This is a genomic window from Streptomyces sp. NPDC096046 (assembly GCF_040303285.1).
Taxonomy (GTDB): domain Bacteria; phylum Actinomycetota; class Actinomycetes; order Streptomycetales; family Streptomycetaceae; genus Streptomyces.
This window is the reverse complement of record NZ_JBEOSZ010000047.1, coordinates 1-47,796: the sequence shown is the minus strand read 5'-3', so window position 1 is coordinate 47,796 and position 47,796 is coordinate 1. Positions and strand designations below refer to the sequence as shown.

Below are 47,796 nucleotides of genomic sequence, written 5' to 3'. Positions count from 1 at the left end.
ACGGCTTCGACGGAGCTCGTCAAAACTCGTCAATACGATGCCCCAAATCGTGCGTTGATCCGGAGAGAGTGGTCAATATCCGAGCAGAATCGAGCCTTGCCCGGGCCCGTGAGCACGAGGTCGTAGAAGAGCGGTCCGGTCAGCAGCACATCCGGCCGGTCATCGTCCACGGATGTGTGCTCTCGCTCACGGCTTCGACGGAGCTCGTCAAAACTCGTCAATACGATGCCCCAAATCGTGCGTTGATCCGGAGAGAGTGGTCAATATCCGAGCAGAATCGAGCATGGAATGATTGAAAATGACGAGTAGCGTTCCGGTCGTGCTGGCGGAACGACGACACCAACTCATCCTGCGGACCCTGCGCGCCGGTGGGCCCGCGGCCGTGACCGACCTCTCGGAGCAACTGGGAGCGAGTCCCGCCACCATCAGGCGTGACTTGGTCAAACTGGAAGAAGACGGACTGCTCACACGCGTGCACGGCGGCGCCGTCGTCGAGGCGGGCGACCAGCCCTTCGCCGAGGTCGCCGAGGTGCGCGTCACTGAGAAGGACGCCATAGCCGAGCGTGCCGCCGCGATGATCGAGGACGGCCAGTCGGTGCTGCTGGACATCGGGACGACGGCCTACCGCCTCGCCCGGCAACTGCACGGACGGCGGCTCACCGTGATCACCAGCAACCTGGTGGTCTACGAGGAACTCGTCGACGACGAGGGCGTCGAACTGGTCCTGCTCGGCGGCATGGTCCGCCGCGAGTACCGCTCCCTGGTCGGCTTCCTCACCGAGGACAACCTGCGGCAGCTGCACGCCGACTGGCTCTTCCTCGGCACCAGCGGGGTGCGGCCCGGCGGGCAGGTCATGGACACGACGGTCGTGGAGGTGCCGGTCAAGCGCGCCATGATCAAGGCCGGCGAGAAGGTGGTCCTCCTCGCCGACGCGGCGAAGTTCCCGGGACACGGGATGGCGAAGGTCTGCGGTCCCCAGGACCTGGACGCGGTGGTGACGAACGAGCCGGTCGACGCGGCGACGCGGACCTCCTTGCAGGAGGCGGGCGTCGAGGTCGTCGTCGTGGGAAGGGTGCAGGCGTGAAGCTGACGATTCTGGGCGGCGGGGGCTTCCGCGTCCCGCTGGTGTACGGAGCGCTCCTCCAGGACCACGCCGAGGGCCGGGTGACGCACGTCGTCCTGCACGACCTGGACGCCGGACGCCTGTCGGCGGTGACACGCGTCCTCGCCGAGCAGGCGGCCGGCGTCCCGGACCCGCCCGAGGTGAGCGCCACCACCGACCTCGACGAGGCCCTGCGCGGCGCCGACTTCGTGTTCTCCGCGATCCGCGTCGGCGGCCTGGAGGGGCGCGCGAACGACGAACGCGTGGCCCTGGCCGAGGGCGTGCTGGGCCAGGAGACGGTCGGCGCGGGCGGCATCGCCTACGGCCTGCGCACGGTCCCGGTCGCCGTCGACATCGCCCGGCGGGTGGCCCGTCTCGCTCCCGGCGCCTGGGTCATCAACTTCACCAACCCGGCCGGCCTGGTCACCGAGGCCATGTCCCACCACCTCGGCGACCGCGTCATCGGCATCTGCGACTCACCGGTCGGCCTCGGCCGTCGCATCGCCCGGGTGCTCGGAGCGAAGAACCCGGGAGAGGCCTGGATCGACTACGTCGGCCTCAACCACCTCGGCTGGGTGCGCGGCCTGCGCGTCGCCGGCCGCGACGAACTCCCGCGCCTGCTCGCCGACCCCGACCTGCTCGGCTCCTTCGAAGAGGGCAAGCTCTTCGGCGCCGACTGGCTGCGATCCCTGGGCGCGATCCCGAACGAGTACCTGCACTACTACTACTTCAACCGCGAGGCCGTCCGCGCCTACCAGCAGGCCGAGAAGACCCGCGGCGCGTTCCTGCACGACCAGCAGGCCCGCTTCTACGCCGAGATGAGGAACCCGGACGCCCCCGCCCTCGCGGTGTGGGACCGCACCCGCGCCGAGCGCGAGGCCACCTACATGGCCGAGAACCGCGAGACCGCGGGCGCCGGCGAACGCGACGAGGACGACCTGTCCGGCGGCTACGAGAAGGTCGCCCTCGCGCTGATGCGGGCCATCGCCCGGGACGAGCGCACCACCCTGATCCTCAACGTCCGCAACCGACACACGCTGTCGGTCCTGGACGCGGAGGCCGTCATCGAGGTCCCCTGCCTCGTCGACGCCAACGGCGCCCACCCCGTCACCGTGGACCCGCTGCCCGGTCACGCCACCGGCCTGGTCTGCGCCGTCAAGGCCGTCGAACGCGAGGTGCTGGCCGCGGCCGGCTCCGGCTCCCGCGCGACGGCCGTGAAGGCCTTCGCCCTGCACCCGCTCGTCGACTCCGTCCATGTGGCCCGCAGGCTGGTCGAGGGCTACACCGAGGTCCATCCCGGGTTGGCGTACCTTAGGTGAACGCCGTCTGGTAAGCGCTTTCCCCCACCGCTTGCCGCCTGCTCGCTCTTCCCGCTTCCTGGAGACATCCCATGCACGACGAAAGCCGCCGCATCGAGGAGCGCGTGCAGCGCCTTCACGACCAGCGCATCAAGACCGCGGTCTACGCGGCCACCGTGCCCTTCGAGGTGGAGGCCTGGCAGGCCCCGGGGGAGCCGGTCCCCTTCGAGGAGGCCGCCGCCGCCTCCTACCGGCCCTTCGCGATGGGCACCCCCTGGGGCCCGCCCTGGGGCACCACCTGGTTCCGCATACGCGGCCGGGTGCCGAAGGAGTGGGCGGGCCGCCGCGTCGAGGCCGTCATCGACCTCGGCTTCGTCGGCGACTGGCCCGGCAACCAGGCCGAGGCCCTCGTCCACCTCACCGACGGCACCCCGCTGAAGGCCGTCAACCCGCTCAACCAGTACGTGGCGATCGCCAACCCCGCGCAGGGCGGCGAAACGGTCGACTACCTGGTCGAGGCCGCCTCCAACCCCGACATCCTCGCGGACGACTTCGCCACGCCCACGCCCCTCGGCGACAAGCTCACCGCGGGCGACAAGCCGCTCTACACCTTCCGCGCCGCCGACCTCGCCATCCTCGACGAGGAGGTCTTCCACCTCGACCTCGACGTGCAGGTGCTGCGCGAGCTGATGCTGGAGCTCGGCGAGCACGACCCGCGCCGCCACGAGATCGCGCACGCCCTGGACCGGGCGCTGGACGTGCTCGACCTGGACGACGTCCCCGGCTCGGCCGCCGCGGTGCGCGGGGCGCTGAAGCCGGTGCTGTCCAAGCCCGCGCACGCCAGCGCCCACACGATCTCCGGCGTCGGCCACGCCCACATCGACTCCGCCTGGCTCTGGCCGATCCGCGAGACCAAGCGCAAGACCTCCCGCACCTTCTCGAACGTCACCTCGCTCGCCGACGAGTACGACGACTTCATCTTCGCCTGCTCCCAGGCCCAGCAGTACGAGTGGGTGCGCGACCACTACCCCAAGGTCTGGGCCCGCATCCAGGAGTCCGTCAAGAACGGCCAGTGGGCGCCGGTCGGCGGGATGTGGGTGGAGGCCGACGGAAACCTGCCCGGCGGCGAGGCCGTCGCCCGCCAGTTCATCCACGGCAAGCGCTTCTTCATCGAGCACTTCGGCATCGAGACCAAGGGCGTGTGGCTGCCGGACTCCTTCGGCTACAACGCGGCCTACCCGCAGCTCGCCAAGCTCGCCGGCAACGAGTGGTTCCTCACCCAGAAGATCTCCTGGAACCAGACCAACCGGTTCCCCCACCACACCTTCTGGTGGGAGGGCATCGACGGCACCCGCATCTTCACCCACTTCCCGCCGGTCGACACCTACAACGCCCGCTTCAGCGGCGAGGAGATGTCCCGCGCGGTCCGCAACTACCGGGAGAAGGGCGGCGCCTCCCGCTCCCTGGCCCCCTTCGGCTGGGGCGACGGCGGGGGCGGCCCCACCCGCGAGATCATGGAACGGGCCCGACGGCTGGCCGACCTGGAGGGCTCCCCGAAGGTCGTCGTGGAACACCCCGACGCGTTCTTCGCCAAGGCCCGCGAGGAGTACCCGGACGCGCCCGTGTGGGTCGGCGAGCTGTATCTGGAACTGCACCGCGCCACCTACACCTCCCAGGCCCGCACCAAGCAGGGCAACCGCCGCTCCGAGCACCTGCTGCGCGAGGCCGAGCTGTGGGCGACGACCGCCGCCCTGCACGCGCCGGACTACGCCTACCCGCACGAGAAGCTGGACCGGCTCTGGAAGACGGTGCTCCTGCACCAGTTCCACGACATCCTGCCCGGCTCCTCCATCGCCTGGGTGCACCGCGAGGCCGAGGCCGAGTACGCCCGTGTCGCGCGGGAACTGCACGCGCTGACCGCCGAGGCGCTGGCCGCGCTGGGCGCCGGCGAAGCCCGCGTCTTCAACACCAGTCCCTACGACCGCGCCGAAGTGGTCCGCACCGCCGACGGCGCACCGGCGTACGTGCGGGTGCCCGCGGGCGGCTCCGCTCCCCTCGCCGAGGCGGCGCCCCCACAGCCCGTGACGGTGCACGGCCGGATCCTCGACAACGGCCTGGTCCGGGTGGAGGTGGCCGAGGACGGCACCCTGTCCTCCGTCCGCGACCTGCGCGCCGGCCGTGAGGTTCTGGCCGAGCCGGGCAACCTGCTCCGCCTGCACACCGACCTGCCCAACCACTGGGACGCCTGGGACATCGACAAGCACTACAAGAACCGCTACACCGACCTCCTCGACGCCACCTCCGTCACGGTCGTCGAGCAGGACCCGCTGATCGGCGCCCTCCGCGTCGAGCGGTCCTTCGGCAAGGGCTCCACCATCACCCAGACGATCACCGTCCGCGCCGGCAGCCCCCGGATCGACTTCGAGACGGACATCGACTGGCACGAGACCGAGAAGATCCTCAAGGCGGCCTTCCCGGTCGACATCCGCGCCCCGCACTCCTCCGCCGAGATCCAGTTCGGCCACATCCAGCGCCCCACCCACACCAACACCACCTGGGAGGCGGCCCGCTTCGAGGTCTCCGGCCACCGCTGGGTGCACCTCGGCGAGCCGGGCTACGGCGTCGCCGTCATCAACGACTCGACGTACGGCCACGACGTCTCCCGCACGGTCCGCGAGGACGGCGGCACCACGACCACCGTCCGTCTCAGCCTGGTCCGCGCCCCGCGCATCCCCGACCCCGAGGCCGACCAGGGCCGCCACCGCCTCACCTACGCGCTGCTGCCCGGCGCGACCATCGAGGACGCCGTCGCCGAGGGCTACTCCCTCAACCTCCCGCTCCGGGTGGCCGACGCGGCAGGCGCCCCCGAACCGGTCGTCTCCGCCGAGGGCGAGGGCGTCACCGTGGAGGCGGTCAAGCTCGCCGACGACGCCTCCGGCGATGTCGTCGTACGGCTCTACGAGTCCCGCGGCGGTCGCGCCACCGGCACCCTGCGCACCGGGTTCCCGCTCGCCGGCGCCCAGATCACCGACCTGCTGGAACGACCGCTTCAGGACGCGGAGACGACCGACGGCGCCGTCCCCGTCGCGCTGCGGCCCTTCCAGATCCTGACCCTGCGCCTGCGGAGGGGCTGACCTCAAGGCCATGCAGCCGTGGTTCGAGGACGCCAAACTCGGGATCTTCGTCCACTGGGGCATCTACACCGTCGACGGCGTCCAGGAGTCCCGGTCGTTCTACGACGGCATCGTCCCGCACGAGCGGTACATGCGGCCCGCACGCCACTGTGCTGGCCGTCGAACTGGAAGGAGAACTGGACCTCTACCGGGGCGGGGGCCGCTTCTGACACTCCCGAATTGACCCACGAAGGAGGCACCGAAATGCCCCCTGTCGTGGGTCGCCCGGCTCTCTAGAGTCGATGTCATGACGACGACCCAGAACGACACGGGAAACAGCAGCGGCTTCGCACCGGTCCTCACCCGCGCCGCCGAGGCCGAGACGACGCGCGACCCCAGCAGCGTGATGACCCTGCTCGCCGACTCCGTGAACACCGGCGGGCGGCTCACCAGCTACCGGTCGACTTTCGCTGCGGGCGCGGTCGGCGCGCCCGCCCACCTGCACACCGAGGCGTCCGAGATGTTCTACGTGATCGACGGCGCGCTCCAGGTACTGATGGGCGAGGAGATCACCGTGCTGCGAGCCGGCGACTTCCTCCTCGTACCGCCGCACACGCCGCACGCCTTCGCCGCCGCGCCCGGTGCGACGGCCGACGTGCTGTTCGTCTTCACCCCGGGCGCGGGGCGCTTCGACTATCTGCGGCTGCTGGGCCGGGTGATGCGCGGCGAGGCCGACCCACAGGAGATCAAGGACTCCGCCGAACGCTTCGACAACCACTACGTCGACAGCCCCGTCTGGCGCCAGGCGCTCGCGGCCAGGGGCTGAGGCCTCAGAGGGGCAGCGCCTGAGCCGCCGCCCCGACGGGGCCGACCGGTTCCGCCGACGGGGGCGCGGGCACGCCCGGCAGCGGCTCTGTCGCCTCCGGCCGCTGCGGCGGCAGCGACACCGGCCGCAGCGGACGCGGCCCCGACACCACCGTGTAGTCCTGGCCCAGGAACGGCGGAGCCATCTCGCCCGGGTCCTCCCCGAGGGCCAGCCGCACCGCCGCCCAGGGGGCGTTGACGCCGCACAGGGACAGCTGGTGCAGTCCGCCGGCCGGGCGGGTGTTGACGTCCATGAGGACCGGCCGGTCGCCGAACATCCGGAACTGGATGTTGGACAGGTAGTGCAGACCGAAGCCCTCGGCGATCCGCCGGGCCGGGTCCAGCCACTGCTCGTGCAGGGTGAAGCCCCGGCGGCGGCCGTTCTTGGTGCGGCCCACCGCCAGCCGGACGAGATTGTCCGGGCCGGTGAGGCAGTCCACCGACACCTCGGGCTGCTCCAGTCGCGGCATCACCAGCCAGTCCACCGGCTCCTCGGCACCCCGCAGCGCCTCCAGCACCAGATCGAGCGGCACATACGGGCTGGGGAACCCGCTCAGATGCATCAGCGAGAAGGGCGTACGCGTGATCACGCGGAAACCCACCCCGCCGGCCCCGGACGCCGGCTTGAAGCACGCCTTGTGCCCGTCGGCCTCCAACTCCTCGACGGCCGCGACGAGTTCGTCTTCCGAGCGGACCCGGTACCACGGTGGCACCGGTACCCCGATCGCCTGAACCGCCTCGTAGGCGATCACCTTGTCGTGGAACACGGCCACGGCCTCGGGCGGTGGCGCCAGCAGGGCCGTGCCGACCGCCTCGAACTCGGCGCGGTGCGCCACGATCGCCGACTGGTGCAGCCGGGGCACGAACACGTCGATCCCGCGTCGCGCGCACTGGTCCAGCGCGTACTCGACATATCCGGCGGGGGAGAGGTTCTCGGGTTCCAGCTCGGCGGTGTCGGCGGCGGCCAGCACAGGCGAGTCGGGGTCGCCGTGGGTGGCATGGATCTCGACGGCCCGGTCGCTGGGATTCCTCCGCAGCTGATCCATGAAGAACACGTTCTCCGCGTACGTGCGGTTGAGCCAGACGCGTACGCGAGAGACCATGCAGGCCGCCTTTCACGGTTCGCGGGCAAGGCCGAGCAGCCCGTGCCCGGGCAGAAGAATGGAGGGACACCAAACCGCCCCTGTGAAGGGAATTTCCAAGCGGTGGTGTTGGGCCAGATCATACGGCTTCGGCGGGCCCCGCCGTGCAACGCGCCTGTGAAGGATTTCTCCTGTCACGGCAATCGGGCCGCCCTTGTCCCGCTCGCACGGATGTGATCTCTTGGTGGCGTCCGGGTGCGCGGAGGGGGCGAACGGTGATGTCGACGGCCGCTGGAGCCGCACAACTGCTGGCCGTCAGCGATCTGCACATCGGGTACGCGGAGAACCGTGCCCTGGTCGAGGGCATGCGGCCGGGGACGGACGACGACTGGCTGCTCGTGGCCGGTGACGTCGCGGAGACCGTGGCGGACATCCGCTGGGCCCTGGAGACGCTCTCGGGCCGCTTCCGCAAGGTCGTCTGGGTGCCCGGCAATCACGAGCTGTGGACCCACCCGAGCGACTCCGTGACCCTGCGCGGCGCCGCCCGCTACGCGTACCTGGTCGAACTGTGCCGCGGACTCGGAGTGACCACACCCGAGGATCCCTACCCCGTCTGGGAAGGCCCCGGCGGCCCGGTGGCGGTCGCCCCGCTCTTCCTGTTGTACGACTACTCCTTCCTGCCGGCCGGCTGCGCCACCAAGGAGCAGGGACTGCAGTACGCGCAGGGCACCGGGATCGTCTGCACCGACGAGTATCTACTGCACCCCGATCCCTACCCGAGCCGGGAGGCCTGGTGCCGGGCCCGGGTCGCGGAGAGCGAACGCAGGCTCGCCGAACTGCCCGGCGACCTGCCCGTGATCCCCGTCAACCACTACCCGCTGCACCGGCACCCGATGGACATCCTGTGGCACCCCGAGTTCGCCATGTGGTGCGGCACGGACCTGACCGCCGACTGGCACCGCAGGTTCCGCGTCCAGACGATGGTCTACGGCCATCTGCACATCCCCCGTACCACCTGGCACGAGGGCGTGCGCTTCGAGGAGGTGTCGGTGGGCTACCCGCGCGAGTGGCGCAAGCGGTCCGGGCCGCCGGGGCGGCTGCGGACGATCCTGCCGGGGGAGGGCGAGGAGCGGTGATCGAGGAACTGCTGCCGGAAGCCGCGGTCACCGTGGAGGCGTACGGCCACGAGGACGCGGCCACGCCGCTCTACCCCGAGGAGGCGGCGCTCATGACGCGGGCGGTCGCCAAGCGGCGCAGGGAGTTCGCCGTCGTGCGCTCCTGCGCCCGCAGCGCCATGGAGAAGCTCGGTGTGCCGCCGGGGCCGATCCTGCCGGGGGACCGCGGCGCTCCCCGCTGGCCTGAGGGGCTGACCGGCAGCATGACCCACTGCGACGGCTACGGCGCCGCCGCGCTGGTCCGCACCGCCGACCTCGCCTCCCTCGGCATCGACGCCGAGACCCACGGCCCGCTGCCGGAGGGCGTCCTGTCGTCCGTGTCCCTGCCGACCGAGGCCGGCCGGCTGCGGCGGCTCGCGGCCGAACGTCCCGGCATCCACTGGGACCGGCTGCTGTTCAGCGCGAAGGAATCCGTCTACAAGGCGTGGTTCCCCCTCACCGGGAAGTGGCTGGACTTCATGGAGGCCGACATCGAGCTCACCGCGGACGGCACCTTCCGCGCGGCACTGCTCGTCCCCGGCCCGCGCGTGGGCGCCCGCCGCCTCACCCACTTCGACGGCCGCTGGACAGCGGCGCGGGGCCTGATCGCGACGGCGATCGCGGTACCGCACGCCTGACCCGCTCCGCGTCGGCGCGGGTCAGGTCATCCCGGCCACGGGCCCGGCTTCCTCGGGCAGCCGGACCCGACCGGCGTGTCCCGCCCGGGGGCCGGGCGGGGCCGATGGGTCCGGGTCCGCGTCGCGGCGGAGGGCACCGCGTCATCGCGGGATCCGGGTCCGCGTCCCGGCCGCGGCCGGGCGCCCGCAGGGCTCCGGGCCCGGTTCAGGCAGACGGCCCGGGCCGTCCCCGCCGCTCCGGCAACCCCGTGCGGTGCCCCGGGTCAGGGGCCCGGCTCCGGGCACCAGTTCTCCAGGAGGCGGAAGAACGCCTCCTCGTTGCCGGTCAGCCCGGCGCGCTCCAAGGCCTGCTCCGCCTCGGCGAGCACCGCGGGCGGGACGAGCGGCGGGCCGCCCTCCAGGTCGAAGGCGGCCCGGACGGTGTGCAGCAGTCGCAGATAGGCCTGGACGGCGGTGCGTTCACGATCGGTCAGAACGGCGGTGGGCATCGGTCGGCTCTCCCCGTGTCGGCGTCGTCGGTCGAGCGCCCTCGCGGCGCGCACGCCCCGCACAGCGGTGGCGCACCTCCAGCTTGCCGCCCACCACTGACAATCCGGCCCCGCCGCCCCCCGGTTCGCCCGCTCGGCGGAGGCGGACGGCACCGGTCGCCGCCGGGGGCGGCCCGTCAGCCCTGCGGCCCGCGGTACCCCAGCGAGGCCTCGATCCGCCCCGCGAGGTGGTCCCGCTGCACCGGCCCCCGCGACGACGAACCGGCCAGCCAGGCCCGGCACTTGCTGGCGAGCAGCAGACCGAAGCTCTCGGCCTCCTTCTCGTCGTCGCGGTCGAAGCGGGTGCGCGCGGCGACCTTCAGCACGGTCGCCTGGAGGTCGGCTCCGTCGTCCAGTAGCCGGGCCGCGACGGCGGCGCCCCCGACGTGGTGGGAGCAGTGCCCGGCCTTCATGTGCCACAGCTCGTGGCCGAGGATCACCAACTGGTGATCGGGAGCGGTGCGTTCCTCGATCACGACGAGGTCCTGCTCGGCCATGTCGAGCCAGAGGCCGCTGGCGGTCCCGGGCGGGAAGGCGGCCGTACGGAACAGGACGGGGCGACCGCGGCGTCTGCTCATGCCGTCACACAGGGCGGCGTACAGCTCGTCGGGCCGAGCCGGCGCGGGGAGGGTCAGCTCCGCGACCAGCTCACCGCACAGGCGGCGCATTTCCTTACCGATGCCCACAGTTCTCCCCACGGTCACGACTCGGGCCGCTTGACGCTCTCCAGGAGCATGTCCAGCCACTCCGCGACCTTGTCGCGATGCTGGTCGGTGGGCAGTTGCGCGGCCCGCCAGGCGATGCCGCGCACGCCGTGGTCCTGCAACAGCCGCTCCAGCGGGTCGTCCGCCGCCGCGGCCGCCTCCCGCTCGCGGTCGGCGAGCTTCTGCAGCAGCTCCTGCTCGGTGTGCTGGAGGGCGCTCACCAGCGCCTCGGGGTCCTCGGCCGTCAGGAAGCCGGCATGCACCCGGAAGAACCGCTGGAGGGCGTCGCAGTGCTCCATGGTCGGCCGCCGGTCGCCGTTGATGAGGGCGCCGGCCTGCTGGCGGGACATGCCCGCGCCGTCGGCGATCTCCTGCTGGGTGTACTTGCGGCCGTTGGGCTTGAGCCGGGTCCGGCGCAACAGGTCCAGGCGCTGCAGGAACCGGGCCTGCACATCGGGCTCGCCCGCGGGCCGGCCGCTGAGCAGCGCCTTGACCACCGGCTCCGGGACGCCGGAGGCGACGGACAGCCGGCCGGTGTCGAAGACCTCGGCGTGCGGCACGCCGAGCCGGTCGGCGAGCGCGGCGACACGGGAGACGACGGCCGGTAGCACGGCCGTACGCGTGGCGCCCGGACCCTCGACGAAGCCACCCGTCACCGACAGATCTCCTACGTATCTCACAGGCTTCTCACAAGTGGATGCCGTGACCTACCCCGGCGTGAACTTCCCGGAGCGTAGCCGGTGCTTCGAACTCACATCCAGGTCTCGCCACAACTGTGGCCAATTTCAGCCGTCAACCGGCATGAAATGCCACGATAGTTGACACGCCTCAGCTCGGGGCAGCAGGATCGGGACGCCGCGTCAAGGCCGCACAGGCAAGAGGGGTGACCTCCCGATGGCATATCAGGCAGGAGGGCAGCGGCCGGCACCGCGGCCCGTCCCCGAGACTCCCGAGGTTCAGGCCTATCTGGAGGACTACGCCGGGCTTCTGGAGGGTGTCCCCTTCCCCTCGCTCGTCGTCGACCACTGCTGGGACGTGGTGCTGACCAACGGCGCCTTCCGGTCACTTTTCCGCGAGGTCGGCCCGCACCCGACGGCCATGCCGGACGGCAACTTCCTCAGGTTCGTGCTGTTCCACCCCGACGCCCCCGCGGTGCTCGGCGAGCACGAGGCGAGCTGGTGCCTGCCGATGCTCGCGCACTTCGCGCGGACCGTGGAGAGCCATGGCCCCGACCACGGCCTGCAGGCCATCCGCCGCGACATCGCCCAGGACCCGATCATGGAGGCCGCCTACCGGCACGGCCTGCCGCACTGGATCCGCGCGGTCGGCGAGGGCGCCGTCGAGCAGGACGGTGCCGTACGGCCGCTGCTGCACCCGGATCCGCGCCGCGGTGCCACCGAATGCCGGGTCGTGGTCGAGACGTCCAGGACACTCGACGAACTGGGCTGCGCCCGGGTCACGTTCGTCCTGCGCGCGGCGCGCCGCGCTCCGGCCCGGGAGCGCCGCACCCGCCGTAGCGCCGCACACCTGAGCGTCGTCCCCGCGGCCGACTGACCGGTCCCGTGCGCCCGCCCTCGCGGCACTCTTCCCCGGTTCTGTGGCGTGTGACATAGTACTGGCGTGATCGAGTCGCTGACCTGCGATGTCGTGGTGGTCGGAGCCGGTGTGGTCGGCGCCGCCGCCGCACTGTACGCGGCCCGGGCAGGCCTGGACACCGTCGTGGTGGACCGGGGCCCGGTGGCCGGCGGTACCACGGGAGCGGGGGAGGGGAACCTCCTCGTCTCCGACAAGGAACCCGGGCCGGAACTCGAACTGGCCCTCCTCTCCGCCCGGCTGTGGGCCGATCTGGCCCGGGAGGGACTGGGAACGGCCGTCGAGTACGAGGCCAAGGGCGGTGTCGTCGTCGCCGCGGCCGAGCGCGCACTGGCCGGGCTGGCGAAACGCGCCACCGAGCAGCGCGCGGCCGGGGTCGAGGCGGTTCCGGTGCCGTCCGACCGGCTCACCGACCTGGAGCCGTACCTCGCCCCCGGCCTCGCGGGCGGCGTGCACTACCCGCAGGACGCCCAGGTGATGCCCGCCCTCGCGGCGGCGCACCTGCTGCGCGCCTCGAAGGCCCGGGTGCTCACCGGGTGGGAGGTGACCGGGGTCCTGCGCGGCCCGGGCGGCGCGGTGCGCGGTGTGCGGACCGGCCGGGGCGACCTCCACGCGCCCGCGGTCGTCAACGCGGCCGGCACCTGGGGCGGCGAGGTGGCGGCCCGCGCCGGAGTCACCCTGCCGGTGCTGCCCCGGCGGGGTTTCGTCCTGGTCACCGAACCGCTGCCGCCCCGCATCCGGCACAAGGTGTACGCCGCCGACTACGTGGCCGACGTCGCCAGCGACTCGGCGGCGCTGCAGACCTCCCCGGTGGTGGAGGGCACCCCGGCCGGGCCGGTCCTCATCGGCGCCAGCCGTGAACGGGTCGGCTTCGACCGGTCACCGTCCCTCCCGGCGCTGCGCGCGCTCGCGGCGGGGGCGACAGGGCTCTTCCCGTTCCTCACGGGAGTCCGGGCCCTGCGGACGTACGCCGGCTTCCGGCCGTATCTGCCGGACCACCTGCCCGCGATCGGCGCCGACCCGAGGGCGCCCGGGCTCTTCCACGCCTGCGGGCACGAAGGCGCGGGCATCGGTCTCGCCACCGGCACCGGGCACCTCGTCGCGCAGGTGCTGACCGGACGGACACCCGACCTGGACCTCGGCCCGTTCCGGCCCGACCGCTTCACCGAGGAGGCCGAGTGAACCCGCTGGAGCCGGCGGGCGCCAGGCCCGGCCCCGCCTTCACGGTCACCTTCGACGGGCGGCCGGTCGAGGCGCTGCCCGGGCAGACGGTCGCCGCCGTGCTGTGGACGGCGGGCGTCACCTCCTGGCGCGCCACCCGGGGCGAGGGCCGTCCGCGCGGGGTGTTCTGCGGGATCGGCGTCTGCTTCGACTGCCTGGTGACCGTCAACGGCCGCCCCAATCAACGGGCCTGCCTGGTGCCGGTGCGGCCCGGGGACGTGATCGGCACGCAGGACGGAACGGGCCACGAGGAGGGGGCACATGCGGACTGACCTCGCCGTGATCGGCGCCGGACCGGCCGGGCTCGCCGCCGCCCTGGCGGCCTCCGCGCGCGGCGTACGGGTCACGCTCGTCGACGCCGCGACGCGGACCGGCGGACAGTTCTACCGGCAGCCCGCCGCCGGACCGGGCGCCGGGCGGCCCGAGGCGCCGCACCACCGATGGCGGACCTGGGAGCGGTTGCGGGACGGACTTGCCGCCAGTGCCGTACGCGTGCTGACGGATCACCACGTCTGGATCGTGGAGCGCACCCCGGACGGCTTCACCGTGCACGCGCTGCTCGGGCCCGAGCAGCAGGAGCCCGTCGAGGTGCCCGCCCGCGCCGTACTCCTGGCCACCGGCGGCTACGAGCAGGTGCTGCCCTTCCCCGGCTGGACCCTCCCCGGTGTCGTCACGGCCGGGGGAGCCCAGGCCATGCTCAAGGGCGGGCTCGTGGTGCCGGGGCGGCGGGCGGTCGTGGCCGGGACCGGGCCGCTGCTGCTGCCCGTGGCGACCGGACTCGCGGCCGCCGGCGTCGAGGTCGCCGCCCTCGTCGAGTCGGCCGCCCCCGGTCGCCTCGCCCGCCACGGCCGGGCCCTGGCCGGCAAACTCCCGGAAGGCGCCGGGTACGCCGCCCGGCTGCTGCGCCACCGGGTGCCGGTCCTCACCCGCCACACCGTCGTCCGCGCCCACGGCGACGACCGGCTGACCGGCGTCACCGTCGCCGCCCTCGACACCGACGGGCGCGTCCGGCCCGGCACCGAGCGGCACCTGCCCTGCGACACCCTGGCCGCCGGCCACGGCATGCTCCCGCACACCGACCTCGCCGAGAGCCTCGGCTGCCGCCTCGACGGGTTCGCCGTGGCCGTCGACACCGAGCAGCGCACGGACGTACCCGGAGTGTGGGCGGCCGGTGAGGCCACCGGCATCGGCGGCGCCGCCCTCGCCCTCGCCGAGGGCCACATCGCCGGCCACTCCGCCGCCGCGCACCTGCGGGACACCGCCCCCGACCCCGCTCCCGCCGCCCTCACCTCCCGCGCACGGCTCAGACGTTCCGCCGCCGCCCTCGACGCCGCCTACCCGCCGCCCGCGCACTGGGCCGAGCAGCTCACCGACGACACCGTGATCTGCCGCTGCGAGGAGGTCACCGCCGGGGCCGTGCGCGAGGCACTGGACCTCGGAGCGGGCGACGCACGCACCGTGAAGCTGCTGACCCGGGCCGGCATGGGCTGGTGCCAGGGCCGGATGTGCGGCACCGCCGTCGCCGGTCTCGCCGGCTGCGCCCCCACCCCGGCCAGGCGTCCGTTCGCCCGTCCCGTACCGCTCGGCGTCCTCGCGCGCCCCCACCCTCAGGAGGGACCGTCATGACCGATCACCGCCCCTGGCGCGGCGTCCTCGTCGCCACCGCGCTCCCGCTGGACGACGACCTCTCCGTCGACTACGACCGGTACGCCGAGCACTGCGCCTGGCTGGTCGGCAACGGCTGCGACGGTGTCGTACCGAACGGCTCCCTCGGCGAGTACCAGGTGCTCACCGCCGAGGAGCGGGCCCGGGTCGTCGAGACGGCCGTCGCCGCGATCGGCGGGGAACGCGTGATGCCCGGCGTCGCCGCCTACGGGTCCGCCGAGTCCCGCCGCTGGGCCGAGCAGGCCGGCGAGGCGGGCTGCCACGCGGTGATGCTGCTGCCCCCGAACGCCTACCGCGCCGACGAGCGCTCCGTCGTCGCCCACTACGCCGAGGTCGCCGGTTCGGGCCTGCCGGTCGTCGCGTACAACAACCCGATCGACACCAAGGTCGACCTCGTGCCCGAACTGCTCGCGCGGCTGCACGGCGAGGGGCACATCCAGGGGGTGAAGGAGTTCTCCGGAGACGTACGCAGGGCCTACCGGATCGCCGAACTCGCCCCCGAGCTGGACCTGCTGATCGGCGCGGACGACGTCCTGCTGGAGCTGGCGGTGGCGGGCGCCAAGGGCTGGGTGGCGGGCTACCCCAACGCGCTGCCCCGCGCCTGCGCCGAGCTGTACCGCGCCGCCGTCGGTGGCGACCTGGACACCGCGCTGCCCCTGTACCGACGGCTGCACCCGCTGCTGCGCTGGGACTCGCGGGTGGAGTTCGTCCAGGCCATCAAGCTGTCCATGGACCTCGTGGGCCGCCGCGGCGGACCCTGCCGCCCGCCCCGCACGGCGCTGCTGCCCGAGCAGGAGGCGGCGGTGCGCGCCGCCACGGAGAAGGCCCTCGCGGCCGGACTGGGCTGAGGGCCATGCGCAGCAAACTCGTCCTGCACGCCGTCGACTCGCACACCGAGGGCATGCCGACCCGCGTGATCACCGGCGGCATCGGCACCATCCCCGGCGCCACCATGAACGAGCGGCGGCTGTGGTTCCGCGAACACCGCGACGACGTCACACAGTTGCTGATGAACGAGCCGCGCGGTCACTCCGCCATGAGCGGCGCGATCCTCCAGCCGCCGACCCGGCCCGACTGCGACTGGGGCGTCGTCTACATCGAGGTCTCCGGCTATCTGCCGATGTGCGGTCACGGCACCATCGGCGTGGCGACCGTGCTGGTCGAGACCGGCATGGTCGAAGTCGTCGAGCCGGTCACCACCATCCGGCTCGACACCCCCGCGGGCCCGGTCGTCGCCGAGGTGGCCGTCGAGGACGGGGCCGCCAAGGCGGTCACCCTGCGGAACGTGCCTTCCTTCGCCGTCGGCCTCGACCGCGAGGCCACCCTCGCCGACGGCCGGACGGTGACCTACGACCTGGCCTTCGGCGGCAACTTCTACGCCGTCCTGCCGCTGGAGCGGTTCGGCCTGCCCTTCGACCGGTCCCGCAAGGACGAGATCCTCGCCGCGGGCCTGTCCCTCATGGCCGCCGTCAACGCCGAGGACCCGCCCGTCCACCCGGAGGACCCGTCCATCCACGGCCTGCACCACGTCTACCTGGCCGCCCCCGGCTCGACCGCCCGCCACTCCCGGCACGCCATGGCCATCCACCCCGGCTGGTTCGACCGCTCGCCCTGCGGCACCGGCACCAGCGCCCGCATGGCACAACTGCACGCGCGCGGCGAACTGCCGCTGCACACCGAGTTCGTGAACGAGTCCTTCATCGGCACCCGGTTCACCGGCAGACTGCTCGGCACGACCGAGGTCGCCGGCCGGCCGGCCGTCCTGCCCAGTTTCACCGGACGCGCGTGGATCACCGGCACCGCCCAGTACCTGCTCGACCCCGACGACCCGTTCCCGGCGGGGTTCGTCCTGTAGACCGGCCCGCGCACCCGACCACGAGAGGAACCCCGACCGTCATGGCCCCGCAGCACACCCCCGCCCTGCCCGTGCTGGGCAGCAGGAAGCCCAGCCACCGGGAGCGGGTCGCGGACGCGCTGCGGGCCGCCCTGATCGCCGGCGAACTGCGGCCCGGCGACATCTACTCGGCCCCCGCTCTCGCCGCCCGCTTCGGCGTCTCCGCCACACCCGTGCGCGAGGCCATGCTCGACCTGGCGAAGGAAGGCCTGGTCGACACCGTGCCCAACAAGGGGTTCCGCGTCACCGCCGTCTCCGAGCGGCAGCTCGACGAGTACACCCACATCCGGGCACTGATCGAGATCCCCACCACGGCCGAACTGGCCCGCACGGCCGACCCGGTGGCCCTGGAGGCGCTCCGCCCGGCCGCCCGGGAGATCGTCACCTCCGCCGCGGCCGGTGATCTCATCGCCTACGTGGAGGCCGACCTGCGCTTCCACCTCGGGCTGCTGGCCCTCGCGGGCAACGGCCATCTCGTCGACGTCGTACGCGACCTCAGACGCCGCTCCCGGCTCTACGGGCTGACGGCGCTGGCGGAACAGGGGCGGCTGGTGGCGTCGGCCGAGGAACACCTGGAGATCCTGGACGCGCTGCTCGCCCGCGACGAGGAGGCCGTACGGGCCGTGATGAGCCGGCACCTCGGACATGTCCGGGGCCTGTGGGCGGCACCCTGAACAGCCGGACGCCACCGGCTCAGCGGCCGCGCTTCGCCGCCTGGAGCCGCCACCCGGGTCCGCAGCTCGGCGAAGCGCGGGTCCACGCGCGTGCGCAGCCGGTCCCGCTCGGCCGGCAGACCGACTTTCAGCTGCTCCTGGACGACGGTGGGGGAGGCCGAGAGCACGAGCACCCGCTCGCCGAGGTACACGGCCTCGTCGATGTCATGGGTGACGAACGGGATCGTGATCCTGCGCTCCCGCCACAACCGCCGGACCAGGTCCTCCAGTTCGGCCCGGGTTTGGGCGTCCACCGCCGCGAACGGCTCGTCCGTCAGCAGCACCTCGGGCTCGTACGCCGGCGCCCGCGCGATGGCCACCCGCTGCTGCATGCCGCCCGACCGCTGCCACGGGTACGCCCCGGCGTCGTCCGCGAGCCCCACCGACTCCAGCGCGTCCGCGACCAGCGCGCGGCGCCGCTCTCTGCTCAGCCTCTTCTGCCTCAGGGGCAGTCCGACGTTCTGCCCGACCCGCATCCATGGGAACAGGCTGCGGCCGTACTCCTGGAACACGGCGCCATGCCGGGCGGCGGCCCGTCCACCCGGCGGCCCGCGAGCCGCACCTCACCGGCCGTGGGGGCGAGCAGACCACCGACGCACTTCAGCAGGGTCGTCTTGCCGCAGCCCGACGGCCCGACGAGGCAGACCCGTGTGGAAACCGGCACCTTCGGGTCAGAGGTCCAGCACGAGCCGCCCGCCGCGGCAGCGGGACACACAGATGAGCATCGTCTCGCCCGCCGCGCGCTCGTCGTCCGTCAGCACCGAGTCCCGGTGGTCCGGCTCACCGTCGAGGACGTCCGTCTCGCACGTGCCGCAGGTGCCCTCGGCGCAGGAGTACAGCACCTCGACCCCGGCGGCGCGCACGGCGTCGAGCACGGACAGGTCCGGCGCGACGGTGAGCGTCCTGCCGCTCCGCGCCAGCTCCACCGCGAACGCGGTGTTGCCGCCGGTCTCCTGCTCCTTCGGCTGGAACCGCTCGACGCGCAGGACCCCGGACGGGCAGCGGGCCTCGACGGCGTCCAGCAGCGGCCCCGGGCCGCAGCAGTAGACGAGCGTGCCCTCGGGCACGTCGTCCAGCACCGAGGGCAGGTCCAGCAGGCCCGTCTCGTCCTCCGGCGCGAACGTCACGCGGTCCCCGTAGCGGCCGAGTTCCTCGCCGAACGCCATGGATCCGCGGGTACGCCCGCCGTACAGCAGCGTCCACTCGGCGCCCGCCGCCTCCGCCGCCGCCAGCATCGGCAGGAGCGGCGTGATGCCGATGCCGCCGGCGACGAAGCGGTAGCGGGGAGCGGGTTCCAGGCGGAAGTTGTTGCGGGGCCCGCGCACCAGCACCTTGGCGTCCTCGGTGAGCTGCTCGTGCACATGGGCGGAGCCGCCCCGCCCGGCGGGCTCGCGCAGCACCGCGATCCGCCACGCCGACCGGTCCGACGGATCACCGCACAGCGAGTACTGCCGCTCCAGACCGGGCTCCAGCACGACGTCGACATGGGCGCCCGGCTCCCACTCCGGGAGCGGCTCACCCAGCGGATGGCCCAGGGTCAGGGCGAGCACTCCGTCGGCGGCGAACTCCCTCCGCCTCACGACGAGTTCGGTCTCGTACACCTTCATCAACCGGTCCCTCGTGGCTCGTCGACCAAGTGCCCCTGCGGATGGGCGAGCATCCACTCCCACATCTCGACCGGGTCCTGCGCGGTGTGCTCACGACCGCAGTGGCACGTGCCGTGCAGGGTGTCGGTGCCGGGCATCCAGGCGATGCGGTAGATCTCGCCGGTCGGAGCGGTCACCGGACCTTCTCCTCGGGCTTCGCGCCCTGCTCCACCAGCCGGGCGAGGATGCGGCGGGCGGCCAGACCACCGGTGTCGATGTTGATGCTCAGTTCCTGGTAGCCGCTGCGTTCGGTGCCGAGCGTCTTCTGCAGCAGGTTGAGCGCGGTGACGTCCTGCATGACGACCGTGTGGTTGTTGCCCCGCAGGAACTCGGTGACCTCGGCGTCGTCCGTCGCCCAGTCGCGGGAGACGGCCCAGAAGTCGTAGACCGTGCCGTCGCCCGAGGGCGTGATGGCGTACGTGATCTCGGTGTGGAAGCCGTTCGGGTCGCGGCCGTCCGCCTCGGGCAGCACCCCGACCGGGGCGATCCTGCTGTGCAGCAGGTACAGGCAGGGCGCGTGGTACTCGATGTCCTGCCAGCGGGTGATCCGGCCCTCGATCCCGGTGGACTTGGCGTAGAACGGCGGGCATGCGGCGTCGTCCATGTGCCGGCTGACCCGGACGATTCCGGCGCCCTCGTCGACCTCGGTGGTGATCGGCGTCTCGGCGACCTCCGGGGTGCCGATGTACCCCCCGTGCAGATACGTCTCGTGGGACAGGTCGAGGAGGTTGTCGACGAGCAGACCGTAGTCGCAGTCGATGGGCTCCATGCCGCGCACGGTGACCCAGCCGGGGGAGTCCAGGTGCCGGGCCCGGGGGATGGTCTGCGGGTCGGCGAGCGCCGGGTCGCCGATCCACACCCAGATCAGCGAGTCCTGCTCGACGACCGGGTAGGAGGCGACCCGGGCGGTGCGCGGCACCCGTTTCTGCCCCGGCACGTACACGCACGTGCCGGTCGTGTCGTACGTGAAGCCGTGGTAGCCGCACACGATCCGGTCCCCGTCCAGGCGCGTCGGCGCCTCCGACAGCGGGTACCGGCGGTGCACACAGCGGTCGTGCAGGACGACCGGGGTGCCGTCCTCCTCCGTCCGGTAGAGCACGAGCGTCTCACCGAGGATCGTCCGGCCGAGCAACTCCCGCCCCACCTCCTGGCTGTAGGCGGCGACGTACCACTGGTTCCTGGCGAACGCGGTCATGTGGGGCATGGGCGCTGACTCCCGTCTCTGGTCGTGCCGTCATCGTCGGGGCGGACCTCTCGGCGTCGCAACGGTCCTTCCGCCCCACGGAAGCCGTTGCCGTATCGATCGTCTCCGGCCTCGGTGACCTCGGCGGCAGGGCGCAGTGCCTCGGAGCGGCGAGGAGCCGGCGAACGGGCCGTTGCGTCGGCGGGGAAGCCGTCCGCGTCTCTGTCACGTCCCTCACCCTCCCCTGGGAACGCCCCGGCGCACCCGGCGTACCGGCGACTTTCACACGGGTGTCACGCGCCCCTTCCTTGTCGTTTGGTGTCCCTGAAACACTCCTTCCGCGCAGATTCCGTCATGCTCCGGCCATCCAGCACAGCAGATGAGAGGTCTGTCCTTCATGTCCGAAGTCAACCGGCGCCGCTTCCTCCAACTCGCGGGCGCCACCACGGCCTTCAGTGCGCTGTCCGCCAGCATCCAGCGCGCGGCCGCACTTCCGGCGAACCACCGCACGGGGTCGATCGAGGACGTCGAGCACATCGTCGTCCTGATGCAGGAGAACCGTTCGTTCGACCACTACTTCGGCACCCTGAGAGGCGTCCGCGGCTTCGGCGACCCCCGCCCGGTCACCCTCGACAACGGCAAACCGGTCTGGCACCAGGAGAAGGACGGCAAGGAGATCCTGCCGTTCCACCCGGACGCCGACGACCTCGGCATGCAGTTCCTGGAGGGCCTGCCGCACTCCTGGCCCGACGGTCACCAGGCCTGCAACGGAGGCAAGTACGACCGGTGGGTGCCCGCCAAGGGCACCACGACCATGGCGTACCTGACCCGCGAGGACATCCCGTTCCACTACGCCCTCGCCGACTCCTTCACCGTCTGCGACGCCTACCACTGCTCGTTCATCGGCTCCACCGACCCCAACCGCTACTACCTGTGGTCCGGGTACACCGGCAACGACGGCAGCGGCGGCGGTCCGGTCCTGGACAACGCCGAGCGCGGCTACGGCTGGACGACCTACCCCGAGCGCCTGGAGCAGGCCGGTGTCTCCTGGAAGATCTACCAGGACATCGGCGACGGCCTCGACGCCCAGGGCTCCTGGGGCTGGATCCAGGACGCCTACCGCGGCAACTACGGCGACAACTCCCTGCTGTACTTCAACAAGTACCGGGCCGCCAAGCCCGGCGACCCCTGGTACGACAAGGCCCGCACCGGCACGGACGCCAAGGCCGGCGACGGCTACTTCGACCTGCTGCGCGCCGACGTCAAGTCCGGCAAGCTGCCCCAGATCTCCTGGATCGCCGCCCCCGAGGCCTTCTCCGAGCACTCCAACTGGCCGTCCAACTACGGCGCCTGGTACATCGCCCAGGCCCTGGACGCCCTCACCTCCAACCCGGAGGTCTGGTCGAAGACCGCCCTGTTCATCACCTACGACGAGAACGACGGCTTCTTCGACCACGTGGTGCCGCCACTGCCGCCGAAGGACGCCTCCCGGGGCCTGTCCACCGTCGACGTCTCCCTCGACCTCTTCCCGGGCGACGGCGGCAGGACGGCCGGCCCCTACGGCCTCGGCCCCCGGGTGCCGATGCTGGTCGTCTCGCCCTGGAGCAAGGGCGGCTACGTCTGCTCCGAGACTCTCGACCACACCTCGATCCTGCGGTTCATGGAGCGCCGCTTCGGTGTGCGCGAGCCCAACATCTCGCCCTGGCGCCGCGCCGTCTGCGGTGACCTGACGGCCGCCTTCGACTTCTCCCGCAAGGACGCCCGCCCCGCGCCGCTGCCCGGCACCGACGAGTACGAGCCGCAGGACCGCGAGCGCCACCCCGACTACAGGCCGACCCCGCCCGCGGACCCGCGCATGCCCCGCCAGGAACGCGGCCTGCGCCGCGCCCGGCCGCTGAAGTACGCCCCGCACGTGGACGCCTCGGTCGACGCGGCCGCCGGGAAGGTCACCCTCACCTTCGCCTCCGGCGCGAAGGCCGGCGCCGCCTTCCACATCACGTCCGGCAACCGCGCCGACGGCCCCTGGATGTACACCACCGAGGCCGGCAAGACGCTCTCCGACACCTGGAACTCGGCGTACTCCGGAGGCTCCTACGACCTGACCGTGCACGGCCCGAACGGCTTCGTGCGCGCCTTCAAGGGCTCCAACAGGACGGCCGGCTGCGAGGTCACCGCCCGCCACACCGGCGACGACATCGAGCTGACCTTCACCAACAAGGGCTCCGGCACGGCCCGTCTGAAAGTCTCCAGCGGCTACGGCGGCCGGCCCTCGACCGTCACCGTCCGCCCGGGCGCGAAGGTGTGCCGGACGGTGGAACTCGCCGCAAGCCGCCGCTGGTACGACCTGACCGTCACCGCCGAGGGCGACAAGGCGTTCCTGCGGCGGTTCGCGGGACACGTCGAGAACGGGCGGCCGGGGGTGAGCGACCCGGCGATCATCACCGTGTAGCCGTGGTGAGGTGCCCCGGATCGTGCGGCCGGGACACCAGCCCCGGTTCGGCCGCGGCCGAACCGGGTTCCAGGGCCAGAACGGCGGCCACCGTCGTCGTCGACCGGGTCGGCCGCGGGTGCCGCCCGGCTGAGCAGCACCACGCCCCAGGAGGCCAGGCCCGCTCCGGCGAGCGCGAGCAGCACACCCCTGGCCCCGCCCTGGAGGTGTTCGCCCAGCATCGACAGGCCGATCACCGCGGCGGCCAGCGGGTTTGGCCAGCCGTGCTGAAGGAGGTCATCCGGCGCGGGGTCGAGCGGGGAGAAGTGCCGGCCGACCACCCGGCGCTGGAGTACATCCCGGCGCGGATGTTCGGTGTTCTGCGCATCCGGCCCGTCCTGGAGGGCGAGTACGCGGACCCGGACTACCTGGTCCGGTTCGTGGAGGCCGCCGTGCTGCCGGCACTGGGCCTGACCTGAGACCCGGGCCGCCGTCCGCCGGATGACCGGACGGTGACCCGACCGCGCCGACCCGTGGGGACGGGGGCGGCGCGCACCCCCGGGCCGGGTGGGGTTCCCCTGTGAGCGGCAGGGGCGCTCCACCCGGCCGACCGGTGTGCGGGTGTCCGCTCCCGGTCAGACGTCCTGACCGTTGCCGCTGACCGTTGCCGCCTTGATGCCCTGGGTGATGTCGTCGAGCACGCTCTCCTGCTCTCCCGCGTCGATGCCGAACCGGATGACGACCATCTGCTTCGCGTTCGCGGGGGCGGGGAACGCGAGCGACTCGACGATGCCGTCGGCGCCCTTGCTCGTGACGGCCTTCCAGCGGACCAGGTAGCCCTTCTGCCCGGCCACCGTCACGGCCTTGGACTCCAGCACGTCGTGCGAGGTGATCCCGCCGTAGGACTTGCCGCCGTAGGACTCCTCGGCGTTCCTCGCGATGTCCGCCTTGGCGATCTCCTCGGCGGTGGCGCCCTTGGTGCCGAGGGCCAGGGCCGGTGCGGAGTAGGCGCCGCCCTTGGTGCAGGTCGAGGAGGTGTCGCCAGGGCACTTGTAGGAGTCGTCGGACGTCACCCGCGCGCCGGCCCGGGCCTGCTGGCCGTACCAGCCCTTCGGTATCGGCAGACTGATCCCGCTCACCGCGTCGGTCACCGACCCACTCCTGATCTTCGGCGGCTCGGACTGCTCGGGCCCCGGGCTCTGCCCGCCGGACCCGCCGTCGCCCCCGGACCCGCCGTCGCCCCCGGAGCCCCCGGACCCGCCCGGTCCACCGAACGGCCCGCCCTGGCCCCCGGGCGCGCCGGGACCGCCGGGCTGTCCCTGCGACGTGGGCGAGCCGCCCCCGCCGTCGTCCGTCAGGGCGTACACGCCCACACCGATGCTGGTGAGCACGACCACGGCCGCCGCGACGGCCGCGCCTATCCGCAGCCGCCGCCCGCGTCCGCCCGGAGGTGCGGCGGGGTAGGCGGGGTAGGCGGGATACCCGGCAGCCCCCGGATAGGCGCCGCTCCCGGGATAGGCGCCGCTCCCGGGGTGCCCGTGGGCTCCCGATTGCCCGGCGGCACCTGGATAGGGATGTGTCCCGCTCCCCGGTTGCCCGGCAGTACCCGGATACGCGCCGCTCCCCGACTGCCCGGCGGAACCTGGGTACCCGACGGCGTCCGGCCCCGCGGTACCGGTCGGCTGCCCGGTTGCCGGCGCATCGGCGGCAGTCGGCGCCTCTGATCCGGCCGGATTTCCGGCCCCCTGGGCATCGCTCCGGGCCGGCTGCCCGGGTCCCGGGTTGTCGCTTCCGGCCGGCTGCCCGGGTCCCGGTGCGTCGCTTCCGGCCGGCTGCCCGGCCTCCGGTGTCCCGGCCCCGGCCTGCGTCTCGGAGGCAGCGGCCGGACGGCCCGCCGGCCCGGCCGGGGGACCCCAGGTCGCGGATGGCTGTACCGGGCGGACGCGGTCCGTCCAGGTCCTGCCGTCCCACCAGCGCTCGGTGGCGGGCCCGTCACTTGTCTGTCCGGGGTCGGCGTACCACCCGGGAGGAGTCTCCTGCGTCATGCCCCCACCGTATGAGGCGTCGGTGAAAGAGGCATGAGAGGAGTCGGAACCGGCTGTTCCAGGAGCAGCCGTGTGGGCTGTCGAGCCGCGCAGCGCGGCGGTCAGGGCCTCGCGCGGTGCGCCGTCGTACGGCCGGCTCGCCATGCCGAGCGGCTTCAGCACCAGGCTGTCACCGACGAGGTCCGGTTCGGCCGCCGCCGCGTCGATCGCGTTGTACGACGTGCCGGGACATGAGACCGGCGCCCGCTGCGATCACCAGCGCCGGCACCGGACACCGCCCGACCCGGACGCCCTGTCGGCCGAAAAGCGCCGCCCCGACGGGCCGGAGGAAGAACGCGAGCGCCAAGGACGCGTACGTCTTCACCAGAGCCTCGGCCTCGCCGCCGCCCTCCAGTTGTGAAGAACCGCGCCGCGGTGATCGTCGGCCAAGTAGCCGTAGACGCCGCACTCGTACCACTCGATGAGATGGCCCACCGACCCCGCGACCGGTGCCCGTCTGCCGCGCCGTGTGTCCCGTAATCGCTGAGGGAGCGTCATCTCCCTTAGTCCTGCCCGCCGTTGACCCGAAGGCGGCTGGTGCGGGGCCGGGTGCGTCGCCCTGCCGCACCCCCGTGTCACCCGTCACGGCAACAGGTGCCCCGACCACGCTCCACTCGGGCAATCGGACGGCTACGCTCGACATCTGTACGTCGTTCGGGCGACTTGGGGAGGTAGCGGGATGACGGAGGTACGGCCCACGGCCGCCGCCTCGGCTTCCCTGTGGGAGCGCGACGAGGAGGTCGCCGCCGTCACGCGGGCGGTCGACGCCCTGTGCGCGGACCGCTCCTCTTCCGGCGGACTGCTGGTCTTCCGCGGCGAGGCCGGACTCGGGAAGACCGCGCTGCTGGCCGAAACCCGCCGCATCGCCGAGGCGCGCGGCTGCACGGTCTGGTCGGCACGCGGCGGCGAGACCCTCAGGTCGGTCCCCTTCAACGTGGTACGGCAGTTGCTGCAGCCGGCGCTGGTGTCGATGCTGCCGGAAGAGGCCCGCGAGTACCTCGGCGACTGGTACGACATCGCCGGCCCCGCCCTCGGCATAGTGGACCCCGGGGACCGGCAGGCCGACCCGCAGGGCGTGTGCGACGGCCTGGTCGCGGCCGTGCGCCGGCTCGCCCGCCGGGACTGGCCGCTGGTACTGCTGATCGACGACGCCCACTGGGCCGACCAGGAGACCCTGCACTGGCTCGCGGGGCTCGCCGAACGCCTCGACGAGATGTCCGTCCTGGTCGTCGTCACCCGCCGCCCCGGGGACGTCTCCGGCGCGAGCGCCCGCCACCTCGACACCGTGGCCGCCGCCGCCGACGGCCCCGACAGCACGCTGAGCGCCCTCACTCCGGACGCCACCGCCGGGCTCACCCGCGCCACCCTGGGCAAGCACGCCGACGCCGCGTTCTGCCGCGAGGTCTGGGCCGTCACCGCCGGAAACCCCTTCGAGACCGTCGAACTCCTCGCCAAGGTGCGGGACAGCGAACTCGAACCGATCGAGACCCGGGCCGGCGAACTGCGTGAACTGAACCGCTCGGCCCGCGGCGGCGGCCTCGTCGCCCGGCTGGAGGAGCTCGGCATCGACGCCACGAGGTTCGCCTGGGCCGCCGCCATCCTCGGCACCGGCATCTCCGTCGACCTGGTCGCCAAGCTCGCCACCCTGCGCCCGGACGACGCCCGCCGCTGCGCCGAACTGCTGCGCGCCGCCCGCATCCTCACCGCACCCGACCCCGCGGCCGGCCGCAGTGCCGACGGAGACCTGGAGTTCGTCCACCCGCTGATCGCCACCGACGTCTACAACTCCATCCCCGCCGCCCTGCGCACCGCCATGCACGGCATCGCCGCCCGCATCGTCACCGACGAGGGGCACAGCGCCGCGGCCGCCGCCCGCCACCTCCTCGAAGTCCACCCGGACGACGACGAGGAACTCGTCGGGCAACTGCGCGAGGCCGCCCGCGAGCACCTCGCCGTCGGCGCCCCCGACGCCGCCCGCCGCTGCCTCGAACGGGCCCTGAAGGAGCCGCCCCGGCCCGAGTCCCACCCCCACGTGCTCTACGAACTGGCCGGGGCGACCTTCCTCACCGCGCCCGCGCGCACCATCGGCCATCTGCGTGCCGCGCTCGCCATGCCGGGTCTCGACGGCGACCAACGGGTGGACGCCGTCTTCCGGCTCTCCCAGGCGCTGCTCCACAACGACCAGCTGGAGGAGGCCGTTCGCACCGTCGAGGCGGAGGCCGCCCGGCTCCAGCCCGGTCCGGCCCGGATGCGGTTGCAGGCCGCGCACTTCATGTGGGAGGGCCTGCACGCCGGCGAGGCCACCTCACCCGGCCGCTCCCAGCGGCTCGCCGACCTCGCGAGCACCTGCACCGGCCGGGACAACTCCGAACGCGCCCTGCTCATCCTGCGCGGCTTCGACGCCCTGATGCACGGCGAGAACGCCGAGGAGGTCGCCGAGCTGTGCGACCGCGCCCTGGTGAACGGCCGACTGGCCCCCGGACTCGGCTGGACCGACACCGAGTGGGGCATCGAACTGCTGCTGATGCTGGCCAACGCGTATGGCTTCACCGACCGCCTCGACCGCGCCGAGACCCTCTACAACGAGGCGCTGCGCGCCTACGAGACGGCAGGCTGGAGCGGCGGCCACCTCGCCCTGGCCCACGCCTATGTGGGGATCGGCCATCGCAGGCGGGGCCGGCTGAAGGAGGCGGAGGCGTCCCTGCGCGAGTCGCTGCGCCTCGCCGAGCGCGTCGGCCGCGGCCTGCCCCTGTACTGGTCCGCGACCTGCAGCCTCGTCGACACCCTGCTGGCCCGCGGTCATGTCGAGCAGGCCTGGGACGTCGCCGGACACCACGGTTTCGCTCCGCCCTACCCGTCCACCATCGTCCTGCCCGACCCGCGCTCGGTGCGCGGCCGGCTGCTGCTGGCCGTCGGACGCACGAAGGACGGCATCAACGAACTGGAGGCCGCCGAGAAGGCGGCGGCAGCCCGCGGCCACCACAACCCTGTGCTCGTCCCCTGGGCGACCGACCTCGCCCGCGCCCTCAGCACCGAGGACCCGGACCGGGCCGCCCGGCTCGCCGTCGACGTCCGCCGCCAGGCCGAGCGCTTCGGCACCGACACGGCCATAGGAGAGGCCCTGCGCTGCGCCGCCGACCTGGAGACCGGCCAGCGTGCGGTCCGGCTCTACGCCCAGGCCGTGACGTACCTGGAGGCCTCACCCTGCCAGTACGAGCACGCGGCGGCACGCATCGAGTACGGCATCGCGGCCCGCTCGGCGGCCGACCTGCGCCGCGGCCTGGACCTGGCGGTCTCGTGCGGGGCCGACGGACTGGCTGAGCGGGCCCGAGCAGCGCTCAGGGGCGGCGTTGGCACGGCGTAGCCCCCACGCGCGGCAACGGGCCGGTCACCGCCGTCAGGCCCCCCGCACTGCGGGGTCGTAGGCCGCCTCGTCCGCCCGTGCGGGACGGGGTTCAGCAGGGCGGGCCCGAGGCCCGGCCGGGCCTGCGACCGGCGGAGTCACCCGCCGGTGCCAGAGGGTGTCGCTAGGGGGTGTCGCCAGGGGGTTCCTCTTCCGCCAGCACCCGCTGGGCCGTCGCGAACGCCGAGTTCGCCGCCGGTACCCCGCAGTACACCGCTGTCTGGAGCAGCACCGCGCCGATCTCCTCCGGGGTGAGGCCGTTGCGGCGGGCCGCGCGGACGTGCAGGGCCAGTTCGTCGTAGTGGCCGTGCGCGACCAGGGCGGTGAGGGTGATCATGCTGCGCTCGCGGCGCGAGAGGGTCGGGTCGGTCCAGATCTCGCCCCACGCGTAGCGCGAGATGAAGTCCTGGAAACGGGCCGTGAACGGTGTCTGCCGGTCCTGCGCCCGGTCGACGTGGGCGTCACCGAGCACCTCGCGCCGTACCGCCGTGCCCCGGCGGGCGCCCTGGCCGAAGTGGGCGCGCAGGGCGGTCAGCACCGCCTCCGGGCACTGCGCGGGGGCCAGGTGCGAGGCGCCCGGCAGTTCCACGAGCGTCGCGCCCGGCACGGCGTCGGCGATCTCCCGCAGATGCGCGGGCGGCGTCGCGGGATCCTCGCGGCCGGCGATCAGCAGGGCCGGCACGGCGATCTCCGTGAGCCGGTCCCGCAGGTCGAACGCGGCGAGCGCGTCACAGCAGGCGGCGTACGCCTCCGGGTCGGCGTCCCGGTGGTCCCGGACCAGGCGCGGCGCGGTGAAGTCACCGGCGAACCAGCGCGCGTCGGCGTTCTCCGCCAGCCCGGCCAGCCCCTCCCGCCGCACCAGTGTGGCCCGCTCCTCCCACGGCCTGGATCCGTTGAAGTGCGCCGAAGAGCAGACCACGGCCAGGGACGACAGCCGCTGCGGGTGGTGCACCGCGAGGTGCAGCCCGACGGCCCCGCCCAGCGACACGCCCGCGTAGGCGAACCGCTCGATGCCGAGCGAGTCGGCGAGCGCCAGCACCAGCCCGGCCAGATCGCCGACCGTGGCGCCCGCCTTGATGAGGCCGGGCGCCGAACCGCCGTGCCCCGGCAGGTCCCAGCGGACCACCCGATGGCTGATCGACAGCTCGGGCGCCACCGCGCCCCACAGGGCGTACGACGTGCCGAGCGAGGGGCCGAGCAGCAGCGGGGGAGCGGAGGAGGGGCCTTCTGTCCGGTGGTTCAAGAGGGTCAACGTCGCTCCAGGGCACGGTCGGTGAGGGCCCCGGCGGAGCCCGTGTAGTGGGTCGGGTCGAGGTCGACGTCCGCGAGTTCCGGGGCCTCGGCGAGCGGGCGACCCTCCGCGGCCAGCCGCGTGAGGAGTTCTTTGGCGCGGGCCCGGCCCAGCACCGGGGCCAGTTCGGCGGACAGCCGCTCGGAGACGATCAACCCGTGGGTGAGGTCCAGGTGTTCGCGCATGGCCTCGGCCCTGACCCGCAGCCCCTCCGCCAGTTCGGCGGCGTCCCGGGCGGCCCCGCCCACCAGCCGCAGGAGGTCCCGCAGCGGCTCCCACTCGGCGTGCCAGGCCCCGGCGGGACGCTCGTCCTCGGCGGCCATGGCCCCGTACAGCGTGGCCGCGAGCTGCGGTGCCCGCCGCGCGGCGGAGGCGATCAGGGTGGACCGTACGGGATTGGACTTGTGCGGCATGGCGGACGAACTCCCGCCGCTGCCCTCCGCGACCTCGGCGATCTCGGTGCGCGACAGGGTCAGGACGTCCACGGCGACCTTGCCGAGCGCACCGGCGGCGAAGGCCAGACATCCGGCGAGATCGCCGATCGGCGTTCGCAGGGTGTGCCAGGGAAGCTCGGGCGCGCGCAGTCCGAGTTCCCGGGCGTACGCCTCCGGCAACCCGGCCGGATCGACCGCGCCGTACGCCCCGAAGGCCGCCAGCGTCCCCGCCGCACCGCCGAGTTGGGCGGGCAACGATTCCCGGACGGCCTTCACCCGGTCCCGCGCGTCGAGCACCAGCGACCGCCACCCGGCCGCCTTCAGCCCGAACGTGGTCGGTACGGCGTGTTGGGTGAGGGTCCGCCCCGGCATCGCGGTGTCGCGGTGCTCGGCGGCCAGTCGGGCGAGGGCCTGTTCGGTACGGCCGAGGTCGGCGAGGACCGGGCCGAGGGTCCGTGCGGCGACCAGCATCGTCGCCGTGTCCATGATGTCCTGGCTGGTCGCGCCCCGGTGGACGTAGGGGCCGTGGGTGTCGCCCACGGCCTTCGTCAGATCCGCGACCAGCGGGATGACGGGGTTGCCGCCCGCGCGGGCCCGCCCGGCGAGGGAGACCGCGTCGAAGGCGCCGCCGACCGCCTCGGTCACCGCCGTCGCCGCCTCGGCCGGGGCGAACCCCAGCGCGGCCTGCGCGCGGGTCAGCGCGGCCTCGGCGTCCAGCAGCGCCCGCAGATACGCCTGGTCGCCGGTGGCCGCCGCGGCCGTCGAACCGGCCCACCCGGGGGCGAGCAGGCCGGTGTCGCCAGAGGGAGATGTCACTGGAACTCCAGGAAGACCGTCTCGCCTTCGCCCTGAAGGCGGATGTCGAAACGGTACGTGCCGTCCCCCTCCCGCGCGGCGATCAGCGTGTCGCGGCGGGCGTCCTCCAGCCCGGACAGCAGCGGATCGGCGCCGAGCACCGCCGCGTCGCCGGGCAGGTAGAGCCGGGTGTACAGGTGCACGAGCAGCCCCCGCGCGAACACGCACACGCTGAGGTACGGGGCGTTCCGCCCGCGGGCGCCGGGCCGCAGCGTCCGCGCGTACCAGTGGCCGTTCGCGTCGGTCTGGATCCGCCCCCAGCCCGTGAACTCCACGCGGTTGCGCCCGAGGAAGCCGCCCGAGGCCGGGTCACGCCGCATCGAGCCGTCGGCCGTCGGCAGGTTGCCGTCGGGGTCCGGGCCCCACAGCTCGATCAGGGCGTCCGGCAGCGGGTCGCCCTCGCCGTCGGTGACGTAGCCGTGCACGGTGACGGCGTCCGGGTGCCCGAGGGGCGCGATGTCCTCACCCCCGCGAAACGGGAGGGCGTGGCCGTAGAACGGGCCGACGGTGTGCGAGGGGGTGGGCAGCACGCTCTCCGGCCGGCTGGTGTCGATCCTCGTCATGGTTGGTCAGCGCCCTTCTTCGATCCAGGTGGCCTGCGGGCCGTCCAGCACGATGTCCCAGTGGTAGCCCATCGAGAACTCCGGCACCGACAGGCTGTGGTCGTACGTCGCGACCAGCCGCTGCCGGGCCGCGTCGTCGGTCACGGACTGGATGATCGGGTCGTGGGGGAACAGCGGGTCGCTCGGGAAGTACATCTGCGTCACGAGCCGCTGGGTGAACGCCGTGCCGAACAGCGAGAAGTGGATGTGCGCCGGCCGCCAGGCGTTGAGGTGCTGGCGCCACGGGTAGGGGCCCGGCTGGATGGTGGTGAACCGGTAGCGGCCCTCGCCGTCGGTGAGGGTGCGGCCCACGCCGGTGAAGTTCGGGTCCAGCGGGGCGTCGTGCTGCTCGCGCTGATGCGCGTACCGGCCGGCCGAGTTGGCCTGCCAGACCTCCACGAGCTGGCCGCGCACCGGGCGGCCGTCGCGGTCCAGCAGCCGCCCGGAGACGGTGATGCGCTCGCCGATCGGCTCCCCGGCGTGCTGCCGGGTGAGGTCGTTGTCGATGTCGGTGATGTCCCGCTCCCCGAAGGCGGGGGAGGACAGTTCCACCAGTTCCGGGTCCTTGCCGGCGTCGATGGTGACCGGCGGTTGCTTGGGGTGCCGGAGCACGGAGGACCGGTACGGCGCGTAGTCGCGCCGCGGCTGATGCTCGACGGGCCCACCGTCGGCGAGCCGCTTCTCGTACGCGGCGTGCTTGGCCGCGATCTCCTGGTCGATGTCGTGCTGCGTGAGAGTCATGGGGGTCCCTGAGGTTCTTGAGGATCGTGCCCCGTCAGGGGCGCGGGGCCGGATCTCCATGCGGCTCCGCCGCGCGGGCGCGACCGGCCACATACGGTCCGCAGTCGAACGCCTAACGTTCCAGAACAAGCGCAAGCCCTTGGCCCACGCCGATGCACAGCGTGGCGACACCGACGCCACTGCCCCGCCGGGCGAGCTGATGAGCGACGGTCCCGGCGAGCCGGGCCCCGGACGCCCCCAGCGGATGCCCCAGGGCGATCGCCCCGCCCTGCGGATTGAGAATCGACGGGTCGAACTCGGGCCACTCCGCCACACATCCCAGCACCTGTGCAGCGAACGCCTCGTTCAGCTCCAGCACGGACAGGTCGCCGAACCCCCTGCCCGCCTTGGCCAGCGCCCGGTTGACCGCCTCGACGGGCGCCAGCCCGAAGTAGTGCGGGTCGGTCGCGGAGACACCCGTGGCGCGGACGCGGGCCAGCGGCTCGCGGCCCGTCACCCTCAGCCCCTCCTCGTCGACGAGCAGCAGCGCCGCCGCGCCGTCGTTCAGCGGCGAGGCGTTGCCCGCCGTCACCGTGCCGCCCTCCGTGCGGAACGACGGTTTCAGCTTGGCCATCGCCGCCAGGGAGGCATCCGGCCGGACGCATTCGTCGGCGGAGAAGACGACCGGCTCGCCCTTCCGCCGCGGAACCGCCACGGGCGCCAGCTCACCGTCGAACAGGCCCGCGGCCCGCGCCCGCGCCGCCTTCTCGTGGCTGCGCAGGGCGAACTCGTCCTGCCGCTCCCGGCCGATCCTGTGCTTGTCCGCGATGAGTTCGGCCGACTCGCCCAGCGGGATCGTCCACTGCGGCTCCATACGCGGGTTGACCATCCGCCAGCCGAGCGTCGTCGAGTACAGCTCGGCGTGCCCGGCCGGGAAGGGCTTGTCGCTCTTCGGCAGGACGTACGGTGCCCGGGTCATGGACTCGACACCACCGGCCAGCACGACGGACGCGTCGCCGAGCGCGATGGCGCGTGCCGCCTGGATCACCGCCTCCAGACCGGACGCGCACAGCCGGTTGACCGTCACACCGGGGACGGACGTGGGCAGACCGGCGAGCAGCGCGGCCATCCGGCCGACGTTGCGGTTCTCCTCGCCGGCCCCGTTGGCGTTGCCGAAGTACACGTCCTCGACCCGGGCCGGGTCCAGCTCCGGCGTGCGGGCGAGGAGTTCGCGGACGGCGTGCGCGGCCAGGTCGTCCGGGCGCACGCTCGCGAGGCCCCCGTTGTAGCGGCCGATCGGCGTGCGGACCGCGTCGACGATGTAGACGTCCTTCACTTCAGGCCCTCCGGAACGGTCAGATCGGCGCCGGTGCGGGCGATGATCTCGTCGGCGGTCACGCCCGGCGCCCTCTCGGCCAGGACGAGACCGTCCTCGGTGACGTCGAGGACGCCGAGGTCGGTGATGATCCGGTTCACGCACCCCTTGCCGGTCAGCGGCAGGGCGCACTCGGTGAGGACCTTGGGCGAGCCGTCCTTGGCGGTGTGCGTCATGACGACCACGACCGTGCGGGCGCCGTGCACGAGGTCCATCGCCCCGCCGATGCCGGTGACCAGTTTGCCGGGCACGGCCCAGTTGGCCAGGTCGCCTCGTTCGGACACCTGCATGGCGCCGAGCACGGCGACGTCGATGTGCCCGCCCCGGATCATCGAGAACGACAGCGCCGAGTCGAAGAAGGAGGCGCCCGGCAGGACCGTCACCGTCTCCTTGCCGGCGTTGATCAGGTCGGGGTCGACGGCGTCCTCGGCGGGGTAGGGGCCGGTGCCCAGGATGCCGTTCTCCGACTCCAGTACGACCTCGACGCCCTCGGGAAGGTAGTTCGGGATCAGCGTCGGCAGGCCGATGCCGAGATTGACGTACTGGCCGTCCCTCAGCTCCCGTGCCGCCCGCGCGGCCATCTCCTGGCGTGTCCAGGCCATCAGGACCTCACCGTCCGCTGCTCGATCTTCTTGTCCGCCGCCTGCTCCGGGGTGAGCGCGAGCACCCGCTGCACGAAGATGCCCGGCAGGTGCACCGCGTCCGGGTCGATCCCGCCGGGCTCCACCAGCTCCTCCACCTCGGCGATCGTGACCCGCCCGGCCATCGCGGCCAGCGGGTTGAAGTTGCGGGAGGACTTGTTGAAGACCAGGTTGCCGTGCCGGTCGCCCTTCCAGGCCCGCACCAGGGCGAAGTCGGTGCGGATGCCCCGCTCCAGCACGTACTCGGTGCCGTCGAACTCCCGGACCTCCTTCGGCGGCGAGGCCAGCGCGACCCCGCCCGCACCGTCGTAGCGCCAGGGCAGTCCGCCGTCGGCGACCTGGGTGCCGACGCCGGCCGGGGTGTAGAAGGCGGGGATCCCGGCGCCACCGGCCCGCAGCCGCTCGGCCAGCGTGCCCTGGGGGATCAGCTCGACCTCCAGCTCCCCGGCCAGGTACTGCCGGGCGAACTCCTTGTTGGCGCCGATGTAGGAGCCCGTGACCCGGGCGATCCGGCCGGCGGCCAGCAGCACCGCCAGGCCCGACTCCATCGCCCCGCAGTTGTTGGAGACCACCGACAGCCCGGTCACGCCGCGCTCGTGCAGCGCCCGGATCAGCGTGTCCGGCACCCCGCTCAGCCCGAAACCGCCCACCGCGAGCGACGCGCCGTCCGGCACGTCGGCCACCGCCTCCAGGGCTGTGGCGACCACCTTGTCCATCCGAGAGGCCCCATCTCTTCCGAGCGACCCGATCAGATTAATCAGGGCACTGAGTATTTCTGCGAGCTGCCCTCACGCTGCCATCGGCACACCGGGGCGTCAAGACCTCTGTGTATGCGCTCGTGAGTCCGCGCATGGACGGCAGACAGCGCCCGACCCTTTGCGTATTGTTCAGTGCACCGATGAAAAACGACCGAGGGGTGCACATGGCGGCCGCGGACCTCACCACCCACCCCGGGCATCTGGCCCGGCGCCTCCAGCAGGCGCACTACCTGCTGTGGAACGCGATGGTCTCCGAGGAGATCACCTCGCCCCAGTTCGCGGTCCTCAACACCCTCGTCGCCGAACCGGGCCTGGACCAGCGCACGGTGGGGGAGCGGGTGGGGCTCGACCGCTCCACCATCGCCGAGGTGATCAGCCGGCTCAGCCGGCGCGGACTGCTCGACAAGGTCCGCGACCCCCAGGACGGCCGCCGCTCCCTGTTGCACCTCACGGACGAGGGGGCGCGCACGCATCGCAGGCTGACCGTGCGCACCGCCCGGATGAACCAGGTGTTCCTCGCCCCGCTGACCGCCGACGAGCGGACGGTGTTCTTCGACCTCATCCGCCGGGTCGCGGACGCGGCCGAGGGTCTCCGCAATCCCGAGGAGCCGCTGGCGGCGCCCCGCTGAGGGCCGCGGCCCGGACGGGGCCGGTCAGGACGCCTCGGCGAACACCACCCACACCTGGCCCTTCGCGAAGTTCACCGGCGCGCCGTCACCGGTGGTGAACGAGGTGCCGTCCGCGGCCTTCTCCCGCTTCCAGTGCACGTCCCAGGTCCGCCCGTCGCGCAGCACCTCCGCCCTCCCCGAGCCGACCGTCTGCGTGTACGGCGTGTTGTTGCCGAGGAAGTCTCGGAAGGCGGACTCGCGCACCTTCACGTACTGCACCACGACCGTCGTGGCCGTCATCCGCTCCCCGTCGGCCGTCGTCGCGGGCGCGCCGTCCATGCCGACCAGCCAGCGGTCGCGGGAGTCCGACCAGGTGAAGGTGAAACGGGCCGCCGGGTAGCGCACCGTCCGGGAGTCCGTCGCGGTGCCGCCCGCGGGTGCCGAGCCGTAGCGGAAGCCGGTGGTCAGGGCCGCCTTTCCGGGGGCCTCGGGCACGATCCGCTCGGGCCGCAGGTAGAGGTTGTGCGGGGCGGGTCTGCCGGAATCGCGGAAGTAGGCGTCGGCGGCGTTGCCCGGGGTCTGCGCCCGCAGCGGTGCCTCGTCGATCAGCGGCAGGAGCTTCTTCTGCGCCCCGGAGAAGGCGAGCGTGGGCCGGCCGAACTGGCGGAGCAGCTCGAGGTCCGACTCACGTGCGCTGCGTACCGGCCCGACGGTCTCCGGCAGCCGCGTCGCGTACACGGCCATCAGCCGGCTCAGCCCGCCCTCGACCTGCTCGGTGTAGACCACGTCCGCGGCGTCGACACCGGTGTGCGGGCGCGCCCGAGCGGCGTTGTCGATCTTGACGGCGATGGCCGAGGGGCCCGCCTGCGAGGGGGAGGACTGCTGCCGTGACTCCTTCGGTGATCCGCGTCCGTCGTCGCCCGGTCCGACCCCGCTCGTGCAGCCCACCGCCAGGGCGGCCGTCACCGTGGCGGCCAGCAGCGCCGCCGTCGTCGTGGCACGCCGTCCGCGCGCCCCTCGTCCCATGCCCACCGTCGCCATCGCGCCTCATGTCATCGACGTGTCTAAATTGTGCGCTTATATGAACATCGGTGGCCATAGTCGACCGTTACGAGCGGAGCGGTGTCTCCGTCGCGTCCGTCGATCGGCGCAAGGTTCAGCGCGGGGCGGCCGGGTACTCGGGCCACGCCGTACGACCGGCGCGCACGCTGACGGAGGGAGCGCGAGGCGATGAGGGCAGTGACCTGGCAGGGCAAGCGGGACGTGCGGGTGGAGAACGTGCCCGATCCGGCGATCCAGGAGCCGACGGACGCGGTCATCCGCATCACCTCCACCGGGCTGTGCGGGTCCGACCTGCACCTGTACGAAGTGCTCACGCCGTTCATGACCCCGGGTGACATCCTCGGCCACGAGCCCATGGGCATCGTCGAGGAGGTCGGCGCGGGCGTCCCGGACCTCCAGGTGGGGGACCGGGTCGTGGTGCCCTTCCAGATCGCCTGCGGCAACTGCTGGATGTGCCTCACCGGCCTGCCCACGCAGTGCGAGACCACCCAGGTGCAGGGCGAGGGCATGGGCGCCGCGCTGTTCGGCTACACCCGCCTGTACGGCTCGGTGCCGGGAGCCCAGGCCGAGTACCTGCGCGTCCCGCAGGCCCAGTTCGGCCCGATCAAGGTTCCCCAGGGACCGCCCGACGACCGTTTCGTCTACCTCTCCGACGTCCTGCCCACCGCCTGGCAGGCGGTCGCCTACGCCGGCGTCCCGCAGGGCGGCAGCGTCGCCGTGCTGGGACTCGGCCCCATCGGTGACATGGCCTGCCGTGTCGCCCAGGTACAGGGCGCCGGACGGGTGTTCGGCGTGGACCTGGTCCCGGAGCGGCTGCGCCGGGCGAAGGAACGCGGCGTGGAGACCTTCGACCTCAGGTCCTTCGACGACGAGAAGGAACTCGTCGCCGCGATCCGCGACCAGACCGACGGCCGTGGCCCGGACGCCGTGATCGACGCCGTCGGCACCGAGGCCCACGGCAGCGCGGCCGCGCGCCTGGTGCAGAACACCGCGGCGATCCTGCCCCGCAAACTGGGCGCCCCGATCGCCGAGCGCTTCAGCATCGACCGTCTCGCCGCGCTCTACACCGCCATCGACCTGGTGCGCCGCGGCGGCACCATCTCGCTGTCCGGTGTCTACGGCGGCATGGCGGACCCGCTGCCGCTGCTCACCCTGTTCGACAAGCAGATCCAGATGCGGATGGGCCAGGCCAACGTCCGCCGCTGGAGCGACGAGATCATCCCGTACCTGACCGACGAGGACCCCCTCGGCGTGGACGACTTCGCCACCCACCGGGTACCGCTGTCGGAGGCCCCGCGCGCCTACGAGATGTTCCAGCGCAAGCAGGACGGCGCGGTCAAGGTCCTGATGCAGCCCTGAGCACCGCACGCAACTGGTGCCGCGCAGGCAAGGGTTGGCCCCGTCGGGACGCCCGGCACGCTCCCCCGTTCTCGGCTTCGCTCGAACGGGAGGGGCCCCCACCGCCGCACCGGCCGAAAGCCCAAGTACGTCCGGTACGAGGACTTCCGGCCGGCCCGCCGAGAGCACGCACCGGACGCCGCTCCTCAAGGGGCAAACCTCGCCTGCCCCGGCACTAACCGCCGAGGATCTCCGCCAGGTCGTAGCGGACCGGCTCCTCCAGCTGGGCGTAGGTGCAGCTCTCGGGGGTCCGGTCCGGGCGCCAGCGGCGGAAACGGGCAGTGTGCCGAAAGCGCTGCCCGTTCTCCATGTGGTCGTACGCCACCTCGGCCACGCGGTCCGGCCGGAGCGGTACCCACGACAGGTCCTTGCGGCCCGACCAGCGGCTCGGCGCCCCCGGCAGCCGGGCCTTCTCATGGGCGGACTCCTCGGACCAGGCCGCCCACGGATGCCCCGACACCTCGTCCATGCGCAGTGGCTCCAGCTCCTCCACGAGCTCGGCGCGCCGCTTCATCGTGAAGGCGGCGGACACCCCCACATGCTGGAGTGCGCCTTGCTCGTCATACAGGCCGAGCAGTAGCGATCCCACGACCGGGCCGCTCTTGTGCAGGCGGTACCCGGCGACCACGACGTCCGCCGTCCGCTCGTGCTTGATCTTGAACATGGCGCGCTCGTCCGGCCGGTAGCGCACCGCCAGAGGCTTGGCGACGACCCCGTCGAGACCGGCGCCCTCGTACTGCTCGAACCACTGCCGCGCCACCTCGATGTCGGTGGTCGCGGGTGCCAGGTGCACCGGCGCCGCCACCCCGGACAACTCCGCGGCCAGCCGGTCCCGCCGCTCGGCCAGCGGCACGTCCATCAGCGACTCGTCACCCAGCGCGAGCACATCGAACACGACCAGCGAGGCCGGCGTCCGCTCGGCCAGCATCCGCACCCGGGAGTCCGCCGGATGGATCCGCTCGGTCAGCGCGTCGAAGTCCAGATGCCCCTCCCGCGCGATCACGATCTCCCCGTCCACCACACACCGCTCGGGCAACCGCTCCCGAACGGCCGTCACCAGCTCGGGAAAGTACCTGGTCAGAGGCTTACCGGTGCGGCTGCCCAGCTCGACCTCGGCACCGTCGCGGAACACGATCGCCCGGAAACCGTCCCACTTCGCCTCGTACTGCATGCCCGTGGGAATCGCCGCCACCGACTTGGCGAGCATCGGCAGGACGGGGGGCATCACCGGCAGATCCATGGGTCGATTCTGCGCCGACATGCCACCGGGCGCCCGATGTGCGAGGTATGCGGGGTACGCCTACCGTGGCTCGCATGGGTGACGCGGTGGAACTGGAGGTCGGCGGCCGGACCGTACGGCTGTCCAGCCCGGACAGGATCTTCTTCCCGGAGCGTGGCTTCACCAAGCTGGACCTCGCCCGCTACTACATCGCCGTCGGCCCCGGCATCCTGCGCGCCCTGCGCGACCGGCCGACCACCCTGGAGCGCTACCCCGAGGGCATGAACGGGGAGAACTTCTTCCAGAAGCGGGCGCCGAAGAACATGCCCGACTGGATCCCGACCGCACACATCACCTTCCCCAGCGGCCGCAGCGCCGACGAGATGTGCCCGACCGAGGTGGGAGCGGTGGTGTGGGCCGCCCAGTTCGGCACGCTCACCTTCCACCCCTGGCCGGTACGCCGCGACGACGTCGACCACCCCGACGAACTGCGCATCGACCTCGACCCGCAGCCCGGCACGGACTACGACGACGCCGCCCGAGCCGCCCACGAACTGCGCGCGGTCCTGGACGAGTTCGGCGGGCTGCGCGGTTTCCCCAAGACCTCCGGCGGCCGGGGCCTGCACGTCTTCGTGCCCATCGAGCCGCGCTGGACCTTCACCCAGGTCCGCCGCGCCGCCATCGCGGTCGGCCGGGAGATGGAACGGCGGATGCCCGAGCGCGTGACCATCAAGTGGTGGAAGGAGGAGCGGGGCGAGCGGATCTTCATCGACTACAACCAGACGGCCCGCGACCGCACGATCGCCTCCGCCTACTCGGTACGCCCCCGCCCGCACGCCCCCGTCTCCGCGCCCCTGCGCTGGGACGAGGTGGGCATCGCCCACCCCCAGGACTTCGACCTCGCGACCATGCCCGCGCGCTTCACCGAACTCGGCGACGTGCACGCGGACATGGACGACCGCCGCTACTCCCTGGAAGCCCTGCTCGACCTCGCCCGCCGGGACGAACACGACCACGGTCTCGGCGACCTGCCGTACCCGCCCGAGTATCCGAAGATGCCGGGGGAGCCCAGACGGGTACAGCCGAGCAGGGCCCGCAAGGAGAAGCAGCCTCCTACAGGTCCTTGATCCGGATGTCCCGGAACGAGACCACATCCGTCGTGCCGTGCACCTGCAGCCCGATGTAGCCGGAGGCGAAGCGCCGCCCGTCCGTGCCCGGGTCGTCCGAGCGCGGTGGGCTGAACTCCTGACCGCCGGTGTTGTCGAACTCGTTGATCAGCACACCGTTGCGGAACACCGAGTAGTGCTGGCCCTCCACGCGGATCTCGTAGTCGTTCCAGGTGCCCTTCTGCGTCACGCCCGCCCCGGCCAGGCCCACGCGGTCGAAGCCGTAGAGGGAGCCCGTCTTGTACAGGTCGCCGTCGGGCCGGTCGAGCACCTGCACCTCGTGCCCGTACTTGATGGCGACCCACTCCGGGCGGGACTCCTCCGGGTGGCCGTGGACCCACGGGAAGCGCACGAACACACCGGAGTTGGCGTTGCCGGTGCCCGGGGCGCCGTCCCGCCACTGGAGCTTCAGCGAGAAGTCGCCGTACTTGCGCTGGGGGAACCACAGCATGCCCAGCCCGGGCGTCGTGGTGCCGGAGGTGATCGTCCCGTCCGGGTTCAGTCCGAACGAACCGCCGCCCACGTGCTGCCACTTGGCGAGGGACTCCGCGGTCCCGTCGAAGAGCGCGCGGTACCCCTCGGTCCGCCCCGGTGTGCCGATGCCGGATTGCCGGGCGGCCTTCCGGATCGCCTTGGACTCCCGCTGGTCGATGACCCCTTCCTCCAGCAGCGCGTCCAGGACCGCGGTCACGTGCTTGAGGAACAGCGCCTGGGACGTCCACTCCTTCTCGTCCTCGATCAGCTCGCCGATCCGGCACCGGTTGTCGGTGACGCGGTTGCGCACGCCGGAGTCGACCGTGCCGACGATCACCGTCGACCGCTCGTCGTACTCGGGGCAGTCCGGCGCCGGAACCTGCCCGGAGACGACCGTGAAGGTCACCGTGCGGGCCGCCGCCGTGTTGCCGGCCTTGTCCGTCGCCCGGTACGCCACGGTGTGCGCACCCGCCCGGTCGACCACCAACGGCGCCGAGTAGGCGAGGTAGGGCCCGCCGTCCAGCGAGTACTCGATCCTCTCGACGCCCGAGCCGTGCGCGTCGGTCGCCGAGACGGTCACCCGGGCGCTGTTGACGTACGCCCCGGCGGAGTTCTTCGTGCCCTCCACTGTCACCCCCGTCACCGGAGGGGTGGTGTCCTGCGGCGGCGCGGCGGCCACGGTGAACCGCACGCTCTTCTCCGCCGCCACGTTGCCCGCCTTGTCGGTGGCGCGGTAGCGGACGGTGTGCTCGCCCACCTGGTGCACCATCACGGGTGCGGTGTACGGCTGCCAGGCCCCCGAACCGACCGCGTACTCGATGGTGTTGACCCCGGAACCCGTGTCGGAGGCCGAGACCGTGACCGTCGCCATGTCGATGTACGCCCCGTCGGCGTCGCGCTCACCGCTCACCGTCGCCGAGGTCTCCGGCGCGGTGGTGTCGTCCGACTGCGGCGCCACGACCGTGAACTCGGCGCTCTTCTCGGCGGAGACGTTCCCCGCCTTGTCGAACGCCCGGTAGCGGACCTTGTGACCGCCGACCTGGTCGACGACGACCGGCGTGGTGTACGGCTGCCAGGCGCCCTCGTCGCCGATCGCGTACTCGATCCGCTCGACGCCGGAGCCGCCCTCGTCGGCGGCGTGCAGCGCCACGCTCGCCGAACCGACGTACGCGCCCTGCGTGTTCTGCGTGCCGCTGACGTGCGCCGACACCTCGGGCGCCGTGGTGTCCTCGCCGGTGCCCTCGGTCACCGTCAGGATGCCCTGCATCTGGCCGTGGCCGGGGATCGTGCAGTGGTAGAAGTACCGGCCGGGCGTGAGCGTGACCTGGGCGGTGTGCTTGCCGCCCTGGGCGTCGTTCGGGTTGGCCAGGACGTTGAGCTGCACATCGCCGTTGAACTCGGGATCGCTGGTCACGAACGTCAGCGTGTGCGGCATGCCCGTGGTGTTCCCGGTGGCCGTGCTGTTCTCGAACACGATCGTGGCCGTCCCGGCGACCGCGGTCTTCGGTGCGGAGAGGTACTTGTCGATGTCGTTGTCGGCCGTCCAGGTGAGCACCTGGTCGGCGGCTTCCTTCTCGGGCTGCCCGGCGGCGGGCAGCGCCTGCACGCCGAGCAGCATCAGCAGGGCGGCCAGCAGGGCGGCCCAGACTCTTCCGCGCCGGATCACTCGCTCCCCCTCGCCAGCCGACCGGCGGCCGGGGTGGGCCCGCCGCCCTTGTAGGTGACCCGCCACAGGGCCGACTTGGAGTCCGAGGTGAAGAAGCCGCGCCCGTAGTCGAGGACGTACAGCGCCCCGTCCGGACCGAACTTCCAGTCCATGAGGTTCTTGATGCCGTCGTTGCCGATCGGCACGATCTTCTTCAGCGACTCCGCGTGCACCGGCAGACCGCCGTCGCCCTGGGTCTTCGGGTCCATGAGCACCGCGTTGCGCGGCTGGTCGGCGTCGTAGAAGTCACCGACGAACCACTTGCCGTCCCAGTAGGCAGGCCACTTGACGGTGCTGTCGGCCGCGGCCGTGCCGTACCGGTAGACCGGACCGTTCATCGCGGCCTGCCCGCCGCCCTTCAGCCAGGGCAGCCGGTACGTGGCCTCCGACGGCCGGTACGACGGGACACCGTTCGCGTCCCGCGGGTAGTCCGGCGCGCCGCCCGAGGGCGAGTACCAGATGCTGTTGCCGGTCACCGGCGGCAGGTTGACCAGGCCGTCGTTGTTCGGCGACTCGTTCTTCGGGTGGTCGCAGTCGTACCAGCCCAGCGGCTTGGACGGGTCGGGCAGATTGCGGTCCCGGTAGGGCTGCTTGTTGCCCATGCAGTACGGCCAGCCGCGGTTGCCCGCCTCGGTGATGGCGGCGAACGTGTCGTACTTGGCAGGGCCCCAGGTCGTCGAGGGCGCGCTCGCGTCCGGGCCGACCCAGCCCGCGTAGAGCACATCGGTCGAGGTGTCGACGGAGATGCGCGCCGGGTTCCGTACGCCCATCACGTAGATCTCGCCGCGGGTCTTGCCGCCGCCCTCGTCGGTCTCCTTCCCGGTGAAGAGGTTGCCCTCGGGGAGCGTGTACGTCCCGTCCGGCTCCGGGTGGATGCGCAGAATCTTGCCGTTGAGGTTGTTGGTGTTGCCCGCGGTGCGGCGTGCGTCCGCGAAGGAGACGCCCTTGTAGTTCGGCTCCGGGTTGTTGCCCGAATAACCGGCGCTGAAGCCGCTGGAGTTGTTGTCACCCGTGGCGATGTACAGGTTTCCCTTGGAGTCCCAGGCCATCCCGCCGCCCGCGTGGCAGCAACTGTGGATCTGCACCGGCCACTTCAGCAGCACCTTCTCGCTGGACAGGTCCAGCTTGTTCGTGGCCCGGTCGAGCGTGAACCGGGAGACCCGCCGCTCCGCCATCCGCGTCTCGCGGTTGATCCGCTCGTGCGGCGTGTAGTGCAGGTACACCCAGCCGTTCTGCGCGAACCCGGGATCCAGCTCTATGCCGAGCAGGCCCTCCTCGACCTTGACCAGTTCGTCCCCGCCGCCCTTGTTGCCGAAGACGGTGAGCGCACCGGCGAGGCTGACCTGCTTGGTCTTCGGGTCGTAGACGTGGATCTCGCCCTTGCCCTTGCCGATGTCGGGATTGTTCCAGTCCGTGATCACGGGCTGTGAGGAGTCGGCGCCGCCCCGGCCGATGTAGAACACCCGGCCGTCGGGTGCGGTGACCATCCCGTGCGGCTCGCCGATCTGGTCGTTCTGCCCGGGCTGGTTGGGCTTGGTCAGCCGCTCCGCCGCGTAGTTGGCGTTGATGGTCGCCTTGCAGTCGGCCTGCTCCAGCCGGGTCGTCCACATCAGCGCGCCCCGCAGGTGGGCGCGGAAGTCGGTCTCGTCGTACGACGACACCGTCCCGCCCATCCCGGTGTAGAAGGACCGGCCGCCGTCGTAGTCACGGCACCAGCTGACCGGGTGGTCCCAGCCGTTGGAGCCCGTGCCCGGCTGGTACGTCGACTCGCGGACCCGGGCGACCGTGTGCACCTCGCCCGACGGGTTCTTCACCCAGTTGAGCCAACGGTCCGGGCGTTTCCACTGCACCGGCAGGTCCTTGGTGGCGGGGTGGCCGCGGTCTCCGACCTCCACCGTGGCGCGCTGGACGGCCGTCGGGCCGGAGGCGGCCGGACGGGCACCCACCAACCCGGTGAACCAGTCCGAGTACGGCTCCGCGCGCGCCGCGTCATGGATGCCGACGAACCCGCCGCCGGCCTCCATATAGGCCTCCAGGCCCGCCTCCTGCTCCGCGCCGAGGACATCGCCCCCACCGGTCAGGAACACGATCGCGTTGAAGCGGCCGAGTCGTGTCCCGTCGGTGAACACCGAGGCGTCGGCGGTGGCCTGGACCTTGAAGCGGCGGTTCTCCGGACCCGTTCGGCCGATGTCCTCGACGGCCTCGATCCCGGCGTTCACGACCGGCGACTCCTCCCCGGCCGCCGCCGAGCCGTGGAAGATCAGCACCCGTACGTCCGCGCCACCGGGCGGCGACTTGATCGACATCGTTGTCAGCGGGGGTTCGGGATAGGGACGCGCACTCGCGGCCGGGCCGGACAGCAGCCCGGCGGTCACGACCCCCGCGGCGACGGACGCCGCCCAGACGCGTCTTGATCTGCTCAACCCTCGTAAGTGCATGGGCACCTCCTCGGTCACGGCGACACCGTCAAGGAAGCTAAACCCCTTTACGTGCCTCGCCAATACCTATGACCGGGACGGCGCCAACTTTGTCTTGAGTGTGGATAAACGGGAGCACGGCCGGTACCGTCGCACCGGTTCATCACAGATACGCCTCCGTAAAAGCCTTACCGGGGTGGGGAGTTCCGCATGGACAGACGCAGCTTCAACCGGCGGGTCCTGCTGGGCGGCGCGGCCGTCGCGACATCGTTGTCCGTGGCGCCGGAGGCAGTGAGCGCCGCCGGACCGGCCAAGACGGCGCCCGCCGGGGGCGAGGTGAAACGCATCAAGCTGTACGCCGAGAAACTGCCCGACGGCCAGATGGGCTACGGGCTGGAGAAGGGCAAGGCGAGCATCCCGGGGCCGCTGATCGAACTCAACGAGGGCGACACGCTGCACGTCGAGTTCGAGAACACCATGGACGTGGACGTGAGTCTGCACGTCCACGGCCTGGACTACGAGATCACCAGCGACGGCACGAAACTGAACCGCAGTCATGTGGAGCCGGGAGGAACCCGCACCTACACCTGGCGCACCCACGCCCCCGGCCGCCGCAAGGACGGCACGTGGCGCTCGGGCAGCGCGGGCTACTGGCATTACCACGACCACGTCGTCGGCACGGAACACGGAACGCAGGGGCTGCAGAAGGGTCTGTTCGGCCCGGTCGTCGTCCGCCGCAAGGGCGACGTCCTGCCGGACCGGACGCACACGGTCGTCTTCAACGACATGCGCATCAACAACAAGCCGCCGCACTCCGGGCCGGACTTCGAGGCCACGGTGGGCGATCGCGTCGAGTTCGTCGTGATCACGCACGGCGAGTTCTACCACACGTTCCACCTGCACGGTCATCGCTGGGCGGACAACCGCACCGGCATGCTGACCGGCCCCGAGGATCCCAGCCAGGTCATCGACAACAAGATCACGGGGCCCGCCGACTCCTTCGGCTTCCAGGTGATCGCGGGGGAGGGCGTCGGCGCGGGCGCCTGGATGTACCACTGCCACGTCCAGAGCCACTCCGACATGGGGATGGTGGGGCTGTTCCTGGTGAAGAAGCCGGACGGGACGATTCCGGGGTACGAGCCGCACGAGCACGGGCAGCAGCCACCGGGAGGCGGGCACGAGCACTGAGGGGCCGTTGCCGCCCGCGCTGTGCGAGAGCGCTCTCACCACGCTGCGTCCCCGGGGCTATCCTGATCCGCAGCCGCAGGTGAGGAGCCCCGAAGTGACCGACACAGCGCCGCGTCCCACCCTGGAGGCCGTGGCCGCCCGGGCGGGTGTCTCGCGGGCCACCGTGTCCCGCGTGGTCAACGGCGGCGACGGAGTGCGCGACATCCTCGCGGAGCGGGTCCGCAAGGCCGTGGACGAGCTCGGGTACGTGCCCAACCAGGCCGCCCGCTCGCTGGTGACCCGGCGGCACGACGCGGTCGCGGTGGTCGTCGCCGAACCGGAGACCCGGGTGTTCGCCGACCCGTTCTTCGCGCTCCAGCTGCGCGGCATCAGCAAGGAGCTCACCGCCCACGACAACCAGCTCGTGCTGCTGCTGACCGAGGGCCGGGACGACCACGCCCGGGTCGGCCGGTACCTCGCCGGCGGGCATGTCGACGGGGCCCTCGTCTTCTCCCTGCACCTCGACGACCCGCTGCCGGAGCTGATCCAGCGGGCCGGCGTCCCCACCGTCTTCGGCGGCCGGCCCGGCTGGAGCGGCGACCGTCGGGACGTGGTCTACGTCGACAGCGACAACCGCGGCGGCGCCCGCGACGCCGTCCGCCACCTGGCCGGCCTCGGCCGCACCCGGATCGCGCACCTCACCGGCGCACTCGATCAGACCTCGGCCGCGGACCGCCTCGACGGCTACCGGGACGTCATGGTGGACGCCGACCCGCGGCTGATCGCCGAGGCCGACTTCACGCCCGCCGGAGGTGAGCGGGCGATGCGCGAGCTCCTGGAGCGCTGCCCGGACGTCGACGGGGTGTTCGCCGCCAACGACCTCATGGCCTCCGGGGCCCTGCGCGTCCTGCGTGAGTCCGGCCGCCGGGTCCCCGACGACGTCGCCGTGATCGGCTTCGACGACATGCGGCCCGTGGCCGAACAGACCGACCCGCCGCTGACCACGGTCCGTCAGGACATTGAGGAGATGGGCCGCCTGATGGCCCGCCTGCTGCTGCGCGGCCTCGACCGGGACGCCCCGAAGGACGGCGTCGGGGCGGCACCGTCGAGCGTGGTGCTGCCGACCACACTGGTACGGCGCCGGTCCGCGTAGGGGCCGGTCGCTGCCCGCCGTTCCCGCGATCCGCCCCGGGCCGCCTCAGTCCTGACGGGGCACGCTGCGGATCACCGCGAAGCGGGTCCCGCACGTCCATCGGCCGCACCGCCACCGAGCCCCGTGCCCGCTGGGCCGCCAGGGCCGTGGCGTCCGCGTCCGGCACCTGGAAGTACACCGTCCAGGACGGCGGGCCCTGCTCCGGTGTGGTCTGCCCGCCCCCGGCGGCCGTCCTGCCGCCCAGCGGGAAGAGGCCGTACCCGCCGACGTCCGGGCCGCCCGGCCGGAACCGCCGGTCGAACAGCCCTCCGTAGCAGGCGGCGGCGCCGTCAGGTCGGCGGTGCCTAGTAGTGCTTGGTCAGGTTCGTATCGGTGTGGGTATGTCGTGGTGGCAGGTGGGGCAGACGCCGGTCCAGAGGGCGAGGAGTGTCTGCAGCTC

The 47,796-nt window shown here is 72.5% G+C and carries 38 protein-coding genes and 7 pseudogenes; 22 read left to right on the top strand and 23 right to left on the bottom strand.

Features of this window, described 5'->3' with window-relative positions:
- The first annotated feature begins 319 nt into the window (after positions 1-319).
- The 5 genes and pseudogenes from ABTX62_RS30575 (at position 320) to ABTX62_RS30555 (ending at position 6,339) form a co-directional block, all read left to right on the top strand.
- On the top strand, positions 320-1,084 hold the full coding sequence (locus ABTX62_RS30575; RefSeq protein WP_352119224.1) for a DeoR/GlpR family DNA-binding transcription regulator: 765 nt from the start codon (positions 320-322) through the stop codon (positions 1,082-1,084).
- Positions 1,081-2,421 carry a 6-phospho-beta-glucosidase gene (locus ABTX62_RS30570; protein ID WP_352119208.1) on the top strand — a complete coding sequence of 447 codons (1,341 nt, stop codon included), beginning with the start codon at positions 1,081-1,083 and terminating at the stop codon, positions 2,419-2,421. The genes ABTX62_RS30575 and ABTX62_RS30570 overlap by 4 nt, the downstream gene beginning before the upstream one ends.
- 71 nt (positions 2,422-2,492) lie before the next feature.
- Positions 2,493-5,534: an alpha-mannosidase gene (locus tag ABTX62_RS30565; RefSeq protein ID WP_352119207.1), complete on the top strand. Its 3,042-nt coding sequence runs from the start codon at positions 2,493-2,495 to the stop codon at positions 5,532-5,534.
- A 10-nt stretch (positions 5,535-5,544) separates the two neighbouring features.
- Positions 5,545-5,667 (top strand): annotated as a pseudogene (locus tag ABTX62_RS30560) (alpha-L-fucosidase); the annotation flags it as partial.
- Positions 5,668-5,820: 153 nt separating this feature from the next.
- Positions 5,821-6,339 carry a cupin domain-containing protein gene (locus tag ABTX62_RS30555; protein ID WP_352119206.1) on the top strand — a complete coding sequence of 173 codons (519 nt, stop codon included), beginning with the start codon at positions 5,821-5,823 and terminating at the stop codon, positions 6,337-6,339.
- 4 nt (positions 6,340-6,343) lie between these two features.
- On the opposite strand, the gene ABTX62_RS30550 is transcribed toward ABTX62_RS30555, so the two are convergent.
- Entirely contained in the window at positions 6,344-7,480 is a 1,137-nt protein-coding gene (locus tag ABTX62_RS30550; protein WP_352119205.1) for an ATP-grasp domain-containing protein, read from the bottom strand.
- A 254-nt stretch (positions 7,481-7,734) separates the two neighbouring features.
- On the opposite strand from ABTX62_RS30550, the gene ABTX62_RS30545 reads away from it, so the two are divergent.
- A complete protein-coding gene (locus tag ABTX62_RS30545) occupies positions 7,735-8,595 on the top strand; it encodes a metallophosphoesterase family protein (protein ID WP_352119204.1) in 861 nt (286 codons plus the stop codon).
- A complete protein-coding gene (locus tag ABTX62_RS30540; protein ID WP_352119203.1) occupies positions 8,592-9,251 on the top strand; it encodes a 4'-phosphopantetheinyl transferase family protein in 660 nt (219 codons plus the stop codon). The genes ABTX62_RS30545 and ABTX62_RS30540 overlap by 4 nt, the downstream gene beginning before the upstream one ends.
- A gap of 263 nt (positions 9,252-9,514) precedes the next feature.
- On the opposite strand, the gene ABTX62_RS30535 is transcribed toward ABTX62_RS30540, so the two are convergent.
- The 3 genes from ABTX62_RS30535 to ABTX62_RS30525 form a co-directional block, all read right to left on the bottom strand.
- Positions 9,515-9,739: a hypothetical protein gene (locus ABTX62_RS30535; protein WP_030841139.1), complete on the bottom strand. Its 225-nt coding sequence runs from the start codon at positions 9,737-9,739 to the stop codon at positions 9,515-9,517.
- Between the two features lie 176 nt (positions 9,740-9,915).
- On the bottom strand, positions 9,916-10,446 hold the full coding sequence (locus ABTX62_RS30530; RefSeq protein WP_283974434.1) for a toxin-antitoxin system, toxin component: 531 nt from the start codon (positions 10,444-10,446) through the stop codon (positions 9,916-9,918).
- 32 nt (positions 10,447-10,478) lie between these two features.
- Positions 10,479-11,138, bottom strand: a complete 660-nt coding sequence (locus tag ABTX62_RS30525) for a helix-turn-helix domain-containing protein (RefSeq protein WP_352119223.1) — start codon at positions 11,136-11,138, stop codon at positions 10,479-10,481.
- Positions 11,139-11,376: 238 nt separating this feature from the next.
- Between ABTX62_RS30525 and ABTX62_RS30520 the strand changes: the two genes are divergently transcribed.
- From ABTX62_RS30520 to ABTX62_RS30490, 7 genes are all read left to right on the top strand, one after another.
- Positions 11,377-12,036, top strand: coding sequence for an MmyB family transcriptional regulator (locus ABTX62_RS30520; protein ID WP_352119202.1), 660 nt, complete (start codon positions 11,377-11,379; stop codon positions 12,034-12,036).
- 66 nt (positions 12,037-12,102) lie between these two features.
- The gene (locus ABTX62_RS30515) at positions 12,103-13,257 is read left to right on the top strand and encodes an NAD(P)/FAD-dependent oxidoreductase (protein WP_352119201.1); all 1,155 of its coding nucleotides are present in this window, start codon (positions 12,103-12,105) and stop codon (positions 13,255-13,257) included.
- Complete coding sequence (locus tag ABTX62_RS30510; protein ID WP_352119200.1) at positions 13,254-13,568, top strand: (2Fe-2S)-binding protein; 315 nt, start codon at positions 13,254-13,256, stop codon at positions 13,566-13,568. Before ABTX62_RS30515 ends, ABTX62_RS30510 begins: the two co-directional genes overlap by 4 nt.
- A complete protein-coding gene (locus ABTX62_RS30505) occupies positions 13,558-14,922 on the top strand; it encodes an FAD/NAD(P)-dependent oxidoreductase (RefSeq protein WP_352119199.1) in 1,365 nt (454 codons plus the stop codon). The genes ABTX62_RS30510 and ABTX62_RS30505 overlap by 11 nt, the downstream gene beginning before the upstream one ends.
- Positions 14,919-15,809, top strand: a complete 891-nt coding sequence (locus ABTX62_RS30500) for a dihydrodipicolinate synthase family protein (RefSeq protein ID WP_352119198.1) — start codon at positions 14,919-14,921, stop codon at positions 15,807-15,809. The genes ABTX62_RS30505 and ABTX62_RS30500 overlap by 4 nt, the downstream gene beginning before the upstream one ends.
- Before the next feature lie 5 nt (positions 15,810-15,814).
- Positions 15,815-16,816, top strand: a complete 1,002-nt coding sequence (locus ABTX62_RS30495; protein ID WP_352119197.1) for a proline racemase family protein — start codon at positions 15,815-15,817, stop codon at positions 16,814-16,816.
- Positions 16,817-16,857: 41 nt separating this feature from the next.
- On the top strand, positions 16,858-17,529 hold the full coding sequence (locus ABTX62_RS30490; protein WP_352119196.1) for a GntR family transcriptional regulator: 672 nt from the start codon (positions 16,858-16,860) through the stop codon (positions 17,527-17,529).
- Positions 17,530-17,579: 50 nt separating this feature from the next.
- Here the strand turns inward: ABTX62_RS30490 and ABTX62_RS30485 are convergent.
- The 4 genes and pseudogenes from ABTX62_RS30485 to ABTX62_RS30470 form a co-directional block, all read right to left on the bottom strand.
- Positions 17,580-18,232 (bottom strand): annotated as a pseudogene (locus ABTX62_RS30485) (ABC transporter ATP-binding protein); the annotation flags it as partial.
- 7 nt (positions 18,233-18,239) lie between these two features.
- On the bottom strand, positions 18,240-19,175 hold the full coding sequence (locus ABTX62_RS30480; RefSeq protein ID WP_352119195.1) for a PDR/VanB family oxidoreductase: 936 nt from the start codon (positions 19,173-19,175) through the stop codon (positions 18,240-18,242).
- Positions 19,175-19,351, bottom strand: a complete 177-nt coding sequence (locus ABTX62_RS30475) for a hypothetical protein (RefSeq protein WP_352119194.1) — start codon at positions 19,349-19,351, stop codon at positions 19,175-19,177. Before ABTX62_RS30475 ends, ABTX62_RS30480 begins: the two co-directional genes overlap by 1 nt.
- Positions 19,348-20,418 carry an aromatic ring-hydroxylating dioxygenase subunit alpha gene (locus ABTX62_RS30470; protein ID WP_352119193.1) on the bottom strand — a complete coding sequence of 357 codons (1,071 nt, stop codon included), beginning with the start codon at positions 20,416-20,418 and terminating at the stop codon, positions 19,348-19,350. Before ABTX62_RS30470 ends, ABTX62_RS30475 begins: the two co-directional genes overlap by 4 nt.
- Before the next feature lie 376 nt (positions 20,419-20,794).
- On the opposite strand from ABTX62_RS30470, the gene ABTX62_RS30465 reads away from it, so the two are divergent.
- Positions 20,795-22,846, top strand: coding sequence for a phosphocholine-specific phospholipase C (locus ABTX62_RS30465; protein WP_352119192.1), 2,052 nt, complete (start codon positions 20,795-20,797; stop codon positions 22,844-22,846).
- Here the strand turns inward: ABTX62_RS30465 and ABTX62_RS30460 are convergent.
- A pseudogene (locus ABTX62_RS30460) lies at positions 22,836-23,100 on the bottom strand (hypothetical protein); the annotation flags it as partial. The gene ABTX62_RS30465 and the pseudogene ABTX62_RS30460 sit on opposite strands and share 11 nt — an antisense overlap.
- A 12-nt stretch (positions 23,101-23,112) precedes the next feature.
- Between ABTX62_RS30460 and ABTX62_RS30455 the strand changes: the two are divergent.
- Positions 23,113-23,304 (top strand): annotated as a pseudogene (locus tag ABTX62_RS30455) (TetR/AcrR family transcriptional regulator C-terminal ligand-binding domain-containing protein); the annotation flags it as partial.
- A 156-nt stretch (positions 23,305-23,460) separates the two neighbouring features.
- Here the strand turns inward: ABTX62_RS30455 and ABTX62_RS30450 are convergent.
- The 3 pseudogenes from ABTX62_RS30450 to ABTX62_RS30440 form a co-directional block, all read right to left on the bottom strand.
- Positions 23,461-24,384 (bottom strand): annotated as a pseudogene (locus ABTX62_RS30450) (hypothetical protein); the annotation flags it as partial.
- Between the two features lie 405 nt (positions 24,385-24,789).
- Positions 24,790-24,870: pseudogene (locus tag ABTX62_RS30445) on the bottom strand (DUF2510 domain-containing protein); the annotation flags it as partial.
- Between the two features lie 235 nt (positions 24,871-25,105).
- Positions 25,106-25,407 (bottom strand): annotated as a pseudogene (locus tag ABTX62_RS30440) (MFS transporter); the annotation flags it as partial.
- A gap of 181 nt (positions 25,408-25,588) precedes the next feature.
- Here ABTX62_RS30440 and ABTX62_RS30435 point away from each other — a divergent pair.
- Positions 25,589-28,273, top strand: a complete 2,685-nt coding sequence (locus ABTX62_RS30435) for an ATP-binding protein (protein WP_352119191.1) — start codon at positions 25,589-25,591, stop codon at positions 28,271-28,273.
- 163 nt (positions 28,274-28,436) lie between these two features.
- Here the strand turns inward: ABTX62_RS30435 and pcaDC are convergent, their stop codons facing one another.
- The 7 genes from pcaDC to ABTX62_RS30400 all read right to left on the bottom strand — a co-directional run bounded on the left by pcaDC (position 28,437) and on the right by ABTX62_RS30400 (position 34,946).
- Positions 28,437-29,564 carry a bifunctional 3-oxoadipate enol-lactonase/4-carboxymuconolactone decarboxylase PcaDC gene (pcaDC, locus tag ABTX62_RS30430; protein ID WP_352119190.1) on the bottom strand — a complete coding sequence of 376 codons (1,128 nt, stop codon included), beginning with the start codon at positions 29,562-29,564 and terminating at the stop codon, positions 28,437-28,439.
- Positions 29,561-30,853: a 3-carboxy-cis,cis-muconate cycloisomerase gene (gene pcaB, locus ABTX62_RS30425; protein WP_352119189.1), complete on the bottom strand. Its 1,293-nt coding sequence runs from the start codon at positions 30,851-30,853 to the stop codon at positions 29,561-29,563. The genes pcaDC and pcaB overlap by 4 nt, the downstream gene beginning before the upstream one ends.
- Entirely contained in the window at positions 30,850-31,455 is a 606-nt protein-coding gene (gene pcaG, locus ABTX62_RS30420) for a protocatechuate 3,4-dioxygenase subunit alpha (RefSeq protein WP_352119188.1), read from the bottom strand. The genes pcaB and pcaG overlap by 4 nt, the downstream gene beginning before the upstream one ends.
- A gap of 6 nt (positions 31,456-31,461) precedes the next feature.
- Complete coding sequence (pcaH, locus tag ABTX62_RS30415) at positions 31,462-32,235, bottom strand: protocatechuate 3,4-dioxygenase subunit beta (RefSeq protein ID WP_352119187.1); 774 nt, start codon at positions 32,233-32,235, stop codon at positions 31,462-31,464.
- A gap of 112 nt (positions 32,236-32,347) precedes the next feature.
- Positions 32,348-33,550 carry a thiolase family protein gene (locus ABTX62_RS30410; protein ID WP_352119186.1) on the bottom strand — a complete coding sequence of 401 codons (1,203 nt, stop codon included), beginning with the start codon at positions 33,548-33,550 and terminating at the stop codon, positions 32,348-32,350.
- Complete coding sequence (locus tag ABTX62_RS30405; protein WP_352119185.1) at positions 33,547-34,191, bottom strand: CoA transferase subunit B; 645 nt, start codon at positions 34,189-34,191, stop codon at positions 33,547-33,549. Before ABTX62_RS30405 ends, ABTX62_RS30410 begins: the two co-directional genes overlap by 4 nt.
- On the bottom strand, positions 34,191-34,946 hold the full coding sequence (locus ABTX62_RS30400; RefSeq protein ID WP_283974391.1) for a CoA transferase subunit A: 756 nt from the start codon (positions 34,944-34,946) through the stop codon (positions 34,191-34,193). The genes ABTX62_RS30405 and ABTX62_RS30400 overlap by 1 nt, the downstream gene beginning before the upstream one ends.
- A gap of 206 nt (positions 34,947-35,152) precedes the next feature.
- On the opposite strand from ABTX62_RS30400, the gene ABTX62_RS30395 reads away from it, so the two are divergent.
- Positions 35,153-35,617: a MarR family winged helix-turn-helix transcriptional regulator gene (locus tag ABTX62_RS30395; protein WP_352119222.1), complete on the top strand. Its 465-nt coding sequence runs from the start codon at positions 35,153-35,155 to the stop codon at positions 35,615-35,617.
- Positions 35,618-35,641: 24 nt separating this feature from the next.
- On the opposite strand, the gene ABTX62_RS30390 is transcribed toward ABTX62_RS30395, so the two are convergent.
- Positions 35,642-36,637: a DUF3048 domain-containing protein gene (locus ABTX62_RS30390; RefSeq protein WP_352119184.1), complete on the bottom strand. Its 996-nt coding sequence runs from the start codon at positions 36,635-36,637 to the stop codon at positions 35,642-35,644.
- A 189-nt stretch (positions 36,638-36,826) separates the two neighbouring features.
- Between ABTX62_RS30390 and ABTX62_RS30385 the strand changes: the two genes are divergently transcribed.
- Entirely contained in the window at positions 36,827-38,017 is a 1,191-nt protein-coding gene (locus tag ABTX62_RS30385; RefSeq protein ID WP_352119183.1) for a zinc-dependent alcohol dehydrogenase, read from the top strand.
- Positions 38,018-38,231: 214 nt separating this feature from the next.
- Here the strand turns inward: ABTX62_RS30385 and ABTX62_RS30380 are convergent, their stop codons facing one another.
- The gene (locus ABTX62_RS30380; protein WP_352119182.1) at positions 38,232-39,296 is read right to left on the bottom strand and encodes an ATP-dependent DNA ligase; all 1,065 of its coding nucleotides are present in this window, start codon (positions 39,294-39,296) and stop codon (positions 38,232-38,234) included.
- A gap of 74 nt (positions 39,297-39,370) precedes the next feature.
- Here ABTX62_RS30380 and ligD point away from each other — a divergent pair, with 74 nt between their 5' ends.
- Complete coding sequence (gene ligD, locus ABTX62_RS30375; RefSeq protein WP_352119181.1) at positions 39,371-40,402, top strand: non-homologous end-joining DNA ligase; 1,032 nt, start codon at positions 39,371-39,373, stop codon at positions 40,400-40,402.
- Here the strand turns inward: ligD and ABTX62_RS30370 are convergent.
- Together ABTX62_RS30370 and ABTX62_RS30365 are read right to left on the bottom strand one after the other, a co-directional pair.
- Positions 40,389-42,533, bottom strand: a complete 2,145-nt coding sequence (locus tag ABTX62_RS30370) for an OmpL47-type beta-barrel domain-containing protein (RefSeq protein WP_352119221.1) — start codon at positions 42,531-42,533, stop codon at positions 40,389-40,391. The two genes, ligD and ABTX62_RS30370, sit on opposite strands and share 14 nt — an antisense overlap.
- A gap of 44 nt (positions 42,534-42,577) precedes the next feature.
- Positions 42,578-45,058, bottom strand: a complete 2,481-nt coding sequence (locus ABTX62_RS30365; protein WP_352119180.1) for a ThuA domain-containing protein — start codon at positions 45,056-45,058, stop codon at positions 42,578-42,580.
- A gap of 189 nt (positions 45,059-45,247) precedes the next feature.
- On the opposite strand from ABTX62_RS30365, the gene ABTX62_RS30360 reads away from it, so the two are divergent.
- Positions 45,248-46,225 (top strand): multicopper oxidase domain-containing protein, encoded by a 978-nt coding sequence (locus ABTX62_RS30360; RefSeq protein ID WP_352119179.1) that lies wholly within the window; start codon positions 45,248-45,250, stop codon positions 46,223-46,225.
- 94 nt (positions 46,226-46,319) lie between these two features.
- On the top strand, positions 46,320-47,357 hold the full coding sequence (locus tag ABTX62_RS30355) for a LacI family DNA-binding transcriptional regulator (protein WP_352119178.1): 1,038 nt from the start codon (positions 46,320-46,322) through the stop codon (positions 47,355-47,357).
- The last annotated feature ends 439 nt before the right edge of the window (positions 47,358-47,796 follow it).

Bases quoted from the DNA above. Each gene is read 5' to 3' on its own strand.
- ABTX62_RS30370 (WP_352119221.1), bottom strand. From the start codon at position 42,533: ATGCTGCTCGGCGTGCAGGCGCTGCCCGCCGCCGGGCAGCCCGAGAAG.
- pcaH (WP_352119187.1), bottom strand. From the start codon at position 32,235: ATGACTCTCACGCAGCACGACATCGACCAGGAGATCGCGGCCAAGCAC.
- ABTX62_RS30555 (WP_352119206.1), top strand. From the start codon at position 5,821: ATGACGACGACCCAGAACGACACGGGAAACAGCAGCGGCTTCGCACCG.
- ABTX62_RS30530 (WP_283974434.1), bottom strand. From the start codon at position 10,446: ATGCGCCGCCTGTGCGGTGAGCTGGTCGCGGAGCTGACCCTCCCCGCG.
- ABTX62_RS30480 (WP_352119195.1), bottom strand. From the start codon at position 19,175: ATGAAGGTGTACGAGACCGAACTCGTCGTGAGGCGGAGGGAGTTCGCC.
- ABTX62_RS30385 (WP_352119183.1), top strand. From the start codon at position 36,827: ATGAGGGCAGTGACCTGGCAGGGCAAGCGGGACGTGCGGGTGGAGAAC.
- ABTX62_RS30365 (WP_352119180.1), bottom strand. From the start codon at position 45,058: ATGCACTTACGAGGGTTGAGCAGATCAAGACGCGTCTGGGCGGCGTCC.
- ABTX62_RS30405 (WP_352119185.1), bottom strand. From the start codon at position 34,191: ATGGCCTGGACACGCCAGGAGATGGCCGCGCGGGCGGCACGGGAGCTG.
- ABTX62_RS30535 (WP_030841139.1), bottom strand. From the start codon at position 9,739: ATGCCCACCGCCGTTCTGACCGATCGTGAACGCACCGCCGTCCAGGCC.
- ligD (WP_352119181.1), top strand. From the start codon at position 39,371: ATGGGTGACGCGGTGGAACTGGAGGTCGGCGGCCGGACCGTACGGCTG.
- ABTX62_RS30380 (WP_352119182.1), bottom strand. From the start codon at position 39,296: ATGGATCTGCCGGTGATGCCCCCCGTCCTGCCGATGCTCGCCAAGTCG.
- ABTX62_RS30390 (WP_352119184.1), bottom strand. From the start codon at position 36,637: ATGGCGACGGTGGGCATGGGACGAGGGGCGCGCGGACGGCGTGCCACG.
- ABTX62_RS30395 (WP_352119222.1), top strand. From the start codon at position 35,153: ATGGCGGCCGCGGACCTCACCACCCACCCCGGGCATCTGGCCCGGCGC.
- ABTX62_RS30505 (WP_352119199.1), top strand. From the start codon at position 13,558: ATGCGGACTGACCTCGCCGTGATCGGCGCCGGACCGGCCGGGCTCGCC.
- ABTX62_RS30360 (WP_352119179.1), top strand. From the start codon at position 45,248: ATGGACAGACGCAGCTTCAACCGGCGGGTCCTGCTGGGCGGCGCGGCC.
- ABTX62_RS30465 (WP_352119192.1), top strand. From the start codon at position 20,795: ATGTCCGAAGTCAACCGGCGCCGCTTCCTCCAACTCGCGGGCGCCACC.
- ABTX62_RS30550 (WP_352119205.1), bottom strand. From the start codon at position 7,480: ATGGTCTCTCGCGTACGCGTCTGGCTCAACCGCACGTACGCGGAGAAC.
- ABTX62_RS30520 (WP_352119202.1), top strand. From the start codon at position 11,377: ATGGCATATCAGGCAGGAGGGCAGCGGCCGGCACCGCGGCCCGTCCCC.
- ABTX62_RS30565 (WP_352119207.1), top strand. From the start codon at position 2,493: ATGCACGACGAAAGCCGCCGCATCGAGGAGCGCGTGCAGCGCCTTCAC.
- ABTX62_RS30470 (WP_352119193.1), bottom strand. From the start codon at position 20,418: ATGCCCCACATGACCGCGTTCGCCAGGAACCAGTGGTACGTCGCCGCC.
- ABTX62_RS30490 (WP_352119196.1), top strand. From the start codon at position 16,858: ATGGCCCCGCAGCACACCCCCGCCCTGCCCGTGCTGGGCAGCAGGAAG.
- ABTX62_RS30400 (WP_283974391.1), bottom strand. From the start codon at position 34,946: ATGGACAAGGTGGTCGCCACAGCCCTGGAGGCGGTGGCCGACGTGCCG.
- ABTX62_RS30495 (WP_352119197.1), top strand. From the start codon at position 15,815: ATGCGCAGCAAACTCGTCCTGCACGCCGTCGACTCGCACACCGAGGGC.
- ABTX62_RS30435 (WP_352119191.1), top strand. From the start codon at position 25,589: ATGACGGAGGTACGGCCCACGGCCGCCGCCTCGGCTTCCCTGTGGGAG.
- ABTX62_RS30500 (WP_352119198.1), top strand. From the start codon at position 14,919: ATGACCGATCACCGCCCCTGGCGCGGCGTCCTCGTCGCCACCGCGCTC.
- pcaG (WP_352119188.1), bottom strand. From the start codon at position 31,455: ATGACGAGGATCGACACCAGCCGGCCGGAGAGCGTGCTGCCCACCCCC.